Source organism: Microcoleus sp. w2-18bC1 (assembly GCF_036700365.1).
GTDB lineage: Bacteria > Cyanobacteriota > Cyanobacteriia > Cyanobacteriales > Microcoleaceae > Microcoleus.
Genome location: NZ_JAUBOS010000017.1, coordinates 1 through 57,671, shown reverse-complemented (window position 1 = coordinate 57,671; position 57,671 = coordinate 1). Strand labels below are relative to the sequence as shown.

Here is a 57,671-nt window from a genome sequence, read left to right as displayed (position 1 = left end):
ACCGCTCTACAAACAGAACGATCGGATTTAAAATTCGGGGATGAATCGCCGTTAAAATAGCAGCACAACCAACAATCCGCAAAAACCAATTGAATTTGTCAAAACAAATCAACCCAATCAAAACGCCCGCAGAAGCCATCAGCAGCGGTTCCAGCAACACGCTGAGAGTAGCAGCTTTCGGGAAAATACCTGCTTTTTTGGCGTCCAATATTCTACCCCAAAAATGCCAAATATTCCCCGGCAAATACTTGGCAATATTAGTTTTGAGAAAAACTTGAATCGCCCAGGCCGCAGTTACAGGTTGCCGGAATTCCCGCAAAATCAACATCCACACCCAGCCGACAAAAATTAGAGAAAATAAAGTGACGCCAAGGGCGATCGCCAGCAACGGAAAACTTTCGGCTCGAATTTGGATATTCGCGACTTCTCGCCAGTGAGTTAAAAAAGCTTTGGCAATAAATAAAAACGTCCCGCCTAAAATCAAATAGCGCAAATAAGGTTTTAAATGCGATTTCGCGAGATTGAAAAAATTCTGAATTCGATGCAAGTGTTGTTTTCCCATTTTCTGATCCCGATTTTGAATTTGGGATTAAGTTATACTGTTTTAGATTTTATATTTTAGATGAGCCAAGGCAGAATTGTGGTTGATTTACACGGCATGATATGACGGAATAAATCAGTTTGACCTGAAATGTTGCACCATTGTCAAGAACGAGCTCTCCGGCCCGTTCCACAATAACTCAACATTTTTGTGGAACAGGCATCTTGGCTGTTCCTAAACAAGTAATTGAGAATGGTGTAACATCTCAGTTTAACCTAACCTATGGACACTTCTACAGACAGTCCGTAATGCCCGCCTTACAGACTATTTAAGGGATTTTTAACCACAAACTTAAATTTAAAATCTAAAATTTAGATCGATATACCTCACTAGGAGTACATTTCTATGCCCGGCCCGATCCCTGACGGTCTTTCCTATCTTTTAGATGATAGCCCCAATAGTTTCGCCTTGACTCCGGGCTTTTTGACTCCTTATCCTAACGGATTTTTTGCCCTCGGCGGCAACGATTTTATTGTCGGTTCGTCGGATGCCGAAATAATTAGCGGTGATAATGGTAACGATCGCATTCTCGGCGGTGGCAATTCCGATACGCTGTTCGGGGGTGCGGACAACGATGTGCTTAACGGCGGTGCCGGCGCAGACTTCCTGTTTGGCGATGTCGGCAGCGATACCTTGCAGGGAGGTAAGGGAGATGACGCCCTCAACGGTGACTCTGGCAGTGACGTTTTAGTGGGCGATGGTGGCAAAGATATGTTGACAGGGGGTTTGGGCCCAGATACCTTTGTCCTCCGCAGCAACTCCGCAGTCTCCGATCCGGCGGCTGCAGACGTGATTACTGACTTTAACAGTTTTGTGGATGCGATCGGACTGACTGACAATCTTACCGAAGCTGACTTGATTCTGGAAGAAATATCGATCGCCCCCGGTATTTCCAATACATTAATTAAAATTCGTCAATCCAATGCTATTTTAGGCTTGGTAGCCAACGCATCTCCACAAGACCTCGCCAATACATTCATCTCTGCAACTACCGTATTGGGCAACCAACTTGATCAAGCTCGCGATTTAGGCGTTTTGGGCGGCACTCAAACGATCGCAGACTCGCTTAGCAACGCCCGGCCAGACGGCCTTTACCGCTTTATTTTGCCTGCAACTAGCGACTTTAAATTAACTGTCAGCGGTTTGACGGCGGATGTTGACGTTGCTCTAATTAAAGATATTAACGGCGACAATTCTATTGACTTCACCGATATTATTGCTTCTTCTCAACAACCGGATTTATCACCGGAGTCGATCAACATCGACGGTTTAGCTGCAGGAACTTACTTTGTCCGAGTTTATCAATACCAAGGCAGTACAAATTTCTCCCTCAATCTGTCTGCAACTCCTGCAACTGTTTCTCCTAACAATCCTAGCAACTTGCAAGGTTTTGACTCTCGTTTTGGGTTCGGTTTGGTGAATGCAGCAGCGGCAGTTGCTAAAGCTCAAGGTACTGCAACTTTTCCTGATGTTCCCGACTTGGGTGGCGACGAGTGGGGCAGAGATTTAATTAAAGCTCCAGAGGTTTGGGCCCAGGGGTTGACTGGAGACGGAATTGTGGTGGCAGTTATCGATAGCGGTGTTGACTACAATCACCCGGATTTGACGGGGAATATTTGGAGTAATGCGGGGGAAACTGGTGTTGATGCGAGCGGCCGCAATAAAGTTAGCAACGGGGTTGATGATGACAACAATGGCTTTGTTGATGATTTCCGGGGATGGGATTTTGTCAACAACGATAATGACCCGATGGATGATAACAATCACGGCACTCATATCTCAGGTTTAGTTGCTGCGAAAAAAGATGGGGTTGGGATTACTGGAACTGCTCCAACTGCGAAGATTATGCCTTTAAAAATACTCGATAGGGTCGGGGTGGGTAAAATTCGGGATGAAATTAATGCAATTAATTATGCGGTGGCAAATGGAGCAAAGATCATTAATGTGAGTTTGGGTGGCCTACAGTTGAATGTTCAAGAATTGGATGCGATTCGAGTGGCTGAAGCTCAAGGCGTGATCGTGATTTCGGCGGCGGGAAATGATGCTCGCCCACAAGCAGATTATCCGGCTCGGTTTGCCAATGAGGTAGGAATTGCTGTCGGTGGTGTTACCCGAAATGGCTTGTTTGCAAATTATTCTAACCGGGCGGGTGCGGAGACAATTAATTACTTTGTTGCTGCAGGCGGCGACGCTGGCACGGCGGATTCTGGTGACATTTATTCAACTGTGCCACTTTCTCAACCGGGGATTCCTTATCGATATTTTGCGGGTACTTCAATGGCAGTGCCACAAGTATCCGGCGTGATAGCTTTGATGTTGCAAGCTAATCCGAATCTGACTCCTGCTGATATTAAAAGGATTCTTGCGGAAACTGCGAATCGAGCGGTTTGAATTGGATTTTGTGCGATCGCGATCTACAATCCTCAATCTTCTACCAATTATTAAAAGAAAACCGTGGGGACAGGGCAATGCCGTGTCCTACTCCCCGCACCGGACACGGCATTGCCCTGTCCCTACTTTTGAGAATTGGTATTAAAAATTGGCGGCGTAAGTTAAGTCAAATTGGCGGAGCAGAGTGATGCAGCAGTAGCTTGGTCGATCGAATACTAACTCGTAATTCATCTGGCCGTCTATTTTGGTGATCGGCTGCTTTAAAGGGATGCCCTGAATGTCGTATTGCCGGCGTTCTAAGGCACTCCAGTCGATAATTTTGAAGTCGATTTGGTTCTGTAACTCACTTGCGATGAGATATAGGTGCATCTTGTCTTGAACTTTCCCAGTCAAGGGAACTTTTATTAACACTGACTGGGTGACGAGGGGTTTTTGGTCGTTGGGATGCTTCTGGGTGTGGCAGCTTTTGAATTCTATATCGTAAGGTTCTACCTTAAATTTCTCTCCACTGGCGATCGCAGATGAGTGCAAATCTTTCAGGCACTTTTCAAGGTGAGGAATCAGCCCTAAGTCTGGATCACACAGCAGTTTACGAATGTTGGAGGTTTCAGTGACTGTCATTTGAGATTTTTGATGTTATTTTTTTATTCTTAACTTCTAGCTTACCACGAAAAGCCAACCTATCGAACTCTACTTGCGACATACTTCCATAAATGCCGTTTATAGGCAGATTTCGCAGTGAATAAGACATTTATTTCTGGGCAGCAAACCCGTGTTTTTTGCTTCATGTTTAAGATTATTTTTTGGTAATTTTCCACAGATTAAGCTCAACATTAGTGTCAGCCGGATCTATTTGATAGTTTTGTTGCTGAATTGCCAATCGCAAAGTAGAGGACGGTCTGTATAAAAACAACTCACTGAAACCGCTGGGAATTTGCGGGGGTTGGGGTTTTTTCTTTGCCAATTCTCGATTTTTGTAGCAAGATGTGTAACAGCGGGGTTCTATTAGCAGTTTGACTTTTGGTTCTAGGTAATAACTTAAAGGCATAATATATGCGATATTGGCATCGCTGATAAATAGGGGGTTGCTGGCTTGATTGACAACCCCAGCTACTTCCAAAGCACCCAACCAACCGCTTCCTTTATTCCACCAAATATCTGCTTGAGAACTAACTCCACCGGATATAATACCTGCGGAAAAAACTGTAACTATAACAATTTTCCACAGTTTTTTCTGTTGGAAGTTCTCCAAATTGTTACTAATTTTCGCAGACAGCAGGTAAGCCACTGCTAGCTGAATTCCCACATAACAAGGAACTAAATATCGCGGATTTGCCGATCGCCTTCCACCCTTGATTATATCAGGCACTGCTAAAAACAAAGCAGTTGTTGCAATTAATAACAATACAATCAACCACACTCGCTTTGGTGTTTGTCGGCATAAATAATAAATGGCATAGCCGACTAAAGCTAGAATCATGATACCAACTGGAATTAGCAAGGCTAGTTCTGTGGGGTTGGCAGTTCCATCAATGCCAATATCAAAAAATGCTATGCTTACGGAACCAACCCACCTGCTGACTAATCTTAAGTAATTTGTTTGTTCTGCCCATGCTGTTGTGCTTCTAACTTGATTGAAGTTTTCTACAGTATTTACCAGGGAAGGCATGAAGCCGATCAAAGCGATTAAAGATGCTACATAATAGGAAATGAATGTTTTCACATCGCGCCAGTTGGCAATAACTGCGACGTAAATTGCGTGGGCGGCAGCGACGCAGACAAATAACAAGTGGGTGTAGAATCCCAGTGTTGCTGTGCCTGCATAAAGCGCCCAGGAAAGAACGAGGGCGACAGCATTTTGATTTTGGTCAGAGCGCATTGCTCGCAGCAAGGCTGCACTGGATAAAATAGTAGTTAATGTCCACAAACTGTACTGTCTTGCTTCTTGGGCAAATAGGATGTGGTAGGGAGAAATTGCGAAAATTGCGATCGCCATCCACGCTACTGCTGAAGATTCAAATAACTCCCAAGCCAGCCAATAAATTGCGGGAAATACTAGCAGGCTAATCACGGCGGCCGAACTTCTCATTGCTGCAACGGAACTGCCGAACCATTGCGCCCAATATCGCGCTAGTACGTAATACAGAGGGGGGTGTTGGGGATCTTCTGTTGCTAAAGAATGTAGCGTGTCAGTTAAATTGTGTTCTGAATTTATCTGCTGATATTTTTGTAAATCCGCAGGCGAGGTTATTTTCTGGTACGAAATTTCTTTGATTATTTCGACTTCGGTGTAGCCAGAAACTCTCAAAGAAGTATATGTTTCGTCGATCCAGTAAAATTTGCGATCGAGATTGGCGAAGCGAAATAAAATACCGATGACTAATGCGGCGATAATTAAAAATCGCAGCCACTTGTCAAGTGCAGGGTTGTGAGAATTTAGTCGATCGCGATCTTTGGTAGATTCCATTTTATAACTAGCTAATCTCGCACAAATTTTTTCTGTTACCCCCCCCGTAGGGTGCGCCTAGCGCACCCTACTAACTTAACAGCTTAACAGCCAGAGAAAGGACTTCAGTCCTTAGTGCGAACAAAGGAATGATTAATCATCCACTCCTTCAATCGGCGCAAAACCCTGCCGCTGAATATTTTCGGTTATGGTGCGGGGTTCGAGGAATTGCAGCAAATAATCCGGGCCACCCGCTTTAGAACCAACTCCCGAAAGTTTGAATCCTCCGAAGGGTTGCCGCGATACCACAGCCCCGGTAATTCCGCGATTGATGTACAGGTTTCCGACTTCAAAATCGGATGCAGCTCGATCGATATGTGAAGGCGTGCGAGAATACAATCCGCCGGTTAAAGCAAAATTCGTGCCGTTAGCAATAACAATCGCTTCGCTGAAATTTTTTGCCCGAATCACCGACAAAACTGGGCCGAAAATTTCTTCTTGGGCGATAGTTGCTGTCGGCGATACTTCGGTAACAATGACTGGGCCGACAAAATAACCGGTTTCTGGTGCCGGCATTTCTAAAGCTATGTTAGCTTCGGCGCGACCTTTTTCGATGTATTCGCGGATGCGCGAATGGGCATTTGCATCGATCACAGGGCCGACTTGAGTGCCGGGATTTTCTGCTGGGCCGACATTGAGCGATCGCGTCGCTTCTACCAATCTTGCCACAAAATTATCGTACACTGATTCGACTACAATTACTCGCGAACAAGCGGAACATTTTTGGCCACTGTAGCCAAATGCCGAATAAACTACGCCTGCAACTGCTTGGTCTAAATCCGCACTTTCATCGACAATAATTGCATTCTTGCCGCCCATTTCCGCAATTACTCGTTTCAGGTGTTTTTGTCCAGGCTGCAAAATCGCAGCATCGGCATAAATCTGACAGCCCACTTCCTGAGAACCGGTGAAAGTAATCATGTGAACATCAGGATGTTTCACCATGTAAGCGCCGACGGTTGAACCTTTGCAAGGCACGTATTGAAATACCCCTTTGGGGATTCCGGCTTCTAGCAAAATCTCTGTGATTTTTGCTGCAATTACTGAGGAAACTTCCGCTGGTTTGAGCAAAGTACAATTACCAGCTACCAGCGATGCAACTGTCATGCCGACGGGAATTGCCAGGGGGAAATTCCAAGGTGAAATGATTAAAGAAATGCCGCGCGGCTGATAGCTGTAGCGGTTAGTTTCTCCGGGAATGTCGTAATTCTTCCCTTGTTCTAACCGTTCCATTTCGTCGGCGTAGTAGCGGCAAAAATCAATAGCTTCGGAGACTTCTGCATCGCATTCTCTGACAGGTTTGCCGACTTCAAACACCATCCAAGCTGATAGTTCGTGCCGCCGCTGTTCCATCAATTCTGCAGCTTTGCGGAGGACGCCGGCGCGCTGGCGGACGGGGGTTTTTCGCCAACTGGTGGAGGCTGCTTTTGCTGCTTCCAGGGCTTGTTTGGCCTGTTCTTCGGAAAGCAATCCGATGTTGCCAACTACTTCTGTAGGATTGGAAGGGTTGAGGGAATTAACTGTTGCTTCAGTATTTTGGTACTCGCCATTGATTAGGGGTAAATAGGTTTTACCTAAGTTAGCCCGCACTGATTTGATGGCTGTTTCTGCTTGTTGCCGCAATTTGGTATTAGCGTAGTCGGTATCGGCAACGTTGGGAAATACTTTGCTGTAAACTAGCTGGTCATTTCCATTAGCAACGGGCGCGGCTAACAATTGTTCGATCGGCATTTCTTCGGAACTTTGCCGGATGAAAGAACTGTTGGCGGTATTTTCCAGCAAACGGCGGATCAAATAAGCCATTCCCGGCAGCAAATCGCCGTAGGGGCAGTAGACTCGGACGCGATAACCCCGATCGACCAAAAGCTTAGCCAATTTGTCGCCCATGCCATACAGCACTTGCATTTCAAAGCGGCGGCGCGGGATGTTGAGAGTTTCGGCAATGGCGATCGCCCTGGCTTGCGATCGCACATTATGACTGCCAATAGCTGCATACAAATATTCGTGATTTTCGAGCAGCAACTGCGTCATCTGCTCGAAATTGGCATCGGTAGCAACTTTGTCATTGTAGACCGGCTGTGGCCAATCTTTCTGCATCGCTTTGATAGTTTCCTGATCCCAGTAAGCGCCTTTTACCAGCCGCACTGTTACTGGATTTCCGCGTTTTTTTGCCCAGGAAATCAGGTTTCGCAAATCTTGAGCACTGTCGCGCAAATATGCTTGCAATGTAATTCCAATATCCGTGCGACTGCGAAACTCTTCCTCTAACAATAAGTCTTTGAGAATGGTCAGAGTTAAACTTTTGTAAGCATACTGTTCCATATCGAAATGAACGGCCGCTCCCAATTCCTGCGCGCGGCGCAGTAAAATGCGAATTCTCTCGCTTACTTTCTCCTCACTACCTTTAGCATCCAACGGGTCAAACTGAGAATAAAAAGCCGTTAGCTTTACCGATACTTGCACTTGCGGCAGAGTTTCGCCGTCTGCTTTGTCAATTGCATCTACCTGCGGCCAATTCTTCGCTGCCTTCGCCAGTTCCTCCATCAATTCCAAATAGCGGTTAAGATAAATTTGCGCCTCAGTTTCAGTGATGACAGCTTCCCCCAAAAGGTCAACTGTAAAACCCATTTTATCTTTGCGAAGTCGCTCTAAAGTTTTAACTACCTGCTTGATATTTTCCCCAGAAATATACTTGTGCGCCAAAGTTTCCACCGCAGGCGCAACCGTCGTCGCCGCCAATTGTCCAGGAATCGAATCAGCGTTAGTAAAATTGAGCAATTTTTTCAAAGCTTCGGGCAATTCTACCTCTTGGGCCGTCAGGTATTCTTGCAAGTGGCGGGCAATTTCTGGCTTGCTGCGGAGGGCCGGCAAACAGTCGATGAATCGAAACAACTGCACCCGCAGTCCGGGGCTAGCCATAGCCCAATCCATTAGTTTGTCGTCCCAGCGCATTTGGTCTTGCAGTTGACCGAAAAAAGATCGCTTTTTGTCTTGAGTTGCCTTCAGTATTTCTTTGGCAATTTCTTGGGTTTTTGCTTCGTAGATGCTTGGAGATATTTGTGCAACCATTGGTAATTAGTAATGGGTAATTTGTAATTGGCAACCAGGGCGGGTTTATGTATTGTGTAACTACCCCCTGATACAATTATAGTTGCTATTTGACTTCAATCTTAACTTGGTAGTTTGCTTGGCGATCGCCTGAAATTTCAATAGTATAATCGCCACTACTGGCTAGTTGACCTTGCCACTGACCTGTGCTGTTAGCAGTACCTAAGTTTTCACCGTTAGGAGCACTAATTGCGGCGCTAACTTGACCTTCTTGAACATTAATTGTCATGCTTTGGCCGCTATTGCACTCCAGTAAGTAGCGCCTGGATAGGTTGGCTCGCAAACTATTGCTCAGAGTAGTTCCCGTAGCACCGGCTGGAAAGTAAACTCGCTCAGTTACAGGGGTTTCAACCGCAGCGGGAGTTGGAGTTGGAGAAGGCAACGGCAACGGCGACGGTGACGGCGAAGCAAGTTGCGGAAGTCCAGACAGAGAGGGTATTTGAGTGGGACGGGGCGACGGAGAGATTGTGGGGGGGAGTCCATTTCCAGGGGCTGGGGGAAGTCCGGGCCGGCGGTTGAGGGGCGCTGTTGCGACAGGGGGAGGGCTTTCGGGGAGGGGTACGTCAGCGGGTAGTTTGATTTGAAGGTTCGCTCTTTCCTGATACATTCTCCACGCTAGCAAACTGCCGAGACTCAGGACCGAACCGACTAACATTCCGCTGAGAAAAACTGCTAATATTTGCCACGAGCGAGCTGGTTTTGGTTCAGGGTTGGCAGTTGGAATTGTTGGAGGCGGATAACTTGCAAGTGGAGTTGTTTCCGGCGCGATATCGGCGGCAATTGGAATTGTTTCGGTTTCGTCGATTGGCGCTGAAATATCTTTGGTCGCGGCAATTTCAGCGGGAGTTTCTGCCGGTGCGGAAGTTGAATCGCCACTGGCAATTTCACTGCGCTCGAACTCATCGCTGGCAGTGGAAATTGTTTCCGGTTGCTGAGTCAAAATTTGTTTTTTTTCCTGTTCGTCGCTCATGGGGCTAAATTTATTTTACCTTTAATGTCGAAAGAATGCTCACACCGTACCGTAGGTCGGTGTTGAGATGAATGGAGACCAACAAATAAACGCGCGGAGCGCAACCTTATGGTAAAATAAAGCCATAAAGTTAATCACTTGGTCATGTTTGTACTCGAAGCCAAACTCAGAGGTTCGACAAGACAGTTTGCCATCATCGACGAGATGATACGCACGGCTGGCTTGGTCAGAAACAGTGGGTTAATCGCAAAAAGAAAGGCTCCAACAAGCGTAAAAAAGCGATTAACAAACTGGGAAAAAAACACCTGAAAGTCTCTCGCCAGCGTAAAGACTTTGCCGTGAAATTGGCAAGGTGCGTGGTTAAATCTAGCGATTTGGTGGTGTTTGAAGACTTGAAGGTGCATAACATGGTTAAAAACCATCGCCTTGCCAAAAGTATTAGTGATGCGGCTTGGAGACAATTCTTTGAATGGTTGGAATATTATGGGCAAGTATTCGGCAAAATTGTCATTACCGTGCCTCCTCAATACACCAGCTCTGAATGCAGTTCTTGTCATCGAATTGTCAAAAAGTCTCTGTCCCAAAGAACTCATGTCTGTCAATGTGGATTGACTCTGGATCGGGATGAAAATGCTAGTCGCAACCTTTTGGCAAAAGGATTGGAAATTGTGAGTAGGGGGGGACACTCCCGAATTAACGCTCAAGGACATTTGAACCTCTGTCAAATAAGTGAAAGCTTGCTTGATAAGTTTGGTGGTTGATTTGGGAACCCCACGCTGTATGCGACAGCATCAGCGTTGGGAGGATGTCAGAAAGACCGCTTTTAGACATTTTACGTTACTGGTGCGATCGCCTGCACTGCACCCATACGGCACGGCTATTGACAAAATGCCGTCCGTGTCGATCGAGAAATCTATCTGCTGGGGCGATCGCAATTTACCAATTTTTGGTAAATATTGAGCACAAATTGCGATCGCAACTTACTATAGCAATCCTAAATCATTTGTGAATTTCTTACTCCCTCCCCTTGGTAAGGGGAGGGTTGGGGTGGGGTAAAAAATTTACGACTCATTTAGGATTGCTATACCGGACTCAATTATTAGGCAAAGACTGCCAAAAAGGCCGCTCTTCTGGCTTCCTCACAGTATTCGTCGCCGACTGCACGTTTCCTTTCAATTCTTGATAATACCTGTCATCCAGAAAACTAACACTGACGCCAGCAGGAAGCAGCAGTTGGCGCAATCTTTCCTGAGTGTAATCTACACCGTCAATCATTGGCCCGCGCGGATTTGAAACTAACAACTTGCCGTTAACTGGCACCGAATTGACCATATTCGGCCACCAAGCATAACCGCTGTAGCCAAACATCACCGGAACTTGAATAATTTGGTCGTCTTCGAGTAAAAACTCTCTTTTCAACTTCTCTATAATCGGATTAAGTTTCTGATTTTGCAAATAGAGATTGTGTTGAATTAAAGCGCGATTTTGCAAGGCGTCGCTGACAGTTGTTTGAGTGCTCAAACCACGATTGATCGCCACATCGCCGTAACCTCTTCCCTCCAATTCTTCCAACAGCTTAACTCCGGCTTCGGGACTGGCGATCGCCATTACATATTGTCCGGGAGTTTGAGTGGGAATAAAATTGATAATTTCATCGACTTGGCGAGTCAAAAGCCAAGAAGTATCAATATCCACTGGGGGTCCTTGAATTCTCTGAGCTTGAATAAAATCAAGTACCTCTGGATTAAAACTAGCATTTCCCGAATTCCCATAATAAACTCGACCCATTGGGTGTCCGGGAATCGGCGGTGTCACCTGCAAGTTGCCGTATCCGTCAGACCACTGACTTACAGGGTCTAAAGAACGTGGATTGCCAATTTTTACTACTTTCCAATCCCGGTTTTGAGTTGATTTAATAGGCGGGTTTTTCTCTGGCTCACTATTGCTTTTTAGGGCTACATTAAACTGGCGTATCTCCGATTCTTCAGGGAGTTGAACGAATCCGTTTTTCTGGGTATCTTGCATCCAAGTGCGATCGCCCTGGAGAATTTTTACTTTCGCGCCCGTGGGTTCTACTGCTTGTTTTAGTTGCGAGATAAATTCGCTGTTTACCGAGCCTCTGTCGCTGACCTGAACTTCGGTTACTGGTGCTGTATTGGGCGCTATCATCCAAGGGCTAACGCCCATTTGGATTGTTGTGGAGACGATTTCTTGACCGTTGTTTTGGGCAGTTGCTTTGAGATTAACAGTGCCGTTCCAATTGCGATCGGCAAATTGTTTGGCTTCCACACCTAAAACAATATTCGTGCTAAAAACTAGAGGTTTAGCACCGGATATATCTACAGGTTGCCAGCCGTCGCCCGTCTTCTGGAAAACGCTGATGTGAGGGCTAGCAATGCTATCAGCCGTGATAAATAACTGAGAGGTTTTGAAGTTCTCAGACAGTGTTAAGTTAACTTGAGAAAGCATTGCTGCACGGCGGGGAGCGCTAACTTTCGTTTGTTTCCAAGTCGGTATCTTGCCGCGATCGTTATTGCGATCGTTAAATAAAATTAGCGCGCCCTTGGACAAAGACCATTGTTCTTTTCCGGCGTCGTCTTGCTCGTTAATTTGGCCATCTCTGTTAGTATCTCCCGCAAAGAAAAAGTTCGACGGGGACGCAGCAGGCGTAACTAGGGCGGGAGTTGGTGTTGCAGTTGATTCAGGAGTTGGTTGAGAAGTTGCTTGCTGATTTCTCTCTAACTCTTGTCTTTCAAGTTCTTGTCTGGCTAATTCTTGTCTGGCTAACTCTTGCCTTTCAAGTTCTTGTCTGGCTAACTCTTGCCTTTCAAGTTCTTGTCTTTCAACTTCTTGTCTGGCTAATTCTTGCCTTTCAAGTTCTTGTCTTTCAACTTCTTTTCTGGCTGCTTCTTGCCTTTCAAGTTCTTTCCTAGCTAACTCTTGCCTTTGGAATTCTTGCCTTTCAAGTTCTTTTCTGGCTAACTCTTGCCTTTGAAATTCTTGCCTTTCAAGTTCTTTTCTGGCTGCTTCTTGCCTTTCAATTTCTTTTCTAGCTAATTCTTGCTTTTCAAACTCTTGCCTTTCAATTTCTTTTCTAGCCCGGTCTTTTTTCTCTTGCTCTTTTCTCTCTATTTCTCGACGAGCAAATTCTTTTTTCTCTTGCTCTTTGCGGGCTCGCTCTCTTATCTCTTCTTCCTCTGCTATAATTTTCTCAATAGAACGTGCAACTTGCATTTCATAGGTAGCGACACTGAGGTTTCCTTGGTATTCGATGGTTTTGTCGATCGCCCCATCGGCCAAAAAAGAATCGTGAGGAATGAGTCGCAACGTATTGATAGCCAACTGCCACAGCCGCTGGGACTCTTCCCAAGTAGCAGAAGAAGGATTAGAAGTGCGTCCAATTAAGACTGCTTGGGCGGCTAATTTAGCAGCATCGTCCCAATTATATTTGGCTCTTTCTTCTATTTGAATCTGACTTTGAACGTTTTCGAGTTGCTGCGTCAGAGTTTGGGATTGCTGGCGGTGGATTGCTGATTTCCAAAGTTCAGCAGGAAACGGGGCGCTGTCGGGATTTTTGGCAAGGTTATCTAATTGTACTTTCAGGCGATCGCGCAATTTGTAGAGTTCGGAAAGGGATTGCGGATTTGCGCCCTCTGACTGTCGCCCGGAGAGTGCGAGTTGGTAGTTTAGGGAAGGTTGAGCCACTGTTGTGGGGACTGCAACCCAAATAATACCGATGACGACACCGAAACCATTGACGATCGCGATCGCAATATATCGAACCCAGCGCATATAGTTTATCCTCAGACACGCCAATAATTTTACCTAATATTGGGAGCAATTGGGGATTTAATTATAGGGTTTTTGGGGCGGGAAGGGCGATCGGCTTTTTTTCATGTCGAAGGACGGTTAACTCGAATCAATTTACCGTTCAAAGTATCGATCGCAGAAATAGCCTCATTAATTCGGGTCGCCTGTCTTTCCCAGTTGCTATCTTGAGTACAAATGATAATACCAGCATGGTTGGGTTGTGAGCGATGCAGTCGAATGAAATCCCCTCGATTGAGAGTCAAAACTGCTCGCTCATTACTCACTGCAAAAGCCAATACATCCTCATCAGGAATTCCTAATCCTGCGTTTCCGGCTTCTTGAACTGTTAATACATCGTGACCTAAAGGTCGAAGAAACTCAACTACTGGCAACGGATACTGTTCGTCTGCATAAAGTCGCGCCATGTTTTAGGCTTCCTCATTTTCTCTAATTGCTTGTTCAATTTCTTCTGGGTAAGCATCAGCATAAGCCCAAGCATTGACTAAATCAGCCGCAGTCAAATGGGGATAGCACTTAAAAAGTTCCGCATCGCTGCATCCGAGACGGCGATAACCCACCAGTACCCAAACTTGTATGCGAGTATTGCCGACACAGGCATCCCCTCCACAGACACCGGGAGTCTTTTTAATGCCTAAAGAACCGTTGGTTAAATTTTGAGTTAGGATACTGATTAGTTTAGCTTTATCAGCGAGATTTAAGGTTAAGACTTGAGTTTCTAATTCTTGTATAGTCATAAGTGCGATCGCTCGGATTTGATATTAGTTAGATTATAGCAAATTCGCGCCATGTTTTAGGCTTCCCCGTTTCTAGCGATCGCAGCTTCAATTTCCTCTGGGTGGGCCTCAGCATAAGCCCAAGCATTCGCCAAATCTGCTGCACTCAAATGAGGAAAGTCTTGCAAAATCCGCACATCACTTGCACCCAGAATGCGATAATTTACCAGCGACCAAATAGGTATGCGAGTCTTGGCAATTCTAGCATCCCCACCACACACGCCGGGAGTTTTTTCGATTCCTTGCCAAGTATTGCTTAAACTTTGAACTAATAGCTGTATTGCCTGAGTTTTTTCAGCGGGAGTTAAGGCAAGGAGTTGTTTTTCTAATTCTTTCAGTGTCATTTTTTACGATCTCATAAACTTTACTCTATGGGAAAACCAGGAATCAGTAGATCGATTTCTACCATCAGTTGCATGGTTTCTTTGAGCGCAACCACCACCTTTTGATAGTGCAGTACATCATCAAAGGATAAAGTGCGTTTGGCTTTCTTACGGTCTTTGAGCCATTTGTCTAAAACCTGATAACCGCCAATTTTAAACTCCCAAACTTCGGGGCGATGCCTTCAAAATAGCGGGTTTTGTTGATATAAACTCGTTGTTCTGCGGGTTTATAGGTAACTTCGGTAACGGCATTGTCACCATCGCCACTCATTTTAGTAATCAGCTTATTCAGCTTTTTCGATTTCATCAGGTGCAGGTCTACCAATGCCTGACCTTTTGCACCCAAGTCTTTGAATAGCTGGTCGTTGCTGGTCAAAGGCACACGAGGAAAGTCGATTTTGAGGAATTCGGCGTAGCGTTGGCGATAGGTGGGGCTATGGAAGATGGCGTAGATGTAGTAAAAGATGGCTTCTGGTGTGGGAATGTAGCCAAGTATGTGTCGAATTAAATCTAAAAATTTTTGAGATAAATTTGGCTTGCATTTCTCCTCTAAAAGTGATTGTTGAGGATTGTCCTCGTCAGGATATAGATAAAGAGGAGCTAAAGCCATCGTACCTTTATTACTGTAAAAAGCTCGATTATCTACAGCGTGATTGGCCACTGTAAAATGGCTGTAATCCTCTTGAAGTGCTACTTGTCGCATAAAGATCATGCCTAAATTTTCTTTTGAAATAATGTGACGCATCACATCATGCCTTGAGCGCTCTACTAAATCCTCATGAGAATAGTAAAAAAGAGTATCAAAAGGTCGATAAAGGCATTCAGTAAAATAGTTCTCCCACTCAGTATCTGCTGCTAGTGAGCGTCGTTTTTCACTTAATTTCCAGCTCCCTGTATCGGGAATAAAATATTTCTCAGCTACCTGTTGGTTTGAAATAGTTAAATCTCTAAATTCTTTTATGCGCTCATACAGCGCTGTCCGTTCAAAATCAAATACAAAATGATCTCGATGAGTTTTGACCCCTGTGGAGTTAACTGGCATAATTTCTGTAATTTTCCACCCTGTATTATATTCTGCTAGTAAATCAGTATTTTGAGGACTGAATAAATAGAAGGGTAATTGAGGTGCGATCGCTTTCCAATCAACATCGTCAATACAACTTTGATTCAAAATTTCATATTTAGTCGCTCGATCTCCCCAAAGATCAGCATGATGAACATTAGCTGCACCCGTCTTTCCAGGCTCTTTAATAAAAATTCCAATACTAACACCCTGCTGAATATCAAAAACGTTTTGATCGGGAGAACCATCGGGAGAAATTTCTTTTCTTTTAGAATTACCGTGTAAATCCAAGAGATAGATATCTGTAAATGTTTTCATCAAATTCTGACGCATCCCTCGAAATGTTGGATTATCGAGATAACCATGATTGGTAATGAACGCTAAAACGCCATAACCGGTTTCACTGACTCGCCACTGCCCAAAGCGAATGAATTTTACATAATCATCTTGCAAATATTTGGGATTTTTTTCTCCGAGCGGTAAACCGTTCACATAGTAATAATCGCGAACTAAACCAGCGATCCACTCACTTTTATTTGCCGAATGTCCTGAATAGGGCGGATTGCCCAACACCACCATCACAGGTGTATCTCGTTTTACCGTCGAAGCTTCATTTGCTTCTTGTGCGACAAACTGACCAAACAAAATCTCTGACTTTTTCATTGCCTCATCTAGCGTATTGGTGAGGTAAATGCCTAATCGTTGTTTGCCCTTAAATTTGTAACCAAGCTCTTGAAGTTCTAGCCCTAGCTTGAGGTGAGCAATGGCATAGGGAGCCATCAATAACTCAAATCCAAACAACCGATTCAGCAAATTGTCTCGCACATAGCTATCCCACTGATTCGCCATGCCAATTTCTTCTAAATTGCGGTAAATTTGCTTCACCACTTCATACAAAAACGTACCCGTACCCGTTGCAGGATCGAGAATTTGCACTTTCGGCTTTTGTGTTACTGGATCTTTGGCGTTATCAGCTAATCCCAATGGCAAATCGAAGCGGTCTTTGAGAATGGCATCAACCGATCGCACAATAAACGACACCACAGGTTCCGGTGTGTAATAAACGCCTCGACTCTTCCGCAGGGCTGCATTGTACGCCGCCAAAAACGTTTCATAAAAATGTACCACCGGGTCTTCTTGACGAGTGCGCTGCCCAAAGTTTTCAAGAATGCTGCCCATATCAACCTGAGACAGCAATTGCACCAAATCGTCGATCGCCCAATCGATCTGACTGACTGCATCCGTTTCGACGATCGTATTAAACAATCGCTTCAAAAAAGGATTCGTTGCTGGAATATACGTGCCAGCCGTGCGCCGAGTAAACGGTTCACTCCCTGGATTTTGAGCATGACCAACTCTTGCCGCAAATAACCCATAAGAAATCGTCTGAGCATACATATCAGCAAAGTCAGCATCATTCAAATCGGGCAACAAGACCTCACTAAAGCCCTGTTTCAGTTGATGCAATTCGCCGTCTTTCCTTTCTCCCTCCAGCGCAGTTGTTGTTGCTAACCGAATTGCCTTCGTCAACCTCGCCATCTGTCGCGCCAGGTCTTCAGGACTGCTGATAATCTCGCCTGTATAATTGATAAACTGATCTAGCAGAGCCGCAATCTTTTCTGTAGCCCTTACTTGCAGCTTATTCTCATTACGATCTGCTAAAATTTCCTTCTGCCTGCGCTTCCCATTCACATACCAACGAAACTCTAAATAATTAGTCAATACTAGATTCGGAAACGCTTCTATATACCGCTGCAATTGCTCCGATTTTTCTATCTGATCCAGGTCTAGCCCAACGTCTTTGGCTTCTACATAACCCACCAGTAGTTCCCGCCGCCGCACGGTAAAGTCTGGAATCCCTGCCTTGTTGCCTTTTTCTTCAATGACGGCATCAATGCCCTTGTCTGAGTCATCCAGCAAATTTTTCAGCGCTGGATAATGGCTGCGCTCGCTACCTTTTTGCAGGTTATTTTGAATCGACTTGAGGTAAGCATCAAAAGATATAGATGGCATTGAATCAGTTTCCTGGTTTAGTTTGGAAATGTTTCCTGAATTCGTTTAATGCTATTATAGTAGATAGAATAGTCCTGGAGATACGGGGCCAGAAACCGGGTTTTTTAGGAAAATACTTCGTGGCTACCGACAGATTAGATAAAAACCCGGTTTCTTTGTCGGAGTAAGTAAGCCCTATATGGATTTATTCTCTTTTTCGCTGACCGAAAGGTAAAAATCATGAAATGTCGCTGTTATTTCTTAATTTTTATCCTTATTGGATTATCCTTAACAAGCTGCGGGCCACCGCCGTCATTTCGAGAAATCGATCGCACATTGAAAGATAGTAATGCGATCGCAGAACTTAGTTTAAAGCTGCAAACAGACGATGTAACTAAGAATAACATCCCCGCGAGTCCGAAGAGTGGGAAGTTCGATAGAACTACCCACTCACCGGAAGAAAGTGTGATCGTGTTAGGAATTTTCGGGTTTTGTTTGATGTGTTATTTATTAGTTTGGAAGTTTCGCGGGAGGGAAGAAGCTAACAAGATGCTGAGAAGAATCAGAAGAAGAGTGAAGTGAGGATATAGCAATCCTAAATCATTTGTGTAATTCTTGTAGGGGCAAACCCCCCGTGGTTGCCCCATGAGGCCGGGGTAGGCACGGGGAGTAGGGGTAGCACTACCCCTACATCTTTTTACTCATTTAGGATCGCTATAGATACTTGCTAAACCTCATTTTTTCTTAGTGCGGTTGCGTTTTCTCGATTCAGCCGCCGTATTTTTTGCTTTTTTTTGTTTTTCTTTACTTGCTTTAGATCCATTCACAGCACTATCACTTATCGTTTGGCTGGAAAATCCCGATGTATCGGAGTTTTTAGCTGCCATTATAGGAGCAATGCTAGCATTATATATCTCCTGAAATTGTGTTAGACCTTCCCCCGTACTCATATCAAACCCTGCTTGCTGACCTAGCGTTACAAAGGATTTGGCAAATCCAAAATTAGAGGAATCTTCCATAATTTCCTGAAATTCCGACTCGATATCCCGCAGGTATTTGATAATTGAAGTGGCATTTCGCAGTTTAAATTCTCGCTTCAAAAATTGCCAGAACGCCAATAATTCCGGGATAGCATTTTCACCTTCTTCCGGCGAAAGCAAACTCACTTTCCTGGGAAACAACTCTTCGACTACAGTTTCCGCATCTTCCACTTTCATGCTAGGCAGCGTAAAACCTTCATAGCCGAAACCGTAATAAATGAACTGCGAGATCCAAAATCCAACGTCTGGATAAGTTTTACAGTATTCTTCTCCTTCGGGAGAATTGACAAATAGCTCGATTAGCGTTTCCTGATAATCTTCCAGGAGTGGTTCTGCTTCGTCATAATCTAGGCCATTTAGTTGGCGGATATTAAAAGGTTGATCTGACATAGTTGAAAATTTTTTAATTTAATTGACGTTAGCTCTAATGTTAGTACAATTTTTGCAGCTCTATTAATTCTTTAGGATTTCATTATATTTAAAAAATCTCCGATCGCAGGTATATTTGACTAGCACCGATCGCCCGTGACTATTTAAACCAAGCTAGCATTGTATAGGGCGATCGCCCGTCTCCACCGAACAGCGAAAGATGTGAGATAATCTCAAGTAAAACTATAATTGTTTGAGCTTGGCAGTCCGCCACTTCAAATTATGAAGTCAACACAACAGTTGACAGCAATTATTGAACGAGAAGGCGACGGATATGTATCCCTTTGCCCGGAACTCGATATTGCCAGCCAAGGTGACAATATAGAAGAAGCGCGACGAAATCTGATCGAAGCGTTGGAACTATTTTTTGAGACAGCAGATCCTTCTGAATTCAAAAACTTGCTGCATAGCGATCGCACGTCTGCACACAAGAACGATCGCCCTTCACTACAACCTACGAAATATTCTGATAATAACGTTGAATCTTATCTGCAAAAATCGGAATCAACCTGCTAGCTGTATACTCTGGCTTCATGCAATTCCTCTTCTTGGCTAAACTGAGCTAATTCCTTGAGAATTTCACGGCGCTTAACAGTACGCTGCTGTTTATAGGCGATCGCACTTGCCAAACTTATCCGCCGCTGGTTTCCTACTTTTCCATAGGCAATTTCCCCATCATCGAGCAATTTGACTACAAATTGTGGCGACACATTGAGCAAAGTCGCAGCTTCTTCAACAGTCATATCTTGCTCAATTGGCACTAAAGACACTGCTTTACCAGCGGCCATTAAATGTGCAGCTTGACACAACAATTGATAGAGGGATTCAGGAAGTGCGATCGCTTCCCCGCCAACTTCCACCAATTTTACTTTGGATGTCTCAGCATCACCATTTTCTGTCTTGAGACATAGCATTTTATCCAACAATTTGATAGCTATTGTTTCTTCCTCAGTCGGTAAAACTGGATCTAGGAGTATTTTTTGCCTGTTCATAGTAATGTTTCCTGAATTCGTTTAATGCTATTATAGTATATTGAATTTATTAATGACCGTTAATGCCTGACTTAGAAAAAGGTCTAGCCGCTTTTAATAACCAAGATTATACCCAAGCCTTTACCTTGTTAAAACCACTAGCAGAACAAGGAAATGCTGAATCCCAGTGCATAATTGCCAGTATGTACCATTTAGGATTAGGTCGAGAAAGGATGATATTAGAAGCAATTAAATGGTACATCAAATCCGCTGAGCAAGGCTATGGTGTTGCCTCAAACAACTTAGCAGGAATTTATCTATGCGGTGCTGATGGTGTAACAGCCGATCGCACAGAAGCAGAAAAATGGTTTCAAAAAGCCAGAGAACAAGGATTTTCACATACACCTATTTCCAGTGAATATGTGAACAAAGCTAGCATTGCATAAAACAACACCAAAACAAACTCCAAACAAAAACCCGGTTTCTCCAAGAAACCGGGTTTAATCATCCGCGTTAATCCGCGTTCATCTGCGGTTGCAAAATCCTACAACTGCTTCACCTCAGAAACCAATTTGGCAACCACATCCTTAGCGCTACCAAACAACATCATCGTCTTATCCTTGTAGAACAACTCATTGTCTACACCGGAAAAACCAGCACTCATCCCGCGCTTAATCACGATCGTATGCTTAGCCTTATCAACCTCCAAAATCGGCATCCCGTAAATCGGGCTCGCCGTATCGTGACGCGCCGCCGGATTCACCACATCATTCGCCCCGATTACCAACGCCACATCCGTTTCTTCAAACTGCGGATTGATGTCGTCCATATCGTATAACTGCGGATAAGGCACGTTTGCTTCTGCTAAGAGCACATTCATGTGCCCCGGCATCCGCCCAGCCACCGGGTGAATGGCGTATTTCACGTCAACACCCATTTTTTCCAAACCGTCGGCTAACTCGCGCACAGCGTGCTGTGCTTGCGCTACAGCCATCCCGTAACCGGGAATAATTACAACCGATCGCGCATAACCCAACATCATCGCACTTTCTTCGAGATTGATGCTGCGAACAGTTTTGTCGATCGCATCACCAGCAGCCCCAGCAGCACCCGCAGCACTACCGCCACCGCTACCAAACGCGCTAAACAGCACACTACCAAGCGATCGATTCATCGCCTTGCACATGATTTGCGTCAAAATAATCCCCGACGCGCCCACCAATGCACCAGCGATAATCAGCATATTGTTCATCAAAATGAACCCAGCCACACTCGCCGCAATCCCCGAATAAGAATTAAGCAGCGAAACCACCACCGGCATATCGCCGCCCCCAATCGGTAGCACAAACATGATTCCCAGAATATTGGAAATCGCCACCAACGCCAGGAATACCGGCACATCCTCCGGCTTCGTCAGCATATAACCGCTGCCGGCTAAAAGTGCGATCGCCAGCATGGCATTAAACGGCTGTTGCAGCGGAAACGTCATGGGCGCACCCGGTAGCAATTCTTGCAGTTTCGCAAACGCCACAAGGCTACCAGTGAAAGTAATTCCGCCAATCAGCACACCCAAAAGGATAGTGATTGTCGCGTCTGGAGTTGGCGATTCCGGGATGCTGAGATAGCGCCAGAATTCGCCCACAGCAACGAGTGCAGAAGCCGCGCCCCCGAAACCGTTAAGCAAACCCACCATCTGCGGCATATCCGTCATCGCCACGGTATTCGCCATAATTGTTCCCAAAATGGAACCGACGATAATTCCGACAGCAATCAATTCGTAGCTGACTACTTGCTTTTCCAGCAACGTACCGACGATCGCAATTAACATCCCGATCGCAGCTAACACATTCCCTTGACGCGCAGTTGCAGGGGAACCCAACTGTTTCAAACCGATAATAAACAAAGATGCGGCAACTAAATAACCTAGTTGAATGCCACTGGGCAGAAAATCGCTCACGCTTTAACCTCTTTTTTCTTGAACATTTGCAGCATTCGATCGGTTACTAAGAAACCGGCGACAACGTTAATTGTGGCCAGGGCGATCGCGATCGTCCCCAAAATCGAAGTAACAGTCACATTGCCTTGGCCAGAAATCAGAATTGCACCTAAAACGGCAATTCCCGAAATCGCATTGGAACCCGACATCAAAGGTGTGTGCAGCGTCGGCGGGACTTTATTAATTACTTCAAATCCCACAAACGATGCTAGAGTAAACACCACTAAACCTGCAATCAATCCTTCTGCCATGACAATTGGTAATTGGTAATTGGTTATTAGTCATTAGTCATTAGTCATTAGTCATTAGTTGTTAGTTGTTAGTCAATAGTCATTAGTCCTTAGTCATCAACTGTAAAAGCTTTACCGTTTCCAAACCAGGTCAAACGTCTTCACAGACTGCTGTTTACTGCCGAGATCAGATCCCCCCTCGCCCCCCTTAAGAAGGGGGGGACAAGAAGCATTCAAAGTCCCCCTTCTTAAGGGGGATTTAGGGGGATCTGGCCTTGACTACCAACGAGATTTATCAACGGTTTTAGATTTAAGCTGACACTAATGAAACCACCCATTTTCCTACTAATGACTAATGACTGTTGACTATTAACTAACTAACGGCTGAAGCCTCAGCCGCCAAAGCATCCCGCACTCGCTGATTACTAATCTCACCGTCGCGGGCAACGCAAGCACCAGCAATGATATCGTCTTCAAAATTCAAATTGAGTTCCTTATCCTTCAGCATCAACTGAAGTAAAGAGGAGATATTCTTCGAGTAAGTTTCGCTAGCGTGGACAGGCATAGACGAGGGCACATTAATCGGGCCGATGACATTAACGCCGTTCCATTCAACATCTTTCCCCGCTTCCGTGCATTCGCAATTGCCGCCTTGTTCGCCCGCGAGGTCAACAATTACCGATCCGGGCTTCATTTGAGAAACCATTTCTCTAGTAACTAAAATAGGTGCTTTTCTGCCGGGAACTTGAGCGGTTGTAATAACTGCATCGGAAGCGCTGACGTGTTGGGTGAGCACTTGGCGGGTGTATTCTTTGGCTGCTTCTGATAGTTCTTTTGCATAGCCTCCGGCGGCGACGGTTTCTTCCTTGAGTTCGACATCAAGGAATTTAGCGCCCAAACTTTGTACTTGTTCTTTTGTTTCCGGGCGGATGTCGAAAGCTTCGACTACCGCACCCAAACGACGCGCCGTGGCGATCGCCTGCAAGCCCGCAACGCCCACACCCATTACCAATACTTTCGCGGGGCGAATTGTACCCGCCGCCGTTGTCAGCATCGGAAAATACTTTGGCAAAGCTGCGGCTGCGATCAGTACCGCTTTGTAACCGGCAACGTTGCCCTGAGATGACAGCGCATCCATGCTTTGAGCGCGGCTGGTGCGCGGGATCATTTCCATGCTGAATGCAGTTACTTTGCGATCGGCTAAACGCTGCACTAAAGCTGGATCTCCCAGAGGATTCAAAAATCCGATGAAAACGCCTCCTTCCCGGAGTTGATGAACTTCTGATTCTTGCAGTGCCCCGATTTTCACGACGACATCGGCTTCGCCCCACACCCTAGCGGTATCGGCGACAACCTGAGCTCCCGCTTCTTCGTAAGCAAGATCCGAGAAAAAGGATTGTGCGCCGGCACCGGCCTCAACCCAAACTTCTACGCCCTGTTTGACTAATCGGGCTACAGCGTCGGGGACTAATGCCACCCGGCGTTCGCCTGCTGCTATTTCTTTTGCGATCGCTAATTTCATGAACTCTCCTTATTTAAGCCTTCCCAGGGCGGTTGAAACCGCGCCTACACAGACAAAACCTGCCTCCGCAGGTTTCTTGAAGTGCGATTTTTAATCGCCCGATGCCTTGCTTTACATTGAAGCAGCCGTTGCCCTAAACTTCTCTCGTTGATACTAAAGCCGATCGCCCAAATTCGACCCGTATCTTTAACTTATCTTATACATTCAAATTCGCTAAATGGTTAAGTTTGCCACCGATTATGATATAATTTTATGTCGCCTAATTCTGTAGTTTGAATGTCTGTTATCAGTATTACGCAAAAATTACGCAAAAAAAAGTGACCGAAAGCATCCAGGATACAAGCCCCCGGATTCATCCGTCCAGAAATAAAAAACCTGTATCCGAATTTATCCGTGGGGTCAATCTAAAATCTAAAATCTAAAATCTAAAATCGATTGACCTCAGCCGGCGGTCCCTCGCCCTCATCAAATTGCTGAGAGATTCGATATATTGTAGGCACGATCGCAAATTTCGGGCGAGCAATATTTAAGGTTCACCAAGAGTTAAATTAGAGGAGTTGTTATGCGACGATTATTTTCAGCACTAGCGGTTACAGGTTGCTTGGTGGCTGGATTACCCGCCATCAGTTTAGCTCAGTCCATGCCAGGATTGACGATTTTCGGAGGCCCCGATCGCGCCAACCAATTAAGCTATCGCTTGGATTACGGTACAGCCGGGATGAGTGGCGATAGATATCGGCTGCGAATTCCTTCCAAGAAAGTAAGTTTGGCGATCGCCCAACTGAACATATCCTATCCAGACTACTACAAAGGCGAATTTGACCAAAAAGACATTAAAGTGCGCGTCAAAAACAAAACAATAGAATTGCAAGAAGTAATCTGGGACAAAGAAAATCGATTCATAGAAATTTATCCCAAAGAACCAATTGCCGCCGGCAACAATGTTGAGGTTGTACTCTCCAACGTCAGAAACCCATCTCCTGGCGGAATGTACCATTTCAACGTCCGCATCCGCACCCCTGGGGACGTTCCCTTGCTGCGTTACCTCGGTACTTGGCTGTTGAGCATTAATTGAGGGAAGAGTTCGGGGAAGGAATTTCTCGTTAGTCAAGCGATCGCGACAGAAAAATTTAAATGTGGCGATCGTTTTCCTTCGAGCAAAAACTTAACCATACTCAAATCTGGGTTTTCGGGAGTAGTAAAATAGAACCTTCGGCTCATATCGCAATTCTCAATGATTGGTAATAATGAGTCTAGGGGCAGTCTCCCGATGGTTGCCCTTCGCTAATTAGGGGTAGACCCAGGGGCGCTACCCTAAAAAATGTTTACCAATCAAATAGGATTGCTTTAGCCGTACTTGCAGCATGAATCTACTAGCAAAAATCAAAACAATAAAACTTCCTCCAGCGCTGCGATCAAGAAATTATCGCCTGTTTTTTGCAGGACAAGGCATCTCCCTAATTGGGAATTGGATGACGCAAGTCGCTACTATTTGGCTTGTCTACAATTTGAGCGATTCACCTTGGATGCTCGGCGTGGTGGGATTTACAAGTCAAATACCTACATTAATTTTACTGCCTTTTGCAGGAGTTTTTATCGATCGCTGGAACCGCCACCGAGTCCTAATTGCCACTCAAATATTAGCGATGGTTCAATCCTTAGCGCTAGCATTTTTAGCACTAACAGGAGTCGTTAACATTTGGCAGATCCTGGTACTGAGTTTCTTTCAAGGCGCAATTAACGCCTTTGACGCGCCGGCACGGCAAGCTTTTGTACCGGAACTTGTAGAAAAGAAAGAAGATTTAGCAAATGCGATCGCCATTAATGCTTCGATGTTCAACGCAGCCAGACTAATCGGCCCAGCAATGGCAGGTTTGCTGATAGCTACAGTCGGTGCAAGTTATTGCTTTCTTATTGACGGACTCAGCTACATTGCTGTAATTGCAGGCTTATTAGCGATGCAAATCAAACCCCGTAAAATTGCAGCAACTAATACCAAACCCTTACAAAGATTAAAAGAAGGATTCGTTTATGCCTTCGGGTTTCCCCCGATTCGAGCAATTTTACTGCTATTAGCATTAGTCAGTTTAGCCGGAATGTCCCACACTGTTTTAGTCCCAATTTTTGCCACCAAACTCCTGCACGGCGACGCACAAACCCTCGGCTTTTTGATGGCATCTTCGGGAGTCGGCGCCTTCGCGGGGGCGATTTATTTGATTTCGCGCAAAAGTATAATTGGCCTCGGCAAATGGATTGCGATTTCACCGGCAATTATGGGATTCGGATTAATAGGTTTTGGTTTGTCCCGCGTCTTGTGGCTGTCATTAATCATGATGTTGTTCGTTGGGTTTGGTTTCATTATCCAATTTGCAGGAGGAAACACATTTTTGCAAACAATTGTGGAAGACGACAAACGCGGAAGAGTGATGAGCATATACACGATGGCATTTTTTGGAGTGACACCGTTTGGGAATTTAGTTGCCGGCGGATTGGCAAATTATATCGGCGCTCCCTATACAGTCATCATTGGAGGTATAATTTGTATTTTAGGCTCCATAGTTTTTACCAAACAGTTGCCAGCTTTAAAAAACCTAATCCGACCACTTTATCAAAAAATGGGTTTAATTCCGCACTAGCGATTTAGCGTCAAATCACAAATGCCAACATTAAACAAGATTCCCAAAGCTAATATCTGACTGTCTCTCTCTCTAGGAATCCTCAACAACTGGTAAACTTCTCTCTTTCCCTCTTATCTTCTCTTTCTCTGCGCCCTCTGCGCCCTCTGCGGTTAAAACATCCAAATTAATTACGCAACCCGTCGCAGAAAGTGTTTTTGAGCTTGTTTACCATTCTTGTTGGGCTTCTGCTTCTGCTTGGATTAAATTTTGCCGCAGTTGCACCCAATTTATTTGATGAGAGGGCAAATCTTCAATGAGCTTTCCGCGCTGTAAATGCAGAATTCGCGTGCTAAATTGCTCAGCTAATTCTAATTGATGGTTTACCATTACAATGGTGGTTTGGCCGTTTGTTAGCTGTGTCAATACTTGCAAAAGGTGGGCGGCTTTTCCAGCGTCTAGGGCGGATGTTGGCTCGTCTAAAAGCAAGATTTTTGGTTGCAGGATGATGCCGCGGGCGATCGCCACAAGCTGTTTTTGGCCTGTGGAAAGCTGCAATTCGGTGCGATCGAGCCATTCTTGGGGTATGTGCAGTTGTTCGATCGCCCCGCTAATTCTCTCAGCAATGTTTGATGAAGTTACGCCCCGCAGCTTCAAAGGATAAGCCAATGCTTCTCGCACCGACATTCCCAAAAGCTTGGATTCTTGCAGGATGAGGGTGATTTGTTTGCGGAGTTCGATCGCAGGTATTTGGCGATATTCTGTATTTTCCAGATAAATGGAGCCGCTGCTAGGACTGCTGAGCCGATTTAGCAGTCGCAACAGCGTTGTTTTCCCCGCACCTGAAGGGCCAACAATTGCCACGCGATCGCCCTTATGTACCTGAAACGATATATTGTCCAACAAATAACTTGAGGCGATCGGTGTTTTCAAACTTACACCGTCAATTCGCAGTTGAGGAGTTATTTCTGTATTATTTTCCGAATAATTAGGCATTGAATTCATTAAAAATCCCAAAAAATTGCACATATTTCGATCCCCCTAAATCCCCCTTAAGAAGGGGGACTTTGATCGGAATCTTGTCCCCCCCTTATTAAGGGGGGTTAGGGGGGATCGGAATTCTCTGAAACGACCTATAAAATTGGTATGAGTCGAGGACGATCGCAACTAAATTCATCCGTGTATCCGTGTCGTGACCCTTTTCCTTCTCACACTTTTACAGATTTTTCTAAAGGAAAACCCAGCTTTTCGCGCTGTTCCAAATAAAGCTGAGCAACTCGCCGCGCCAAGTTGCGAATTTTGGTGATATACCGAGTTCTTTCCGTTACCGAAATCACGCCTCTAGCATCGAGTAAATTGAAAGTGTGAGAACATTTTAACACATAATCAAGGCTGGGTAAAACCAATCCTTTTTTGGTCAATTGTTCAGCTTCTTGCTCGTACAATCCAAATAAAGTAAAGAGCAATTCGGGATTGGAAGCTTCAAAGTTATAAGTACACTGTTCTATTTCTCCTTGCAGGTGAACGTCGCCGTAAGTGATGCCATCTTTCCACTGAATTTTCGTCATCGCATCGACTTCTTGGAGATACATTGCGAGGCGTTCTAGTCCGTAGGTAATTTCAATAGAGACGGGGCGACAATCAATGCTACCGCACTGTTGAAAGTAGGTAAATTGGGTGATTTCCATGCCATCGAGCCAGACTTCCCAGCCGACGCCCCAAGCTCCGAGGGTGGGCGATTCCCAGTTGTCTTCTACGAAACGAATGTCGTGATCTTCTGGGCGAATTCCTAATGCTCTGAGGGAGTCTAAATAGATGTCTTGGATGTTGGGAGGAGAGGGTTTAATTAAAACTTGATATTGATAGTAATGTTGGAAGCGGTTGGGATTTTCGCCGTAGCGTCCGTCGGTGGGGCGGCGACAGGGTTCGATGTAGGCGACTGACCAAGGTTCGGGGCCAATTGCTCTGAGAAAGGTGTGGGGATTCATGGTTCCTGCACCTTTTTCTGTGTCGTAGGATTGCGCGATCAGGCATCCTCGATCGCTCCAGAATTTGTTTAAGGTGGCAATTACTGATTGAAAGTTCACTGGTTTCAATATGGTTAGCGAGTGTCTAAGCTTATTTAAGCATATAAAAGGCAGGGTTTATTTGCATAAACCCTGCCGAAATCAGATATGGTTGTGAAAAGTTAGGCAGTTTGGAGCGAGTTGTGATTTAGTCTGCAGGAGCCAGGGAAACTAACAGAGTGATGTTGTCAACGCCGATGACAAAAACCGTGTCTCCAGGTGTGAGGGTGATTTGGCGATCGCACCGTGCGGGCCACCAGCTACCTTGAAAGCGGACGCGACCTGTTTGATTCGGGTAAATCGATTCATCGACGACTGCTTCTTCGTTGAAATAGTTAAAATTGGTATTGATGTAGTTATCCATTATGATATTCTTTTCTGTGCTGTAGATGTGAGTAGAAAAAATAGAACCGAAAGCTTTTACTACGTTGAACATTTTCCTGACTCCTTTTGTGTTAATATATATCGAAGTTTAATCGCCTATTTATGCTATTTAAGAGGTTGCATTTCCCGGATTGAGATTTATTTGTTGCCCTTGTATTTCAATCTCTGATTTAGTCTGCAGGAGCGAGGGAAACTAACAAAGTGATGTTGTCAACGCCGATGACATAAACCGTGTCTCCAGGTGTGAGTGTGATTTGGCGATCGCACCGTGCGGGCCACCAGCTACCTTGGAAGCGGACGCGACCTGTTTGATTCGGGTAAATCGATTCATCAACGACTGCTTCTTCGTTGAAGTAGTTAAAATTGGTGTTGACGTAATTTTTGATAAGCATATTGTTAGCTGTGCTGTATCCTTGGGTAGAGAAAATAGAGCCGAAGGCTTTTACTACGTTGAACATGATATTTACTCCTGTGGTGTTAAAATATAGGGATGTGTAATTGTCTGTTTATGCTATTTGAGAGGCTGCATTTCCTCTGTTAAGATTGATTACCTTGATATTTCATTGTTCTTGCCTTCCGTGGTTTTATCAGGATAAAAACCCAAGAATTTTTGAAATGTTGAGGGGATTTCAGAAGCGGTTGCGGGGAGTATAAATCCAGTAATTCCGAGGTATTGAATTACGGATTTCGTTGTTGAGCCGTTGGTGGGATTTACCTTAAGGGTAGATGTGGTTAGCTACATTAGAGATTGACTGATTCCGCATTACTACTGCTGTGAAAATGTTTTATTTTTGGGTTGTATGTTTTGATTGGGGTGTGACTCACTTGCTTTACACTTACTAATTTGCCAGGAGTCGAATGTCTTTGGTGCGATCGCCAGTCCACTTTCCGAGTCTGGTACTGGCACATGACACTGAGAAACCCGCCAGCAACGATTTTGCAACGGTTTTTGCCTAGCTATCAGGCTGGTAGCTGTGCCAATTTAGCTAACTGGACTACCGCAAACGGTGAATCATGAACTTACGCAGTCTCGATCTCCCAATCCGGAATATCCATAAATATCTAGTCCGTAACTTACGCACCAAACCTCTAAAAACCCGGTTTCTGACACTCTGTGCGCCATTAGCGGCCCGTAAGTGGATCTATGATACAAGCTAAGTAAACTTGGCAACTCACCCGCCCTCTCCATGCGATATTGATTTGTACCTACCTCTTTCTACATTCCGTTCCGGTTCAGCGATTTGTTAACTTGATGATGGGTAGGCGATGGCTCCAAGGTTTAGCATACTCCAATTGACCAGCTAACCGAAAAAGTGTAGCTTCCATCCCAAATTTTCCCACAAACTGCATCCCAACAGGTAAACCTGCTTCATTCCAATACAAAGGCACAGACATTGCAGGCTGCCCTGTTACATTGAATGGTGCTGTATAGGGAGTGAAGTTAAAGACTTGTCTGGCGAGAGGCTCAATCACTTTCATGACTTTCAGTAACCAGCTTGCATTTGTTCTCGCAACCAAATTCATCAAAAATTCTTTCCCTGATGACGGTTGAAGTGAACCAATAGGAATTGGAGGTTGAGAAAGGGTGGGAGTCAGCAAAACATCATATTGTTCAAAAAATGGGCCTATCTTCCGTGCCTCTACCTGTAATTGACGAGCTGCTTTAGCATAGTCAGCCGCACTCAAAGCCTCACCTAACAGGCCTAAACAATAAGTCCCTAATTCAAAATCTTCAGCAGTCACTTTTCGTTGTGTTGATTTAGCCGCCCACTCAATATCTGCACGAGTTTCCCCAACAACAATTCTCATAAAATTTAAGGCAAAAGCTTCTCCATCAAATTTAGGCCGATCTTCTACAACTTCATGCCCAAGTTCTTGAAGTAATTTAATGGTTGCTTTCAATCCCTCTATGCAATCTTCATGAACCGCATCACCCAAAAATGGATGAGTGGTAAAAGCAATGCGAAGTTTTCCTGGTGCAGTCGTAACTTCGTCCAAATAGGGTCTTACCTGTGGCGGAGATAAATAGGTGGCTCCCACATCAGAACCACTGATTGCATCCAGCATAGCTGCACTATCGCGAACAGAACGACTTAGCACCGTTTCAGTTGAAAATCCACGCCACAATTCACCTGCAATCGGACCAGTGGGAATACGCCCCCGACTGGGTTTTAGTCCAAAAATGCCACAACAAGATGCTGGAATTCGGGCAGAACCGCCGCCATCCCCCGCCCCAGCTATGGGAACCATTCCTGCTGCAATCGCGGCCGCAGAACCTCCACTAGACCCTCCTGGTGTACGCTCCAAGTCCCAAGGATTGCGAGTCACTCCCCAAGTCTGAGGTTCGGTGTAGGGTGTAATACCAAATTCTGGAGTATTTGTCTTACCTAAAATGACAACTCCTGCTGCTTTGAAACGTCTCACCAATTCACTATCATGGCTGGCTGATATATTTCTAAGTAAACGATTGCCACTACTGGTAGGAACACCCGCATACATCGATCTCAAATCTTTTAATAGAAAAGGGACGCCTTTGAATGAACCCTCTGGCAAGTCATGATTGACTAACATCCTTGCTTGTTCATACATTTTGCAAATGACAGCATTAATTACTGGATTGTACGCTTCAATCCGGGCAATCGCTGCATCCAATAACTCGGCTGGAGTAACTTGCTTTGCTTGTACTAACTCAGCCAAGCCTAAACCATCATATTGTTGATAATCGGGAAAGCCAGACATATTGCACTCCTCAGTTATTGAGTAATTGTTCTAAATTACAGCGGGAAGCGCTGTATACCCTAGACTTCACTCTATACAATTTGCTTGATACTGCATAATTGTTACAGGAATTCTGAATAAAGTTTTAGCTAATTGAGACAAACTGAACTTGAATTTAAGCGACTCCGGCAATTCTTGTACGGAAACTTCTCCGAAGCCAAAGCGAGTATAAAATAATGCAAGTCGCTTTCCCAAACATTCTAAATATAGCGGTTCTGTAGCTTGTTGAATTAAATATTTTGTGAGGTAGCTTCCCAAACCTCGATCGCGCCAATCTTTCGCCACCACCAAACTGCCCAATTCTTGCGCGCCCGCAAAGTTCCGCAACTGTCCGCAAGCTGCCAATTTTCCCTCGCATTCGATGACCCAGAATTGCTCCCAGCGCAACTGAGTTGGATCGAGTTTGGCGCTCCAAACTAACCTTCTAATTGATTTGATATCTTGAGCACAGGCCTGGCGGATAACGCATTGTGGCGGCAACTCCAAAGAATTTTCATTCATTGTGATTTTTGTTGGCTGTCTCGTTTAGTTTGAGTTCTCAACAGGCTTATTATCTATTTAAGTAGAAGATGTGTTACTCGAAATTATACCAGCTAGCCGCTTCAAAATGCGAAAGACTTCGTAAAGTTCGTTTCCTGGACTCCCAATATCGAAAAGTTTAGACACGGCATACTCCGGTATGTCTCCTTTGGTCACTTTGATAAATCGAAAGCTGCTACCATTTGTCAGAAGCCCAAATGTTAGTGGTTCTGGACTGGGGTCATTCAGCATATAAAATAGTAACTGAGGAAGTCCAGCTTCAACGGAATATTGTGCTCGCTTCGCTTCGATCGCAACAACCCAAAAAGATTCAATTAAAAGCCGAACATCAATACTTCCTCTGACAAGTATACCTTCATCCACGGTGACAAGTTCCACCGATTTTTCTGCTTCTATATGAAATGGATTCAGGTATAAATCTGCTAAAAAGAGCAAGGGAGCAAGTACCACCATTTTTACGGTATCTTCTATCATGGAGTGGTCGGCACTGTTAGTATAGCCAGCCTTTACTTTGTCTAGATATCGCTTTTCTTCATCAGTAATTTCTGGTAAATCGTCAATCCACTCCCGGAAGAATTGCTCGTCTTCACAAAGTTGGAAGTTAAATTTTGTTTTGACATCGTGCAGGGTCAGTGTTTTTGCTTGAATGCTTTGTGTCATAGTTTTATCTAGTTATTTATTAGTTGCTATGTATTCTAGCTTATCAACTGTCGATCGCCTCCCACAAAACCTCCGCGCCAAACCTTACGGGATCGGTACAAGGCAACCCCGTTTCTGCTTGAACTTCAGCTATTGCTAACAGCGCATCTGCCTCATTTAAGTGATGAGTGTTGAGGGCGATCGCGCTCACTTTTCCCCCTGCAAAAGCACCTGCAGCAGCAGCTACCATTTCGTACAATTCAATTACTTTTGATAACCTGGGAATCGATACGTGCGGGTGATTGCGAATGCGAGTTTGTCCGGCTCTGTGGGCTAAAATTAAGTGAGTTGGCTGCGAGCCCCGCAACAGCGGCAGAGTCGCCGTCGAACCCGGATGCAATAGCGAACCTTGCCCTTCTACGTGCAGGATATCGCATTCAGAACCCAATTTGAGCACCATTTGTTCGACAGCACCAGCGGCAAAATCAACTCGCACTGCATCCAAAGGAAGGCCTTCATTTCCAATCATTAAACCCGTTTGTCCCGTTGCCAAAAATTTGGAACGCAAACCCCGCTGCAAGCAAGTGCGATTGAGTTCTAAACTGGTTGACATTTTGCCAACACTCATATCTGTGCCGACGGTTAACACGCGGCGACAGCTTAATTTAGCAGCGGCGGCAGAGGCGATCGCACCCACAGATTTCGGTTCCTGACGCACGTCCCAAATCCATTGATTTTCGGTTAACGGAACTGTTATCAAAGATGCAAGTTTCGCGTGCAAACCGTTGACAACTGACAAACCTGCTGCTACCGCTTGATTAATTTCTGGCAGCCATTCCGCAGGCAAAACACCGCCGGAAGGAGCGATACCAATTAGCAGAATATTCGGAGCAAATTGCAGTGCTTCTGCAACGGAAGCAACTATCGGTACTTGTTGAGGAATGCCAGTTAATTCAGGTAAAGATTGTCCGGCACATTGGCGGTCTATTACTGCTACAATTTGTGCTTCGCTGTAGCGCAACAATGCTAAACCTGTTTTCCCGGAAGAACCGAGAATTCCCTCGTGGAACAAGATAGCAACTTTGCCATTTTTGATCGGATAGTTTTTAGTCATTGATTTACTTGTGATACGGGCGATTTTAGATTTTAACTTCAATCTAAAATCTAAAATCTAAAATCTAAAATCTAAAATCGATTGGGTGTTAGCTGTGATTTGGGTTCAGGATAAGATCATTCGGATCTTCTCCCAATTCTCGCAATCTGGCCTCTAGTCGCGAGGCTCGCTGGCGTTCCTGTTCCGCTTGTTGTTGAGCGGCTTCGGCTTGTTGTTGAGCGGCTTCCTCCGGCAACAAAACTAAATTGCCAGATTCATCGAAAAAACGCACCCAAGTCGCTGTTTCTCGATCGACAATTCCTTCCCAAGTGCCCAACCAAAAACCTAACGTTTCGCACCACAGCCAACCCCGCTCGTCGGGCACTAACGGCTGATAGCGCAGGGTGGCATCTAAACGCCATCCTTGCAAAGAATTCGGCTCGAAAGGATCGAAAACAAAGTAATCAGGAGTTCTAAAAACCTGCTCGTAAATATCCTTTTTTTTGCCTGTATCCTGATTTGCCGTTGACGGCGACAGCAGTTCCACAATCACATCCGGGTAACGTCCGTTTTCTTCCCAAACTACCCAGCCTTGTCGGGAAGTATTGCTGTCTACACCCAAAACTGCGAAAAAATCTGGGCCTCGAAAATCCTGATTCCGAATCTGTTTAGCGCTGTAATAAATAAACATATTGCCACCGACAAAAAAATCGTTCCGGTTAGCTAAACCTTGTTCTAAGGAACGGATTAAAACGGTCATCGCTATACGGTGGCGGTTGCTTTCCATTTCTGCACCATCATCAAAAATTAAATCAGTCGGCGGCTTGTGTTCTTCAAAGAAAAGCTTGGCTTCTCTATTAATTTCCTCTCCTATTGATTCCACTGGCATCATAGTATCTCCAGATGTGTTTTGAGCGATACTTCTATTCTACAATCTCAATTCGTCGCACTCCCAATCCCGATCGCCCGTTTGGCAGCAAACACCCATTTTCGACGATCGCACCGGTGAAAGGATCGTCTAATAAATTTAAGTGACTGTCCAAATCCAAATAGTCAGCTAGCGGTGAAAGTTGTGCTGCTGCTGTATTTGCGATCGCGCTATCTGAATAACAGCCGAACATTACTTGCAAATTGCAGGCTTTTGCTGTGTGGATCATCCGCATTGCTTCAGTTAATCCCCCTGACTTCATCATTTTGATATTGATGCCGTGGACGCAGTGCGCTAACTTGGGTATATCGGAAGTATTAAAGCAACTTTCATCAGCAAAAATTGGCAGGGGCGATTTACGGTACAGTTCTGATAATTCATCCATATCCGCGACTGGTGAAAGGGGCTGTTCGACATAATTTATCTGGTATTTTTCTAGCCAGTGACACATTTCAATCGCACTGCTCAAACTCCAACCGCCGTTAGCATCTACACTGATTTTAACGTTAGCGGGTGCTTCATCTAGCACTGCTATTAACATAGCTTTATCGGCTTCGATTCCTGCGGGATTTCCTAATTTCACTTTAACGGCGCGGTATTTGATACCTGCTGGATCTGTGCCCAACCAATCGCGCACTCTTTCTCTTGCACTCCTCGGCGAATTAATGCCGATTGTGACCGAGGTGGGGACGATGCGCGATCGATCTAATCCCCACATTTTCCACAACGGCAAGCCTGCTTTTTTGCCCAGCCAGTCGTGCATTGCCATGTCGATGCCGGCCCGGGCGGCTGAGGGTAAGTTGACCTCTGTTAATACTTGTTCGATTTTTTGGCGATCGAACGGAGTAAACTTTTCTAGCAGCGGTGCAACTTCCTGCAATGCAGCTAGCAGCATTTCGGTAGTTTGGGGCCGAGAACCTGTGGAAAAGGGCGATGCTTCTCCCCAACCTTCGATTCCTTCGTGTGCTAATTTTACCCATAAATTCGTACTTTGGGCTGTTGTACCGCGGCTGATGGTAAGGGCAAACCGCTTGCGGACAGTGAAAGTTTCAATTTGAAGGTGCATTGTCAGTGATTGGTAATTTTTTCTAAATAAAAATCCGAGGTGGCGGATTGTGCAGCTCTTGCGATTTGTAACTTTTTACTTTATAGTTTGATTTTGCTTGTTCTAGTTTATCAAAAACTTGATGAAATTCCTTATTTCTGTTTCGCCGAAGAGAGTTGCCTTCTCTCTCAGCATTTGGGTTCTCTTCTTTGCTGTTGCTGGTTGCATCGTACAAGTTCTGCGCTACGGTTTTAACTATAAAGAACGCTGGATTAGTTTGTTTAACTTAGACCAAGAAATAAATTATCCTTCGTGGTACTCGTCATTTACTTTGCTGTTTTGCGCGATTTTGCTAGGTATTATTGCTAGTGCTAAGAAGAAGCAGGGCGATCGGTATTTTGGACACTGGAAAGCGCTGGCGTTGATGTTTGTATTTTTTTCTTTAGATGAAATATTGAGTCTGCACGAAATATTAATTATTAACGACTTGCGAAAGGCACTGAATTTAGGGGGAATTTTTTACTTCATTTGGGTAATTCCTGGGGCGATTTTTGTTGGGATTACTGCGCTGGCTTATCTCAAGTTTCTCCGGCACCTACCCCGGAAAATAAGGGACTTTTTCTTACTAGCAGGCAGTATATATGTGGGTGGAGCACTTGGCATGGAAATGGTTACTGGCTATTATGCAGATGCGGTAACTCAACGAAACTTGATATACGGTTTGATGGTTTGTGTTGAGGAAATTTTGGAAATGGTAGGGGTGATCGTATTTATCTACGCCCTGCTGTCTTACATCGGTTCCCATCTTGAAACTATTGATTTGCAGTTGAAGATATTGGATAATCCAGAGAGGTAAAACTGACGAGCGACCAAGATTATTAACGAAATTGAATCGCAGACTTTATGGCTATCTACTTCTACACCACTGGCAGCGAATACGGCTGTTTTTCTAATTTTTCCAGTCATGGATTCGAGTTAGACGGAGAATATTGGCCAACTACCGAGCATTATTTTCAAGCACAAAAGTTTCCCAAAACGGCTCATTGTGACCAAATTCGCCAAGCAAAAACACCGAAAGATGCCGCAAAAATGGGACGTGATCGCTCTCGTCCCCTCCGCAAAGATTGGGAAAAAGTAAAAGATGATATCATGCGAAAAGCCGTACTCCGCAAATTTGAAACTCATGCCGAAATTAGAGAAATTTTACTCGCTACTGCGGATGAGGAAATAGTCGAAAATTCCCCTGTTGATTACTATTGGGGTTGTGGTAAAGATGGCAGTGGTAAAAATATGTTGGGCCAGATTTTAATGGAAGTAAGGGAAATATTGCGAAAACGCACATCAGAGTAAAACAGAACTTAAATTTCCCAAACTAAAGCAGGACTTATTTAATCCTAAGTCCTGCAATGCTCCTAAGCGAGCATTTCCTCAATTTTCTTAAACACTGAACTTAAAAATCGGTCTGAGGAACTGTCAAAACCTGTGTCAATCTCGTCGGGCTGTTCTAGTAGAGGGTTTAGCCTCTCCTCAGAGACTGCGAAGCAGGGGAAACGGTAAAAACCCTGCACCACTTTTTTTGTTTTAACAACTACTCTCAACCGGAATTAACTTTTATGGTTGCAAGTACAGCATTGTTAGCCAGTCGCCTCCCGGACACCGTTCCCCTAAAGTTGGCGATTCACAGGTAAAACAGCAAAACACCTGTTCTGGTTAAAGTTTGTTTTTTATTGATGCTGTATCTTTACTATTGTGTACGATTTGTGGAAAGTGTCAGCAGTGCTACAGAATTCTTTACATTTGTGATTTATTTGGATACCATCGCGCCACTCTGTCGCAGTTGCTGTTGAATTTTGTTAAATTCTTTCTGTTCTGCGCTTAGCAAACTATTGTCGATCGGCGATCGCATATCCCACTGCAATTCGGACAATAACAACAAACAACCAGCCATAATTATTCCTGTGGTTAGATATTGCCAAGGTGCAACAAATGTTAATAGAGGGATGCTAAATAAATGAGTTAGTCCAATCAGGAGAAAAGTGCGCGATCGCAAACCTAATCCCGTCAACAAATAGCCGATCGCGCTCAACCCCAACCACAAATCGCAAAGGTGCAGCAACAAACCTCCCCAACCGGCAAAAATACTGTAATCCGTTAGAACCAAACCAGTTATCATCAAAATCGCCCAAGAGTAAAGAATCCAGCTAACTCGCTCGACTCTTACCCAAAATAAAGTCAAAACCGCCATTACCGCAGTACCAATTAGAGTCAAACTTGACCACAGAATCGCCTGAAAGCTCCAACTGATAGGGACAAACTGAGCCGTAAAAAAAATCCCTCCTGTCACCAAACCCCAAAGCAGAAAAGTTTGGTCGATGCGGGTATAAAGTCCTGAGAAAAGAGTAATATTTCCAATTTGCCAGCGGAGTTGCAACAGGCCATCGAGGTCTTGTACGTCGAGATGTTCCTGTTTGCAGCGGATTAGGGGTTCGGAGGCGTTGAAAAAGGTCATCCAGAGTTGGGGAAAGTATGAAGTTTTGTGTATTGTAACAAGTCTTAAGGAATATTTTTCAGATTTTTTCTTGTTCCCCGGCTCTGCCTGGGGACGCAGATTTGGAGGCTCTGCTTGCTGTTTTCCTCAGCAACCGAAGAGGCAGAAGGCTGCGTTAAGCTTTGGACTAACGCAGCCTTGAGATTTGAGCTCAAGCAAGTCTCCAATTCTTATCTGTTGGAGAATAAATGATGGCAACATTCACAAGAATTGAGCCATCTTTTTTGCCTGTCGAGTCAATTTGCCATGTACCTGTATCACCCTTCCGTAGATACGGTTTATTTTTCCTGAGTTGGTAGTAGATTGAGTTTGGTGAGCGGTCTACTATTTGGGCGGCACGTTTAACAGTGCAACCAAGTTCCACCGTAACTGCGATCGGCTGGGTGAACAGATTGAGCTGTTCGCTGTTATAATTAGTCATGAGAAATCCTCGGTCTATATAGACCATAAACAACATGAGAGTGCTACTGGTTGCACCCAGTGGCTCCCAAAAACTGATAAGCGATCGAAAGCGTCTCTAGTACCACCTAGGGGCGCTTGTTTGCTTGTTAACGGCAGTGTAACACAGCATTTTAAAAAAAATCAATAGTATTTTGAATAAATCCCCTATAATCATCGTTTTTCTTTTAAACATACGTTATAATTAGCGTATACAGCTAAAATCCTTACCTAGTAAGCATTTCATGGAAAACGCACAAAAACGAATTTCTCGTTCCCAGTTACTATCTAGGGGGTAGACAGTATGAAAGGTACACTTGTGTCTCGCTTCACGCCCAGTCTGATGAAGCACGAAGATTTAGAGGAGATGTTGGTGCAGCGTCACGATTTGGCAAACGAGCTAGTCGAGTCAATCCGCCACAGCATCCTCAAGCCGATCGAGCAGCATCATCTATTAATTGGGATGCGAGGTATTGGGAAGACGCACTTAGTCTCGCTAATGTATCACCGCGTCTCCAAAATGGAGGATTTGCGGGAAAAAGTGCTGATTGCTTGGTTGCGGGAGGAAGAGTGGGGCGTCACCTCGTTTCTCGATTTGCTGCTGCGAATTTTGCGATCGCTCCAACAAGAATATCCAGTCGAATATAAGGTTAAATTGTTCGATCGGGTGGAATCGCTTTACGGTGAATCGCCCGATAACGCTCAACAGACAGCAGCAGAATTGCTGAAGGATTTTGCGGGCGATCGCACTCTGCTTTTACTTGTAGAAAACCTCGATGATTTGTTTGAAGGATTCGGTGACAGCGGACAGCAGCAATTCCGAGACTATTTAGAAAAATATCATTTCTGTACGATTTTCGCGACATCTCAGCATTTTTTCAAGGGAATAGAGCATAAAAAAGCGCCATTCTACGAGTTTTTCAATCTCCACTATTTAGAAAAGCTAAATTTAGATGAAGTTGTCTGCTTATTGAAAAATATCGCTAAATTAGAGGGCAACAAAGAACTAGAATTATTCATAGAAACACCAACCGGACGTTCTCGAATTGAAGCCATCCATCAATTGGCTGGCGGCAACCACCGCGTTTATATGATTTTTGCGGAATTTCTGACTCGCGATTCGCTCGATCGACTGGTGAAACCGTTTTTGCAAACCCTGGATGAATTGACGCCCTACTATCAGGCGCGGATGGCGTGGCTTTCGCCGCAGCAACGAAAGATAATTGAATTTTTGTGCGATCGGCGCGGGGCTGTGATGGTGAAAGAGATTGCCCAACGCTGTTTTATGACGCATCAGACAGCATCCAGCCAACTTAAACAACTGTCAGGAATGGGTTATGTGACGAGCGAATCGATCGGGCGCGAGTCGTATTATGAAATTCAAGAAGTGCTGATGCGCTTTTGCATGGATGTGAAGAAGCATCGGGGCGAGCCGATTAGTTTAATTGTGGATTTTTTGCGGTTGTGGTACACACAAGAAGAGTTGAAACAGCGATTGGATCGCTTGGGAGTAGGATTTACTGCGATCGGGAAAGAGCTAGTTGATAATAGCTCAGAAAAAAGTCATTTCAAGTCTCACATAAATCTGGAAACACTACCGCCTAATGCTGTAATTGAGCGAGAATATCTGCTGCGTGCGCTTCAGGCAAGGGAAACAGATGATTATGAAAACCTTCGCGTAGCAGCTTGCGTGCAGGAAATTGAAAATTGCAAGGAGAAGAAAGACTATGTTTCTACTTTGAATCTAGCAAATAAACTGGTGGTAATTCGCGGCCAGGCACAGGACTGGTTGGAAAAAGCAAATTGCTTGCACAATCTCGAACGTTATGATGAAGCATTAGAATCCTTCGATCGGGCGATCGACCTAGAACCCAAAGATTGGCAAGCTTGGATGATGCAAGGCGGTGTATTCTACAAACTAGAACGCTACGAAGAAGCTTTAGCATCCTTTAACAAAACGATCGAGATTGAACCCAATAGTGCGAGCCTTTGGTATGCTAGAAGTCATGTACTTAAGTACCTCAAACGCTACGAAGAAGCCTTAGCATCTTACGACAAAATGATCGAGCTTGAGTTCAATTATGCGAACGTTTGGCATTTTAGAGGATCTGTACTCAACAATCTCGGACGCTATGAAGAAGCCTTAGCATCCTGCGACAAAGCGATCGAGCTTGACCCCAATCATGCAAGTCTTTGGTATGGTCGAGGCTATGTACTCAACAATCTCGGACCCTATGAAGAAGCCTTAGCATCCTGCGACAAAGCGATCGAGCTTGACCCCAATCATGCGAGTATTTGGCATCTTCGAGGCGATGTACTAGGCAACCTTGAACGCGACGAAGAAGCCTTAGCATCTTACGACAAAGCAATCGAGCTTGAGTCCGATCGTGCGAGCTGTTGGTATCTTCGGGGTCAGATACTCAGTAACCTTGAACGCTATGAAGAAGCCTTAGCATCCTGCGACAAAGCGATCGAGCTTGAACCCAATAATGCGTGGAGTTGGAACAGTCGAGGCTATGTACTCAGCTACCTCGGACGCTGTGAAGAAGCTTTAGCATGTTGGGACAAAGCGATCGAGCTTGAATCGAATCTTGCGATTATTTGGCATATTCGAGTCTATGTACTCAGCTACCTCGGACGCTATCAAGAAGCCTTAGCATCCTGCAATAAAGCGATAGAGCTTGACCCCAATAATGCGTCGGTTTGGGACAGTCAAGGCGATGTACTCAACTACCTCGAACGCTATGAAGAAGCTTTAGCATCCTTAGACAAAGCGATCGAACTTGACCCCAATGAGGCATCGGCTTGGAAGAGTCGAGGCAGTGTACTGAACAACCTCGAACGCTATGAAGAAGCTTTAGCATCCTTAGACAAAGCGATCGAACTTGAACCCAATTACTGGTCGGCTTGGAGTAGTCGAGGCAGTATACTTGACGACCTTGAACGTTACGATGAAGCTTTAGCAGCTTACAACAAGACGATCGAGCTTGAACCCAATCATGCGAGCATTTGGTATATTCGGGGTCATGTACTTAACAATCTCGAACGCTACGAAGAAGCTTTAGCATCTTACGACAAAGCGATCGAGCTTGAACCCCATTTTAACTGGGTTTGGGTTAACCGAGCCCTTGCACTGGGTAGGCTCGAACGCTATGAAGAAGCTTTAACGTCCTGCGACAAAGCGATCGAGCTTGAACCCAATAATGCAAACATTTGGTATCTTCGAGGCTATGTACTCAACAAACTTGAACGCTATGAAGAAGCCTTAGTATCCTGGGACAAAGCGATCGAGATTGAACCCAATAATGCAAACATTTGGTATCTTCGAGGCAATGTACTAGACAAACTTGAATGCTACGAAGAAGCTTTAGCATCTTACGACAAAGCGATCGATATTGACCATAATTATGCGTTGGCTTGGAATAGTCGAGGCTATGTACTTAACAACCTCGGACGCTATGAAGAAGCTTTAGCATCCTATGACAAAGCAATCGAGCTTGAACCTAATTATGAGTGGATTTGGAGCAGTCGAGGTCTTGTACTCAACAGCCTCGGACGCTATGAAGAAGCCATCGTATCTTACGACAAAGCGATCGAGCTTGACCCTAATTATGGGTTGGTTTGGGACAGTCGAGGCGATGTACTTAACAAACTCGAACGCTATGAAGAAGCCATAGCATCTTACGACCAAGCGATCGAGCTTAACCCCAATTATGCGTTCGTTTGGAGCAGTCGAGGCAATGTATTTGAGGAAATCCAACGTTACAATGAAGCCTTAGCATCCTACGATCGAGCGATCGAGCTTGCTCCCAATTATGCGATCGTTTGGCATTTTCGAGGCAATGTGCTCAACTACCTCGGACGTTACGATGAAGCCTTAAAATCCTACGACAAAGCGATCGAGCTTAAACCCAATTATGCGGGGGCTTGGAACAGTCGAGGTAGTGTACTTGACAACCTCAAACGTTACGATGAAGCTTTAGCATCCTGCGACAAAGCGATCGAGATTGACCCCAATAATGCGTTGGTTTGGTTCGGTCGAGGTAGTGTACTTGACAACCTCAAACGTTACGATGAAGCTTTAGCATCCTACGATAAAGCTGTCGAGCTTGAGTTCAATAATGCGTTGGTTTGGATCGGTAGAGCCCTTGTACTCAACAACCTTGAACGCTATGAAGAAGCTTTAGCATCCTACGACAAAGCGATCGAGCTTGAACCCAATAATTTGTCAGCTTGGATTTTCCGAGGGGATGTACTCAACAGCCTCAAACGCTATGAAGAAGCCTTAGCATCTTGGGACAAAACGATCGAGCTCGAATCCGATCGTGCGAGCGTTTGGTATATTCGACGAGGCCATGTACTCAACAGCCTCAAACGCTACGAAGAAGCCTTAGCATCTTACGACAAAGCAATCGAGCTTGAACCCAATTTTAACTGGGTTTGGGTTAACCGCTCTTTTGTACTCGGTATGCTCGCACGCTATGAAGAAGCCTTAGCATCCTGCCAAAAAGCCATCGAGTTTGAACCCAATCATGCGAGCATTTGGGAGCTGCGAGGCGATCTACTCAACAAATTTGAACGCTATGAAGAAGCCTTAGCATCTTACGACAACGCGATCGAACTTGAACCCAACAATTTGTCGGCTTGGAACAGTCGAAGTATTGTGCTTGACAACCTCAAACGTTACGATGAAGCTTTAGCATCCTACGACAAAGCGATCGAAATTGACCCCAAATTTAACTTGCTTTGGGTTAACCGAGGTTGGTCACTATTCTTTCTTAAACGCTATGAAGAGGCATTAGCCTCCTGCGACAAAGCGAGCGAGCTTGAGCCAAATAATGTGTGGGTTTGGAACAGTCGAGGTAATTTACTTAGCAACCTCGAACGCTACGAAGAGGCATTAGCATCCTACGATAAAGCGCTCGATATTGACCCCAATGAGAAATTAGTTTGGGTTAACAGAAGTTGGTTGCTATTTTCTCTCAATCGCTATGAAGAAGCCTTAGCCTCTTATGACAAAGGGATCGAACTCGATCCTAATTATACAGATGCTTGGTTCGAGCGAGGCTGCGTTCTGGATCATCTCGAACGCTACAGCGAAGCATTAGCATCTTATGACACAGCCATAAAACTAGGTTATCGAGATTTATCTGTCTTCTTCAAACGCGCTATTTTCCTTCTAGAATTGAATCGTTGGGAGGAAGGAATTACCGCATTAGACGATGCGTTCCAACGCCTTAAACTTGACGGTGAAGCTGATGAAGATAATGCAATATTAATTATCAGTAATCTCTTCGCCAAGAAGAATATAGCGATAGGTCAGAATCGCATCACCAACCTAAATGATGTTAAATTAATTTTCTTCAACCTATTCGCCAACAAGGAGGTAGCGATATGGAAACCTCGCATCGCCAGCCTAATTGCAGTTTACGAAAAACACGAATATCTCTCAGTCTTAGGACAGGGAATCGTGCGAAACATCCCCGCGCTAATGTCAGAAATGGTCAGCGACAAAGCCGCACGCACTTGGTTAGAATTGTGGCAAGAACTAACCAGCAAGTACGAAGAATTCCAAATTGCCATCCGCCTGCTGAAAGCGGCTGTCCGCTATAAGGAAACAAAGGGCGACAGACGAGTTTTGCTAGAACTTGCGATTGAAGAACGCAATTTATTAGAACCCTTGGTGTCAACAAAACCCGAATAAGCTGAAAACTCAACTTGCAATAATTTAGATAAGCAGCAATTTACACTATACACTTAACATTGTGTAAGTCCTTTTATGTAATATGTTATGCAAAATCCCCGCCAAATAGCTTTTCTCGCACTCCGCGAAGTCCACCGCCGAGGTGCATTCGCAGATGCCGCCCTCGATCGCGCTTTCGGCAATTCTCAACTCAACGACCTCGATCGGCGTTTAGTCACAGAATTAGTTTACGGTAGCGTCAGGAGAATGCGATCGATCGACTTCATCATCGACAAACTAGCAACAAAGAAATCCTCCCAACAACCGCCAGAACTCCGCACCATCCTACATTTAGGCTTATATCAACTCGAATATCTCAACCAAATTCCCCCCTCCGCCGCCGTCAACACCACCGTTCAACTAGCAAAAGAAAACGGATTTTCAGGACTCAGCAGTTTTGTCAACGGTTTGTTGCGCCAATACATTCGTTTAACAGATAACGACTTAAACCCCTTAACAGTTACTAATTATAAATCAACCGTCGAACGCCTAGGAATTCTGCACAGCTTCCCCGAATGGCTGGTAAAAATGTGGATCGAACAAATAGGCGAAACCGAAACCGAACAACTCTGTGAATGGTTCAACCAATCCCCCACAATTGACCTGAGAATCAATCCCTTAAAAAGCTCGATCGCCCAAATTGAAACCGCCTTCAAATCCCAAAACATCAGCGTTAGCAGAATCCCCAACTTGCCGCAAGCATTAAGACTAAATGGCAGCATCGGCGCAATTCAAAACCTCCCCGGATACAGCGAAGGTTGGTGGACAATCCAAGACAGCAGCGCTCAATTAGTCACCCATTTACTAGCGCCCCAGCCAGGGGAAACTATCATCGACGCCTGCGCCGCACCCGGAGGAAAAACCACCCACAGCGCCGAATTAATGCAGGATACAGGCACTATTTATGCCTGCGACAAAACCGCCAGCAGACTCAAAAAACTTAAAGAAAATGCAGACAGACTCCAGATGAAATCCATTAAAATTCATACCGGAGACAGCCGCCATTTCCCAGAGTTTGTTAACCTCGCAGACAGAGTTTTACTAGACGCACCTTGTTCTGGCCTCGGAACCCTCCACCGCCGCGCCGACGCCCGCTGGCGACACACGCCGGAAAACATTCAAACACAATCCCAACTGCAATCGGAATTGCTAGCAAATGCAGCGACATTTGTCAAGCCCGGCGGCGTATTAGTTTATGCAACTTGCACAATTCATCCGTTGGAAAATGAAACAGTTATTCGATCGTTCTTAGACAGCAATCCTCACTGGCAAATAGAACCCCCAACAATTGATTTACCAGTACAGCCATCACCCGAAGGATGGGTGAAAGTGTGGCCACACAGACATCACATGGACGGCTTTTTTATGGTGAGGCTAAAGCAATTGAAAAAAAACTAAAGTCCTTACTACAAACCGATAGTTTAATATCCCGGTTCTTGATAAGCAGGCTCTTGATAAGCAGGCTCTTGATAAGCAGGTTCTTGATAAGCAGGTTCTTGATAAGCAGGTTCTTGATAAGCAGGCTCTTGCGGTGGGTAATACTTCGGTTCAGGATTAGGATTATAAGGCACGATCGCCCCATCCTCATTCACAATCATCCCGCGAATAATCCTCTTAGGCTCCACCGGTTTTGCCTTAATACTGCCCTTGCGACCCTCCAACTTCGGCAACTTCGGAAACTTCTCAACGGGCATTCCCTTAACAGCTTGACTCATAAAATCGCGCCAATTGTAGGCAGCCGTACCGCTAGTTCCCCAAGTCGGATAATTATCATCATTCCCCAGCCAAACCCCAGTCACCACCTGTGGAATGTAACCAATAAACCACAAATCCCTGACATTTTCCGAAGTACCGGTTTTGCCTGCTACAGCGCGATCGTTTAAAGCCGCCGGCCCCCCCGTACCGTCTTGCACAACACCCTCCAACATCCAAGTAGTAATCGCAGCACTATCCTTATCCAAAACCCGCTTCGGTTTAAAATCAGCCTGATAAATCACATCTCCCCGCTGATTAATCACCCGCTTAATTCCGTGGGCTTCAATAAAATTTCCTTGGGCTGCTAAAGTACCGTAAGCATTGGTTAACTCCAGCAAATTCACCTCCGAAGAACCCAAAGCCAGGGAATAAATCGGACTCAATTTCGACTTAATTCCCATATCGTGGGCTACTTTTATGGCCGGTTCAAAACCCACATCCATCAACACCTTCACAGCTACGACATTCACCGAACGTGTCAAAGCATCCGAGATCGATCGCCAACCGCTAAATTTTTTGCCATAATTATTCGGTTGATAGCCGTCGATAATAATTGGTTCGTCTTCGTAACCGTCATAGGGAGAAAAACCAGCCGCCATCGCCGCGGCATAAACCAACCCTTTAAACGTCGAACCGGGCTGCCGCAAAGCCTGGGTAGCACGATTAAATTCACTTTCCTTAAAATTTCCCCCTCCTACCAGGGCTTTAACTTCCCCAGTCTTAGTGTCCATAGAAACTAAAGCGGCCTGTTCAAAACCCTGACGGCGGCCATCAACTTCGATCGCATCTTTAACCACCTTTTCCGCTATTTTCTGCCACTTCAAGTCCACCGTCGTCTCAACAGTCAAACCGCCAGCTTCCAAAGCATCCTGAGAAACATAGCGCGGCAATTCCTTCCGAATGTAACTAGCAAAATAAGGTGCGACTACTTTAAATCGCTTCGGCGGACTTGGTTTAACGGCAATAGGTTCCGCCATCGCCTCCTTCGCCTCAGCCTCTGTAATTACCTTTGCTTCCTGCATTTGTTGCAGCACAAGATTGCGGCGTTGCTTAGCAATATCAGGATTAACTAAAGGCGAATATTCGCTCGGTGCCGGCGGCAAACCCGCCAAAGTTGCCATCTCTGCCAAAGTTAATTTATCGACTGTTTTGCTAAAGAAAACCAAAGCTGCATCTGCCACTCCGTAGGCATCCGAACCCAAATAAACCAGATTTAAATATCTTTCTAAAACTTGGTCTTTACTCAACTCCCGCTCTATTTTCTGAGCTAAAAGAGCTTCCCGAACCTTCCGCCTAATACTTCTTTCCTGATTAAGAAAAACAACGCGAGCCAATTGTTGCGTAATTGTACTGCCGCCCTGCACTAAATCTCTCGCTATCAAATTAGAAACAATCGATCGCACAATACCTTGATAATCCACCCCGCGATGTTGGTAAAAACGGCGGTCTTCTATCGCAATAAAAGCTTTAACCAACAGTTCGGGAATTTCTTGAAGTTTCAGTTTATCTCTAGTTGCAGGCCCCGACTGCAACAAAATCGTATTATCTGCCGCCTTAATTGTCAGCGTTCCGTCGCGGTTAAACGCTGACAAATCGTTAACATCCGGCAAACCTTTGTCTAATGTGTACAAAATCCATAAACCGTAGATTAAAGCGCCCCCGCCTATACTTGCCACACCTAAACTTATCCAAAATCTAGGGCGGCGGGGGATACGTTTTTTAGTATTTTCCTGCGGTGCGCTATTTTCCTGTAGTGCCGTATTTATCTGCAGTTGGGTGTTCGGCGATGCGCTATTTTCCGGCAATTCGCTACTATCCGATTTTTGGGGTGATTTAGTTCCCAGCAAACTTAATCCCGGCCGCAACAATTCTTTTCCCTTGGTTTGCAAGCTGGTAACTTGAGGTTCAATTTCCAACCAAGCAATTAAGCGCTTCAACCCTTGCCAATTGCGCTTGACTATTGGATATCGAGCGTATTCTGGCTCTAAATATTCCGACTCTAAATATTCTGACTCTAAATATTCTGACTCTTCTAGAGGCGCAGCATCTTCTGATACCACATACTCGGATCGCTCATCCTTTTTCCGTGGATAAAATTCCGCCTCTGATTCCGGCGAGTTGAGCTTATTACCCTTCGCAGCCTTCGGCGGTTCTCGATCGGAATTACCGCTTATTGCGTTAGTGACTTTGCTCAATGTATCTTTGATATTTGAGAAAAATTCTGCCACGTTCAGACCTTCAAACCTCATCAAGTCCGATTAAAAATTAAAAATTAAAAAAGCTAGCCTTCTTCAATTCTTAATTTTTAATTCGACATTTTTTCTTGAATAACACACGCTGCCTTGAATTAGCTTTTTTGAATTAAAAACTTTTTAATTCAAAACTAAAAATTCAAAACTTTTCTTAACGCTGCAGAACTTGGTATTTTTTTGAGAGGTGAATTAGATTTTTTGAATTCAAAATTTTTTAACTCAAACCTCAAAACTCTGCTTAACTCGCATGACCCAGTGCCAAGGCTGCTACCAGCATACCCAAAACCAGGAAAGGCTGAGCACTTGCCTGATATTTAACATCATTTTCCAGGGGATTACGCAAAAAGTACATATCCTGAAAAGTAATTTGGGGAATTATCAGCAGCAGCAGAATGACAGCGTAAAGGTTTTGGTGGATGCTGATCAGGTAGCCTGCAATCCCAGCTTGAAAGATGTCGATCATCAAAACGCAAATCCAAGCTGCGGTGCTGATGCCAAACATCACTGGCAAAGATTTTAACCCTAATTGCCGATCGCCCTCAACACTTTTGAAATCATTAACGATCGCAATTCCCAGCCCAGCCAAACTGTAAAACAGGGTCAAGATCATAATCGTGGGATCTAGTGTACCAAACAAAGCTTGACCCGCCCACCAAGGCAGGGCAATGTAGCTAGCACCTAGGGCATAATTTCCCAACCACCCATTCTGCTTAAGTTTCAGCGGGGGCGCAGAGTAGATATAAGCTAGAAACGCGCCGCCGAGAGTCAAAACAGTCATTATCGGGAATTCATGACCCGCCCACAAGTCTAGAGCATAAGCCACCCCAATGCCAGCGGCTAATAATACCAATATTTGCGTTACTACTTGGGGAATCGAGATGATACCGGAGGGAATCGGACGGTAGGGTTCGTTAATGGCGTCGATTTCGCGATCGTAAAAATCGTTCAAAGTTTGAGTGTACCCGGTCAACAACGGCCCTGACATCAACATACAAGCTGCTGCGATCAAGAAATTCTCTAGGTTCCAAACATAGTTTCCAGAAGACGCCGCCCCGCACACCACGCCCCAAATTAGGGGAATCCAGGTAATCGGTTTCATCAATTGCAAGCGAATCTTCCAGATGGAAGTTTCCCCGCTAGCGGCCCCTTTCATGCCCAACAGTTGCCGAGTTTTGGAACTGCGGTTTTCGGTAGCAGCACTTTCCGGTGCAGCTTCTGGGGAGATTTGGGATGGAGGAGAGTCAGACATAATTTGATGTTAGCGGTACTGCTACTATTGTGTCGTTTTGCATTTCAATAATAATTCAGATAGCTTACCACTGATATTTAAGGCAGATTCTTGAAAACTTACCCGGGTTTGGAGTTGATGCTAGGGAAAAGTACGAGTTTCACAATATATTGAGATATCATTATTTTGTGTAAATGTCAAGAGGATAAATATTTTTTTTTATAATTTCGCTGATCCCGCCTGCTGGGGGAGATTTTTGCCAGCCAGTGCATTTAATGTCCATTCCCAGGAGGCGATCGAGTTTTTTGCCATAAGCTAATCCGCATTTAAATTGCATAGTAAAATAAATCTTTCCCTTTTTGGGGTGGGCATCCTGCCAGCCCTCAACATACAAATTAAATGCACAACAGCTTACTACCCTTGAATCATCTCATCTGGCAGAAACCAGCAGCAGAAAGTCAATATGTCTTCTATTTCTGCAATCAGATTTTCCCAATCAATGTTTGAATAATCGCGAACCCGCAACTTTTCCACAGTGGTTTCAATCGCTCTCAGGTAATCTGTATCATATAATTTTTGTCGGTCAACTTCTAATTTTGTTGTCATAAGCTGTTCGTGCTAACAACTGCAAATTAACAAATATGGCGATAGGAATCAAAAGGCAGTCCCGTCCGACGCTTGACTTCTACAACTGATTTGTAAGCGCCTTTTCTCTGCCTTTCTCTAACTATTTTTTCCGCAACATATCTATCTAAACCGCTGGCGATTAACTCTTCGGGCGAAAGAATATTTAACCGTTTCCAAGTAAACTGCAATTCTTTTTGATAATTGTAGCTGAAGCAAATCATCGGGGCGATGCGTCTGACGTGACTTTCGGGAACTCCGGCTATTTCTGATAACTCTTCGGCGTGGGTAAAAATGTAGCCTTCGTTTTGCAGAGATTCAATATCGTTGGCGTAGACGATCGGCAAACCCAAGATTCTGACCATATCGTCTTTGGTACACTCGTTAATATCTATTTTGCCGCGCACGTTTGCCAATTCTTCGGCATTCGTCGCGCTTGCCGGAACCAGTAAACCTCTGGGTGCGGTTTTGATGAGATAGCGCTTTTTCAAACTAAAAGCAGTGACAATTTGAGCAATCCAAACGATCGTACCCAAATTAGTTGAAGAAGATACCGCGAGTGCTGCTAAAGTAATGCCAACACCCCATCCCATCCAACTACGAATATTTGATTTTTGGCCGGCATAGGCGATCGCCAATCCGCCGAAGTAGGGAATAAAAGCATACCACACCCATTTGGGAGTTTGACGCAGCCAGTATAAATCTTGAGACACTTTAGTTTTATCCTTAAATAGTTGTGATCTCACACTTACTTATTTCACTCCCACTTTTTTAAGAGTGGGCTTTCCTCTTCCTTCTTCCATCGGACTGACATCCGTTGCATCCGTTACATCCGTTACATCCCGTACATTGCTCGTTGCCGAACTTCCTTCTTCCTTCTTCCTTCTTCCTTCTTCCTTCTTCCTTCTTCCTTCTTCCTTCTTCCTTCTTCCTTCTTCATTACAATTCTCGGAGCAGTTTTTGGCGTTTTTCTTCATATTCTTCGGCCGTAATTGCGCCCATATCGTAAAGTTTTTTCAATTCGCCGATCGCCCCTGTTACATCTTGTGCCGCTCTGAGGACATACCCAGACGGCAACATTCCGCCATTGTACTGTATCTGAAAAGCTTGTTCCGACATCAGCAGCAGGCCGATAAAATCGAAAAATGCGATCAGTGACGGAATTAATGTCCAAGAAAATAGCAAGTATAATACCCCTGCTACATTATTGCCCAAATAAAATTTGTGAATTCCGAAACCTCCTACAAAGAAAGCTAACAGAACTGCTACGGTTTTATCTTTTACCATTTTTACTTTCCCCAGTTTTTTATTTTAACTTCCGCCATCGACTTTCAATGCACGACCTTGAACGATCGAGCTAAGTAATGTTACTAATTTTTACTCATTTATTTGGGTTTTTGCGAAACTTAGACATCGCAAAATACAGCAGAACTATACCGGCTTGAGCTTGTAGAATGACCAAGTAGCCTCTCAAGAAATAATTTAGTTCGCTGCCTGAATTGAGAGAAAATATTAAAATGCCCAAGGCGGCGTAGGGTGCGAAACGCATCCAACTAGGCGTTCCCTCTAACTTGTGGCTGTTCAAATTGCTCATTGGGTTTAAGCCTCATCCTAAATTAAAATTTAGCTATAAATTAGCCGGATTGTCAACTTCCGCTGGGTGCGATCGCCCGCGTGAGTCTCTCAATCATCAGCCGACAAGATATTACTTCCATGTTAAACCCTGTTTTTCCGCTAAAGTAAGGAACCGGGGCGGGTCTATCTGGATCTGTTGCTGATATTAAAGATGAGGGTGAACCCGCCCCTATAGGAATTCCGGTTATTTTACCGGGCTAGATATAAGGGGCGCACCTAGTAGCCTACTGCTGTTTTTGGCAAGAGTCGATCGCCCTGACGATCGCTCTCAAAAAAACTCGGTTAATTCACAATTATTAACAACCGCCCGAATTAACTTGCGCCGCCGCCCAAAAGAAACAGACTCAGGAGAGTACCGCTGTTCCAAAGACTGTGGAGAAGCATAGGAGCAAGGAGATTTCGCGATCGCGTGTACACAAACCCCAAAACCGCACCCAAAGTCGCCAAAGGCAGAATCTCAGACACACTCAAGTGAGCCACAGCAAACAAGAAAGCAGAAGCTGCGATCGCCCCCGAAACAGGCAAATAGCGAGTCAGAGAAGGCAGCAGAAAGCCCCGAAACACGATTTCCTCAAAAACCGGAGCCGCGATCGCAGCAGTGCCGAAAAACACCGCCAAAGCCACGTTGTCCCTACCTTCGAGAACGATCGGCAAAATCGGATTACTGCCACCTTGTCCCTGCCACAATTGCTGATTGATCAGCGACACCAAAACTACCAAAGGCAAAGCAACAAAATAGCCGCCAAAACCCCACAAAAACCAACTTCCCCGCCAATTAATCCGAAACCAACCTTCCGGCAAAGGCAAAAAAGACTTGACCGAAAAATACAGTACCGAAAGCCCCCCAGCCGACAGCAACAAATAAGTAGCAAAGATATAAAAAGCCTTCTCGCGCGGGTCAAAAGTAGCAGGATTGAGTTTTAAAACACCCAGAGAAACAGGCAGCAACAAATAGGGAATCAAGATTTGGCCGACAAAGAAAAAGCCGACCACCAGCACCTGCCAAACAATCTCACCATCCCAAGGCACATCCCAAGTCAAGCTCGCATTTCGCGCCAACAGCGGGCCGGAACCTGCTGTATCTAACTGCTGCCGCTGCAACAACCACTGCACGGTCAAACCAACCAGCAAAACCGTACCAATACAAAGTGCGATCGCCGGAACGCCAACTATAATTGCCAACTTTTCTACAGCTTGCTGGGCCGTTACTTGCTCTGCTGCTTGTAGCGCCGCCAGCTCTTTAGAACGTTCTTGCAGCTTGTAAAGTTGAGCGAGAGCGCGATAGCGAAACCAGCCATCCAAAGACTTTTGAATGCGCGGCTCGGCATCCGGCAGCAGTTGAGCCGGATTGCTCCAAATCCCCGTTAAAACTTGAGCAGTTACCACCGAAGAATCGTCATCACTTTTAGTTTTGTAGCGCTCAACTAAATTTGTCCAAGTTTGGAGAGCCGCCTCAGTTTTGCCACTGCTTGCCTGCAAAATTCCCAATCGCAAGTCAAGTTCGTTTAGCAGCACTGACTGTTGCTTGATCGACTCTGACGCCGCCTTATTTTGAGCCAAATTCAGAGTATTATCCTCAGACTTAGAGGCGATGGCAGACTGAATTTGTTTAACTTGTGCTTGAGTTGTTTCGAGAGTTTTGCGAGTCGAGTCTCGCGCTTCTTGATATTGCGTCAAAGCGGTATTTAAAGGATCTGCACCGACAATATTGTTGCGCGCCGAACTTAAATTAGCACTCTGATTATTTTCTCCTTGCCACTCAGAGGCGTGAAGCAGCAAATTTGTCTGGTAGAGTTCCAGCCGGCTTTGAATTTGCGGCTGGTTCCAACTAGCAAGTAAAGATAAACCTACCAGGGCGATCGCGATCGCCGTTAAAATACCTAAAATAACCCGCTTCAGTGTCATTCCTGCTTTTCCGTCCCGCGCGAATCCGTGGCTAAATCTTTTCCGTCTTTAATCATAGGTCGTTGCAGACGAGAGTATCCCGACAACTGGTAAAATTTCACTGGCTCATCTTTTTGACTCGCCTCAACAAGACTTACGCCAAAAATCCTCGCTCCGCGATGTATACATAAGGTTCACACCTTAGCCCAACGGTGCTTATGGCGCACCCTACAGGAGTAGTGCGGCATAAACACCCGCGATGTATGAGGTAATATCCGCACGGCGCACCCGCAGCGGGGTAGCAGGCTAAATCTAAAATCTAAAATCTAAAATCTAAAATCGAATGACTCGCATTATCTTAGTCCGTCACGGCAAAAGCACCTACAATCAAGAACGCCGCATCCAAGGCCGCCTCGATAAATCAATTTTGACAGAAGCAGGCCGCAGCGCCGCCCTGCAAGTAGGCGACACACTCAGCAGTATCGCCTTTGATGCCATCTATACCAGTCCCCTGCAACGCGCCAAAGAAACAGCGGAAATCATCCTGTCGCGCTTGACAAATCCGCCACAACTCCAGCCAACTGATAATTTGATGGAAATCGATTTGCCTCTGTGGGAAGGAATGTTGCGCCAAGATGCGATCGACAAATTCCCCGAAGCATATCAGCAATGGCAAAAACAGCCAGACAAATTTTCCATGAAACTGCCATCTGCTGACGGAGAAATCGAACACTTTCCCGTATTGGCAATTTTTGCTAACGCCCGTCATTTTTGGCAAGAACTTTTATCGCGCCACCGGGACGGCACAATTCTAGTAGTAGGTCATAACGGAATCAACCGCGCTCTCATTGCTACAGCGTCGGAAATTAACCCGAATTACTACCAATCTATTCAGCAGTCAAATTGCGGCATTAGCGTCCTTAATTTTGGATATTCCCCTGTTACCACCGACGAGCCAGGAGAGCCAAAAAAGAAAGTTCCAGTTCAATTAGAATCCCTGAATTTAACTTCCCATACCGGGGAAATTTTTCCCAAACCGAGAGACGGCCACCAAGGCCCGCGCTTGTTGCTGGTGCGTCACGGCGAAACAGACTGGAATAAAGCAGGTAAATTTCAAGGGCAAATTGACGTACCTCTCAACGATAACGGCCGCGAACAATCCCGGCGGGCGGCAGAATTTCTCAAGGATGTAAAATTAGACTTTGCGATTAGCAGTTCCATGCTGCGCCCGAAAGAAACTGCGGAAATTATTCTCAAATATCACGGCGGTTTGCAACTAGAACTGCGCGACGAGTTGAGAGAAATCAGCCATGGACTTTGGGAAGGAAAGTTTGAATCAGAAATCGAACAATCCTATCCGGGTTTGCTACAGGAATGGAAAACATCTCCTGAAACAGTCCAAATGCCCGAAGGAGAGAATTTGCAGCAAGTTTGGCAGAGAGCGATCGCAGCTTGGCGAGAAATTGTACAATCAGTTTCTGGTACGGGGATTGTCGTTGCTCACGACGCCATTAACAAAGCAATTCTCTGCCACCTATTCGGTTTAGAACCCGAACATTTCTGGAAATTCAAACAAGGAAACGGAGCCGTTAGCGTGATTGATTATCCCCACGGCCCCGATGGTTTGCCGGTATTACAAGCGATGAATGTCACAACTCATTTGAGCGGCGGCGTTTTTGACAAAACAGCAGCCGGAGCACTGTAATCGGTAAAATCCTGGGCGCGACCCCGTAGACGTATTACCAGTCTGCTGTTTGACGATTAGGCCTTCGATCCCCCCTAGCCCCCTTAAGAAGGGGGGAAAAGAAGCCTTCTCAAAGTCCCCCTTTTTAAGGGGGATTTAGGGGGATCGAGACTCGTGTCAAAGCGAAATTTATCAAAGCTTTTAGGATTAAGTTAACACCAATGTCCATCGCTACCCTTCGCCCGCCTGAAAAAAGTTTAAAAGTTGATAACAACCGCGCCCGATGGTTAGGAAATTCTTAATTGCTGAAACCGTTGATTTTCTTCCTTCTTCCTTCTTCCTTCGTGTCCTTCGCGTCTTCGCGGTTCCATCTTCCATATTCCATCTTCAATATATTTAAATCTTAAGTTATGAGCCGCGAACTGCTACAAAATGTACGGGTGCTAGATCCAGTTTCAGGGAGCGATCGCATCGCTGATATTCTGATTGCTGAAGGTAATATCAAAGCAGTTGAGGAAAAAATTGCTGAGTTTCCCGCTGACATCCAAGTGCGGGATTGCCAGGGACTGATTTTGGGGCCGGGGTTAACTGATATCTACAGTCACAGCGGAGAACCGGGTTTTGAGGATCGAGAAACCCTGGAATCCTTGATGCAGGCTGCGGCGGCTGGGGGTTTTACGCGAGTGGCGATTTTGCCAGATACCTCGCCACCTGTTGACAATTTGGCCGGTTTGGCTTTGTTGCAGCAACATATCCGCAATTTGCCGCCCGGGCTCCCCCGCTTGTATTTTTGGGGAGCGCTGACAGCGGGGGTTAAAGGGCAGCAGATGGCCGAGTTGGGCGAGCTGGCATCCTGTCCAGTGGTGGGTTTTGCAGACGGTTTGCCGCTGTCTAATCCCGCTCTGGTGAGGCGTTTGCTGGAGTATATCAAGCCTTTGGGCAAGTCGGTGGCTTTGTGGCCGTGCGATCGAACTTTAGCAGGAAATGGCGCGGTGAGGGAGGGTTCGCTGTCGGTGCGCTTGGGTTTACCAGGAATTCCGGCTAGTGCGGAAACTTCGGCTTTGGCGACAATTCTGGAGTTGGTGGCATCTGCGGACACAGGAGTGCACATTATGCGCGTTTCTACAGCGCGCAGCGTGGAATTGATTCGAGATGCGAAGGCGCGGGGTTTGCCGGTGACTGCGAGTGTGACTTGGATGCACTTGCTGTTGAATGTCGGGGCAATTTCAGGAAACTCTAAAGATTCCGGCGGTAAAAATGCTCTGACTGCTTCGTTGCCCTACGATCCGAATTTACGCCTAGAACCCCCGTTGGGCAATCTCAGCGACCAATTAGCGCTGATTCAAGCTGTGAAAGATGGCGTAATTGATGCGATCGCGATCGACCACAACCCGCATACTTATGAGGAGAAAACTGTGGCTTTTGCTGATAGTCCGCCCGGGGCGATCGGTTTGGAATTAGCTTTGCCTTTGCTATGGCACGGACTGGTAGAAACTGGCGAGTTTTCGGCTTTGGAACTGTGGCGAGTTTTGAGTACCCTGCCGGCCGCTTGTCTCGGACAAACCCCCGCCACGGTTGCACCGGGAGTCTCTGCTGAGCTGATTTTGTTCGACCCGCAAATGAGTTGGACTGTTGATGGGCACAGTCTGAAGTCGCGATCGGCAAATACGCCTTGGTTGGGACAGCAATTAGCGGGAAAAGTTGTACAAACCTGGATTAATTGACAATCAAGCAATTTGGTTAGGGACTCCCGGATTTATCAGTTCTCAAATCTCAAATCTCAAATCTCAAATGGATTGACCGTTGGAATTGGGAATTATTTAACGAACCGCGAAGTCGCGAAGGGCGCGAAGGAAGAGAAAGAAGATCAAGAAGAAGATAGGTAATTTGGTACGTGGAAGCTTTGGATCCCACATTCCGCAGATATTCAAGCAGAGGTAAAGGAAGATAGATTTGGCAACAATAAACTCCCAAACGATTGCACTG

47 protein-coding genes and 2 pseudogenes (1 of these 49 running past the window's edge) are annotated in these 57,671 nt (G+C 45.2%); 14 read left to right on the top strand and 35 right to left on the bottom strand.

The features are described from left to right. A protein-coding gene (locus QT979_RS12345) for a UPF0104 family protein (RefSeq protein WP_333310199.1) crosses the window boundary here: on the bottom strand, nt 1–562 show its 5' portion. 488 nt of this gene lie to the left of the window's left edge; the window shows 562 of its 1,050 coding nt (coding positions 1–562); its start codon is at nt 560–562; its stop codon lies beyond the left edge, outside the window. Nucleotides 563–946: 384 nt separating this feature from the next. Between QT979_RS12345 and QT979_RS12340 the strand changes: the two genes are divergently transcribed. After that, nucleotides 947–2,992 carry a S8 family serine peptidase gene (locus QT979_RS12340; protein ID WP_333310197.1) on the top strand — a complete coding sequence of 682 codons (2,046 nt, stop codon included), beginning with the start codon at nt 947–949 and terminating at the stop codon, nt 2,990–2,992. Between the two features lie 141 nt (nt 2,993–3,133). Here QT979_RS12340 and QT979_RS12335 read toward each other — a convergent pair whose 3' ends face one another. The 4 genes from QT979_RS12335 to QT979_RS12320 all read right to left on the bottom strand — a co-directional run bounded on the left by QT979_RS12335 (nt 3,134) and on the right by QT979_RS12320 (nt 9,576). After that, complete coding sequence (locus QT979_RS12335) at nt 3,134–3,613, bottom strand: hypothetical protein (RefSeq protein WP_333211385.1); 480 nt, start codon at nt 3,611–3,613, stop codon at nt 3,134–3,136. 175 nt (nt 3,614–3,788) lie between these two features. Further along, entirely contained in the window at nt 3,789–5,459 is a 1,671-nt protein-coding gene (locus QT979_RS12330; protein WP_333211386.1) for a glycosyltransferase family 39 protein, read from the bottom strand. Between the two features lie 132 nt (nt 5,460–5,591). Further along, entirely contained in the window at nt 5,592–8,567 is a 2,976-nt protein-coding gene (gene pruA, locus QT979_RS12325) for an L-glutamate gamma-semialdehyde dehydrogenase (protein WP_333310195.1), read from the bottom strand. A gap of 85 nt (nt 8,568–8,652) precedes the next feature. Beyond that, complete coding sequence (locus tag QT979_RS12320) at nt 8,653–9,576, bottom strand: hypothetical protein (RefSeq protein ID WP_333310193.1); 924 nt, start codon at nt 9,574–9,576, stop codon at nt 8,653–8,655. A 239-nt stretch (nt 9,577–9,815) separates the two neighbouring features. Here QT979_RS12320 and QT979_RS12315 point away from each other — a divergent pair. Together QT979_RS12315 and QT979_RS12310 are read left to right on the top strand one after the other, a co-directional pair. Continuing rightward, nucleotides 9,816–10,337 (top strand): annotated as a pseudogene (locus QT979_RS12315) (RNA-guided endonuclease InsQ/TnpB family protein); the annotation flags it as partial. Nucleotides 10,338–10,356: 19 nt separating this feature from the next. Further along, nucleotides 10,357–10,536, top strand: a complete 180-nt coding sequence (locus QT979_RS12310) for a hypothetical protein (RefSeq protein ID WP_333310191.1) — start codon at nt 10,357–10,359, stop codon at nt 10,534–10,536. Nucleotides 10,537–10,668: 132 nt separating this feature from the next. On the opposite strand, the gene QT979_RS12305 is transcribed toward QT979_RS12310, so the two are convergent. From QT979_RS12305 to QT979_RS12285, 5 genes and pseudogenes are all read right to left on the bottom strand, one after another. Continuing rightward, entirely contained in the window at nt 10,669–13,368 is a 2,700-nt protein-coding gene (locus tag QT979_RS12305) for a protein-arginine deiminase family protein (protein WP_333310189.1), read from the bottom strand. A 101-nt stretch (nt 13,369–13,469) separates the two neighbouring features. After that, nucleotides 13,470–13,811, bottom strand: coding sequence for a DUF5615 family PIN-like protein (locus tag QT979_RS12300; protein ID WP_333163649.1), 342 nt, complete (start codon nt 13,809–13,811; stop codon nt 13,470–13,472). A gap of 3 nt (nt 13,812–13,814) precedes the next feature. Beyond that, nucleotides 13,815–14,141 carry a DUF433 domain-containing protein gene (locus QT979_RS12295; protein ID WP_333226816.1) on the bottom strand — a complete coding sequence of 109 codons (327 nt, stop codon included), beginning with the start codon at nt 14,139–14,141 and terminating at the stop codon, nt 13,815–13,817. Nucleotides 14,142–14,197: 56 nt separating this feature from the next. Then, nucleotides 14,198–14,524 (bottom strand): DUF433 domain-containing protein, encoded by a 327-nt coding sequence (locus QT979_RS12290; protein ID WP_333226814.1) that lies wholly within the window; start codon nt 14,522–14,524, stop codon nt 14,198–14,200. Between the two features lie 20 nt (nt 14,525–14,544). Next, nucleotides 14,545–16,805 (bottom strand): annotated as a pseudogene (locus QT979_RS12285) (type ISP restriction/modification enzyme). 1,053 nt (nt 16,806–17,858) lie between these two features. Here QT979_RS12285 and QT979_RS12280 point away from each other — a divergent pair. Continuing rightward, nucleotides 17,859–18,200: a hypothetical protein gene (locus tag QT979_RS12280; protein WP_333310186.1), complete on the top strand. Its 342-nt coding sequence runs from the start codon at nt 17,859–17,861 to the stop codon at nt 18,198–18,200. A 152-nt stretch (nt 18,201–18,352) separates the two neighbouring features. On the opposite strand, the gene QT979_RS12275 is transcribed toward QT979_RS12280, so the two are convergent. After that, entirely contained in the window at nt 18,353–19,048 is a 696-nt protein-coding gene (locus tag QT979_RS12275) for a hypothetical protein (protein WP_333310184.1), read from the bottom strand. A 261-nt stretch (nt 19,049–19,309) separates the two neighbouring features. Here QT979_RS12275 and QT979_RS29035 point away from each other — a divergent pair, with 261 nt between their 5' ends. Beyond that, on the top strand, nt 19,310–19,603 hold the full coding sequence (locus tag QT979_RS29035; RefSeq protein WP_445301874.1) for a type II toxin-antitoxin system HicB family antitoxin: 294 nt from the start codon (nt 19,310–19,312) through the stop codon (nt 19,601–19,603). Here the strand turns inward: QT979_RS29035 and QT979_RS12265 are convergent. Further along, on the bottom strand, nt 19,600–20,079 hold the full coding sequence (locus QT979_RS12265) for a helix-turn-helix domain-containing protein (RefSeq protein WP_333310182.1): 480 nt from the start codon (nt 20,077–20,079) through the stop codon (nt 19,600–19,602). The genes QT979_RS29035 and QT979_RS12265 overlap by 4 nt on opposite strands. Nucleotides 20,080–20,141: 62 nt before the next feature. Between QT979_RS12265 and QT979_RS12260 the strand changes: the two genes are divergently transcribed. Beyond that, nucleotides 20,142–20,504, top strand: coding sequence for a tetratricopeptide repeat protein (locus tag QT979_RS12260; protein ID WP_333211406.1), 363 nt, complete (start codon nt 20,142–20,144; stop codon nt 20,502–20,504). Nucleotides 20,505–20,602: 98 nt separating this feature from the next. Here QT979_RS12260 and QT979_RS12255 read toward each other — a convergent pair whose 3' ends face one another. The 3 genes from QT979_RS12255 to QT979_RS12245 all read right to left on the bottom strand — a co-directional run bounded on the left by QT979_RS12255 (nt 20,603) and on the right by QT979_RS12245 (nt 23,806). After that, nucleotides 20,603–22,015, bottom strand: coding sequence for an NAD(P)(+) transhydrogenase (Re/Si-specific) subunit beta (locus QT979_RS12255; RefSeq protein WP_333280323.1), 1,413 nt, complete (start codon nt 22,013–22,015; stop codon nt 20,603–20,605). Then, nucleotides 22,012–22,305: an NAD(P) transhydrogenase subunit alpha gene (locus tag QT979_RS12250; RefSeq protein WP_106150865.1), complete on the bottom strand. Its 294-nt coding sequence runs from the start codon at nt 22,303–22,305 to the stop codon at nt 22,012–22,014. Before QT979_RS12250 ends, QT979_RS12255 begins: the two co-directional genes overlap by 4 nt. A 352-nt stretch (nt 22,306–22,657) precedes the next feature. After that, the gene (locus QT979_RS12245) at nt 22,658–23,806 is read right to left on the bottom strand and encodes a Re/Si-specific NAD(P)(+) transhydrogenase subunit alpha (RefSeq protein ID WP_333310180.1); all 1,149 of its coding nucleotides are present in this window, start codon (nt 23,804–23,806) and stop codon (nt 22,658–22,660) included. Between the two features lie 562 nt (nt 23,807–24,368). Between QT979_RS12245 and QT979_RS12240 the strand changes: the two genes are divergently transcribed. Further along, nucleotides 24,369–24,881 (top strand): DUF2808 domain-containing protein, encoded by a 513-nt coding sequence (locus tag QT979_RS12240; protein ID WP_333211412.1) that lies wholly within the window; start codon nt 24,369–24,371, stop codon nt 24,879–24,881. A gap of 289 nt (nt 24,882–25,170) precedes the next feature. After that, the gene (locus tag QT979_RS12235; protein ID WP_333211413.1) at nt 25,171–26,442 is read left to right on the top strand and encodes an MFS transporter; all 1,272 of its coding nucleotides are present in this window, start codon (nt 25,171–25,173) and stop codon (nt 26,440–26,442) included. Between the two features lie 207 nt (nt 26,443–26,649). On the opposite strand, the gene QT979_RS12230 is transcribed toward QT979_RS12235, so the two are convergent. From QT979_RS12230 to QT979_RS12185, 10 genes are all read right to left on the bottom strand, one after another. Beyond that, nucleotides 26,650–27,417 carry an ATP-binding cassette domain-containing protein gene (locus QT979_RS12230; protein WP_333310243.1) on the bottom strand — a complete coding sequence of 256 codons (768 nt, stop codon included), beginning with the start codon at nt 27,415–27,417 and terminating at the stop codon, nt 26,650–26,652. A gap of 212 nt (nt 27,418–27,629) precedes the next feature. Then, nucleotides 27,630–28,508: a glycine--tRNA ligase subunit alpha gene (gene glyQ / locus QT979_RS12225; protein ID WP_333310177.1), complete on the bottom strand. Its 879-nt coding sequence runs from the start codon at nt 28,506–28,508 to the stop codon at nt 27,630–27,632. A 127-nt stretch (nt 28,509–28,635) separates the two neighbouring features. After that, the gene (locus QT979_RS12220; protein ID WP_333211416.1) at nt 28,636–28,923 is read right to left on the bottom strand and encodes an NfeD family protein; all 288 of its coding nucleotides are present in this window, start codon (nt 28,921–28,923) and stop codon (nt 28,636–28,638) included. A gap of 118 nt (nt 28,924–29,041) precedes the next feature. Beyond that, the gene (locus QT979_RS12215; RefSeq protein WP_333101688.1) at nt 29,042–29,329 is read right to left on the bottom strand and encodes an NfeD family protein; all 288 of its coding nucleotides are present in this window, start codon (nt 29,327–29,329) and stop codon (nt 29,042–29,044) included. Nucleotides 29,330–30,104: 775 nt separating this feature from the next. After that, nucleotides 30,105–31,610 (bottom strand): amidase, encoded by a 1,506-nt coding sequence (locus QT979_RS12210; RefSeq protein WP_333226790.1) that lies wholly within the window; start codon nt 31,608–31,610, stop codon nt 30,105–30,107. 66 nt (nt 31,611–31,676) lie between these two features. After that, on the bottom strand, nt 31,677–32,150 hold the full coding sequence (locus QT979_RS12205) for a GNAT family N-acetyltransferase (RefSeq protein WP_333214791.1): 474 nt from the start codon (nt 32,148–32,150) through the stop codon (nt 31,677–31,679). A gap of 57 nt (nt 32,151–32,207) precedes the next feature. After that, nucleotides 32,208–32,849: a type I restriction endonuclease gene (locus tag QT979_RS12200; RefSeq protein WP_333310174.1), complete on the bottom strand. Its 642-nt coding sequence runs from the start codon at nt 32,847–32,849 to the stop codon at nt 32,208–32,210. Between the two features lie 43 nt (nt 32,850–32,892). Then, nucleotides 32,893–33,942: a DUF1611 domain-containing protein gene (locus QT979_RS12195; protein ID WP_333310173.1), complete on the bottom strand. Its 1,050-nt coding sequence runs from the start codon at nt 33,940–33,942 to the stop codon at nt 32,893–32,895. Nucleotides 33,943–34,030: 88 nt separating this feature from the next. Beyond that, on the bottom strand, nt 34,031–34,813 hold the full coding sequence (locus tag QT979_RS12190) for a Uma2 family endonuclease (RefSeq protein ID WP_445304779.1): 783 nt from the start codon (nt 34,811–34,813) through the stop codon (nt 34,031–34,033). 31 nt (nt 34,814–34,844) lie between these two features. Next, the gene (locus tag QT979_RS12185) at nt 34,845–35,915 is read right to left on the bottom strand and encodes a dipeptide epimerase (protein WP_333310171.1); all 1,071 of its coding nucleotides are present in this window, start codon (nt 35,913–35,915) and stop codon (nt 34,845–34,847) included. Between the two features lie 121 nt (nt 35,916–36,036). Between QT979_RS12185 and QT979_RS12180 the strand changes: the two genes are divergently transcribed. Both QT979_RS12180 and QT979_RS12175 read left to right on the top strand, forming a co-directional pair. After that, nucleotides 36,037–36,750 carry a hypothetical protein gene (locus QT979_RS12180; protein WP_333310169.1) on the top strand — a complete coding sequence of 238 codons (714 nt, stop codon included), beginning with the start codon at nt 36,037–36,039 and terminating at the stop codon, nt 36,748–36,750. Between the two features lie 47 nt (nt 36,751–36,797). Beyond that, complete coding sequence (locus QT979_RS12175) at nt 36,798–37,244, top strand: NADAR family protein (protein ID WP_333310167.1); 447 nt, start codon at nt 36,798–36,800, stop codon at nt 37,242–37,244. A 454-nt stretch (nt 37,245–37,698) separates the two neighbouring features. On the opposite strand, the gene QT979_RS12170 is transcribed toward QT979_RS12175, so the two are convergent. Further along, nucleotides 37,699–38,403, bottom strand: a complete 705-nt coding sequence (locus QT979_RS12170) for a hypothetical protein (protein WP_333310165.1) — start codon at nt 38,401–38,403, stop codon at nt 37,699–37,701. 190 nt (nt 38,404–38,593) lie between these two features. Then, nucleotides 38,594–38,863 (bottom strand): hypothetical protein, encoded by a 270-nt coding sequence (locus QT979_RS12165; protein ID WP_333138636.1) that lies wholly within the window; start codon nt 38,861–38,863, stop codon nt 38,594–38,596. Between the two features lie 321 nt (nt 38,864–39,184). Between QT979_RS12165 and QT979_RS12160 the strand changes: the two genes are divergently transcribed. Next, a complete protein-coding gene (locus tag QT979_RS12160) occupies nt 39,185–44,584 on the top strand; it encodes a tetratricopeptide repeat protein (protein WP_333310163.1) in 5,400 nt (1,799 codons plus the stop codon). A gap of 87 nt (nt 44,585–44,671) precedes the next feature. Next, complete coding sequence (locus QT979_RS12155) at nt 44,672–46,021, top strand: 16S rRNA (cytosine(967)-C(5))-methyltransferase (RefSeq protein ID WP_333310161.1); 1,350 nt, start codon at nt 44,672–44,674, stop codon at nt 46,019–46,021. Between the two features lie 23 nt (nt 46,022–46,044). Here QT979_RS12155 and QT979_RS12150 read toward each other — a convergent pair whose 3' ends face one another. The 8 genes from QT979_RS12150 to QT979_RS12115 form a co-directional block, all read right to left on the bottom strand. Then, nucleotides 46,045–48,627, bottom strand: a complete 2,583-nt coding sequence (locus QT979_RS12150) for a PBP1A family penicillin-binding protein (RefSeq protein WP_333310160.1) — start codon at nt 48,625–48,627, stop codon at nt 46,045–46,047. Nucleotides 48,628–48,868: 241 nt separating this feature from the next. Further along, a complete protein-coding gene (chlG, locus tag QT979_RS12145) occupies nt 48,869–49,879 on the bottom strand; it encodes a chlorophyll synthase ChlG (protein WP_333310158.1) in 1,011 nt (336 codons plus the stop codon). 393 nt (nt 49,880–50,272) lie between these two features. Beyond that, nucleotides 50,273–50,464 (bottom strand): DUF29 family protein, encoded by a 192-nt coding sequence (locus QT979_RS12140; RefSeq protein WP_333293245.1) that lies wholly within the window; start codon nt 50,462–50,464, stop codon nt 50,273–50,275. A 26-nt stretch (nt 50,465–50,490) separates the two neighbouring features. Further along, nucleotides 50,491–51,228 carry a helix-hairpin-helix domain-containing protein gene (locus tag QT979_RS12135; RefSeq protein WP_333310156.1) on the bottom strand — a complete coding sequence of 246 codons (738 nt, stop codon included), beginning with the start codon at nt 51,226–51,228 and terminating at the stop codon, nt 50,491–50,493. Nucleotides 51,229–51,234: 6 nt separating this feature from the next. Further along, nucleotides 51,235–51,459, bottom strand: coding sequence for a hypothetical protein (locus QT979_RS12130; protein ID WP_333310154.1), 225 nt, complete (start codon nt 51,457–51,459; stop codon nt 51,235–51,237). Next, nucleotides 51,422–51,769 (bottom strand): NINE protein, encoded by a 348-nt coding sequence (locus QT979_RS12125; RefSeq protein WP_333310152.1) that lies wholly within the window; start codon nt 51,767–51,769, stop codon nt 51,422–51,424. Before QT979_RS12125 ends, QT979_RS12130 begins: the two co-directional genes overlap by 38 nt. Nucleotides 51,770–51,863: 94 nt before the next feature. Further along, nucleotides 51,864–52,076, bottom strand: a complete 213-nt coding sequence (locus tag QT979_RS12120; RefSeq protein WP_333222839.1) for a hypothetical protein — start codon at nt 52,074–52,076, stop codon at nt 51,864–51,866. 353 nt (nt 52,077–52,429) lie between these two features. After that, entirely contained in the window at nt 52,430–54,022 is a 1,593-nt protein-coding gene (locus QT979_RS12115) for a type II CAAX endopeptidase family protein (protein WP_333310150.1), read from the bottom strand. Nucleotides 54,023–54,344: 322 nt separating this feature from the next. Between QT979_RS12115 and QT979_RS12110 the strand changes: the two genes are divergently transcribed. Next, nucleotides 54,345–55,706, top strand: coding sequence for a histidine phosphatase family protein (locus QT979_RS12110; RefSeq protein WP_333310148.1), 1,362 nt, complete (start codon nt 54,345–54,347; stop codon nt 55,704–55,706). 389 nt (nt 55,707–56,095) lie between these two features. After that, the gene (locus tag QT979_RS12105) at nt 56,096–57,409 is read left to right on the top strand and encodes a dihydroorotase (protein WP_333310146.1); all 1,314 of its coding nucleotides are present in this window, start codon (nt 56,096–56,098) and stop codon (nt 57,407–57,409) included. Nucleotides 57,410–57,671 lie beyond the last annotated feature (262 nt).

What these genes read in the sequence shown, in the direction of transcription:
- QT979_RS12160 (WP_333310163.1), top strand. Translation starts at nt 39,185, where the DNA reads ATGAAAGGTACACTTGTGTCTCGCTTCACGCCCAGTCTGATGAAGCAC.
- QT979_RS12130 (WP_333310154.1), bottom strand. Translation starts at nt 51,459, where the DNA reads ATGAAGAAAAACGCCAAAAACTGCTCCGAGAATTGTAATGAAGAAGGA.
- QT979_RS12175 (WP_333310167.1), top strand. Translation starts at nt 36,798, where the DNA reads ATGGCTATCTACTTCTACACCACTGGCAGCGAATACGGCTGTTTTTCT.
- QT979_RS12140 (WP_333293245.1), bottom strand. Translation starts at nt 50,464, where the DNA reads ATGACAACAAAATTAGAAGTTGACCGACAAAAATTATATGATACAGAT.
- QT979_RS12310 (WP_333310191.1), top strand. Translation starts at nt 10,357, where the DNA reads ATGCGACAGCATCAGCGTTGGGAGGATGTCAGAAAGACCGCTTTTAGA.
- QT979_RS12305 (WP_333310189.1), bottom strand. Translation starts at nt 13,368, where the DNA reads ATGCGCTGGGTTCGATATATTGCGATCGCGATCGTCAATGGTTTCGGT.
- QT979_RS12155 (WP_333310161.1), top strand. Translation starts at nt 44,672, where the DNA reads ATGCAAAATCCCCGCCAAATAGCTTTTCTCGCACTCCGCGAAGTCCAC.
- QT979_RS12215 (WP_333101688.1), bottom strand. Translation starts at nt 29,329, where the DNA reads ATGTTCAACGTAGTAAAAGCCTTCGGCTCTATTTTCTCTACCCAAGGA.
- QT979_RS29035 (WP_445301874.1), top strand. Translation starts at nt 19,310, where the DNA reads ATGAAGTCAACACAACAGTTGACAGCAATTATTGAACGAGAAGGCGAC.
- QT979_RS12340 (WP_333310197.1), top strand. Translation starts at nt 947, where the DNA reads ATGCCCGGCCCGATCCCTGACGGTCTTTCCTATCTTTTAGATGATAGC.
- QT979_RS12190 (WP_445304779.1), bottom strand. Translation starts at nt 34,813, where the DNA reads ATGATGCCAGTGGAATCAATAGGAGAGGAAATTAATAGAGAAGCCAAG.
- QT979_RS12290 (WP_333226814.1), bottom strand. Translation starts at nt 14,524, where the DNA reads ATGACACTGAAAGAATTAGAAAAACAACTCCTTGCCTTAACTCCCGCT.
- QT979_RS12265 (WP_333310182.1), bottom strand. Translation starts at nt 20,079, where the DNA reads ATGAACAGGCAAAAAATACTCCTAGATCCAGTTTTACCGACTGAGGAA.
- QT979_RS12115 (WP_333310150.1), bottom strand. Translation starts at nt 54,022, where the DNA reads ATGACACTGAAGCGGGTTATTTTAGGTATTTTAACGGCGATCGCGATC.
- QT979_RS12195 (WP_333310173.1), bottom strand. Translation starts at nt 33,942, where the DNA reads ATGACTAAAAACTATCCGATCAAAAATGGCAAAGTTGCTATCTTGTTC.
- QT979_RS12260 (WP_333211406.1), top strand. Translation starts at nt 20,142, where the DNA reads ATGCCTGACTTAGAAAAAGGTCTAGCCGCTTTTAATAACCAAGATTAT.
- QT979_RS12220 (WP_333211416.1), bottom strand. Translation starts at nt 28,923, where the DNA reads ATGTTCAACGTAGTAAAAGCTTTCGGTTCTATTTTTTCTACTCACATC.
- QT979_RS12230 (WP_333310243.1), bottom strand. Translation starts at nt 27,417, where the DNA reads ATGCCTAATTATTCGGAAAATAATACAGAAATAACTCCTCAACTGCGA.
- QT979_RS12200 (WP_333310174.1), bottom strand. Translation starts at nt 32,849, where the DNA reads ATGACACAAAGCATTCAAGCAAAAACACTGACCCTGCACGATGTCAAA.
- QT979_RS12235 (WP_333211413.1), top strand. Translation starts at nt 25,171, where the DNA reads ATGAATCTACTAGCAAAAATCAAAACAATAAAACTTCCTCCAGCGCTG.
- QT979_RS12300 (WP_333163649.1), bottom strand. Translation starts at nt 13,811, where the DNA reads ATGGCGCGACTTTATGCAGACGAACAGTATCCGTTGCCAGTAGTTGAG.
- pruA (WP_333310195.1), bottom strand. Translation starts at nt 8,567, where the DNA reads ATGGTTGCACAAATATCTCCAAGCATCTACGAAGCAAAAACCCAAGAA.
- QT979_RS12320 (WP_333310193.1), bottom strand. Translation starts at nt 9,576, where the DNA reads ATGAGCGACGAACAGGAAAAAAAACAAATTTTGACTCAGCAACCGGAA.
- QT979_RS12335 (WP_333211385.1), bottom strand. Translation starts at nt 3,613, where the DNA reads ATGACAGTCACTGAAACCTCCAACATTCGTAAACTGCTGTGTGATCCA.
- QT979_RS12295 (WP_333226816.1), bottom strand. Translation starts at nt 14,141, where the DNA reads ATGACTATACAAGAATTAGAAACTCAAGTCTTAACCTTAAATCTCGCT.
- QT979_RS12120 (WP_333222839.1), bottom strand. Translation starts at nt 52,076, where the DNA reads ATGAGCAATTTGAACAGCCACAAGTTAGAGGGAACGCCTAGTTGGATG.
- QT979_RS12185 (WP_333310171.1), bottom strand. Translation starts at nt 35,915, where the DNA reads ATGCACCTTCAAATTGAAACTTTCACTGTCCGCAAGCGGTTTGCCCTT.
- QT979_RS12180 (WP_333310169.1), top strand. Translation starts at nt 36,037, where the DNA reads ATGAAATTCCTTATTTCTGTTTCGCCGAAGAGAGTTGCCTTCTCTCTC.
- QT979_RS12210 (WP_333226790.1), bottom strand. Translation starts at nt 31,610, where the DNA reads ATGTCTGGCTTTCCCGATTATCAACAATATGATGGTTTAGGCTTGGCT.
- QT979_RS12170 (WP_333310165.1), bottom strand. Translation starts at nt 38,403, where the DNA reads ATGACCTTTTTCAACGCCTCCGAACCCCTAATCCGCTGCAAACAGGAA.
- QT979_RS12205 (WP_333214791.1), bottom strand. Translation starts at nt 32,150, where the DNA reads ATGAATGAAAATTCTTTGGAGTTGCCGCCACAATGCGTTATCCGCCAG.
- QT979_RS12275 (WP_333310184.1), bottom strand. Translation starts at nt 19,048, where the DNA reads ATGTCAGATCAACCTTTTAATATCCGCCAACTAAATGGCCTAGATTAT.
- QT979_RS12165 (WP_333138636.1), bottom strand. Translation starts at nt 38,863, where the DNA reads ATGACTAATTATAACAGCGAACAGCTCAATCTGTTCACCCAGCCGATC.
- QT979_RS12330 (WP_333211386.1), bottom strand. Translation starts at nt 5,459, where the DNA reads ATGGAATCTACCAAAGATCGCGATCGACTAAATTCTCACAACCCTGCA.
- QT979_RS12250 (WP_106150865.1), bottom strand. Translation starts at nt 22,305, where the DNA reads ATGGCAGAAGGATTGATTGCAGGTTTAGTGGTGTTTACTCTAGCATCG.
- QT979_RS12125 (WP_333310152.1), bottom strand. Translation starts at nt 51,769, where the DNA reads ATGGTAAAAGATAAAACCGTAGCAGTTCTGTTAGCTTTCTTTGTAGGA.
- QT979_RS12245 (WP_333310180.1), bottom strand. Translation starts at nt 23,806, where the DNA reads ATGAAATTAGCGATCGCAAAAGAAATAGCAGCAGGCGAACGCCGGGTG.
- QT979_RS12240 (WP_333211412.1), top strand. Translation starts at nt 24,369, where the DNA reads ATGCGACGATTATTTTCAGCACTAGCGGTTACAGGTTGCTTGGTGGCT.
- QT979_RS12105 (WP_333310146.1), top strand. Translation starts at nt 56,096, where the DNA reads ATGAGCCGCGAACTGCTACAAAATGTACGGGTGCTAGATCCAGTTTCA.
- QT979_RS12110 (WP_333310148.1), top strand. Translation starts at nt 54,345, where the DNA reads ATGACTCGCATTATCTTAGTCCGTCACGGCAAAAGCACCTACAATCAA.
- chlG (WP_333310158.1), bottom strand. Translation starts at nt 49,879, where the DNA reads ATGTCTGACTCTCCTCCATCCCAAATCTCCCCAGAAGCTGCACCGGAA.
- QT979_RS12150 (WP_333310160.1), bottom strand. Translation starts at nt 48,627, where the DNA reads ATGAGGTTTGAAGGTCTGAACGTGGCAGAATTTTTCTCAAATATCAAA.
- QT979_RS12280 (WP_333310186.1), top strand. Translation starts at nt 17,859, where the DNA reads ATGAAATGTCGCTGTTATTTCTTAATTTTTATCCTTATTGGATTATCC.